The sequence below is a fragment of the Phenylobacterium sp. genome, from assembly GCF_965229015.1.
Taxonomy (GTDB): Bacteria; Pseudomonadota; Alphaproteobacteria; order Caulobacterales; family Caulobacteraceae; genus Phenylobacterium.
Genome location: NZ_CBDDIM010000001.1, coordinates 3,102,181 through 3,154,247, shown reverse-complemented (window position 1 = coordinate 3,154,247; position 52,067 = coordinate 3,102,181). Strand labels below are relative to the sequence as shown.

61 protein-coding genes (1 of these 61 running past the window's edge) are annotated in these 52,067 nt (G+C 69.7%); 30 read left to right on the top strand and 31 right to left on the bottom strand.

The window, feature by feature from the left end:
* On the top strand, nt 1-178 hold the 3' end of the coding sequence (locus tag ACO06I_RS15905) for a hypothetical protein (protein ID WP_421933536.1). It extends 257 nt beyond the left edge of the window; only the last 178 of its 435 coding nucleotides appear in the window; the start codon falls outside the window, past its left edge; it ends in the stop codon at nt 176-178.
* Here the strand turns inward: ACO06I_RS15905 and ACO06I_RS15900 are convergent.
* The 7 genes from ACO06I_RS15900 to rdgB all read right to left on the bottom strand — a co-directional run bounded on the left by ACO06I_RS15900 (nt 161) and on the right by rdgB (nt 6,766).
* Nucleotides 161-1,696 (bottom strand): YifB family Mg chelatase-like AAA ATPase, encoded by a 1,536-nt coding sequence (locus ACO06I_RS15900; RefSeq protein ID WP_421933535.1) that lies wholly within the window; start codon nt 1,694-1,696, stop codon nt 161-163. The genes ACO06I_RS15905 and ACO06I_RS15900 overlap by 18 nt on opposite strands.
* Before the next feature lie 135 nt (nt 1,697-1,831).
* A complete protein-coding gene (gene gshB / locus ACO06I_RS15895) occupies nt 1,832-2,779 on the bottom strand; it encodes a glutathione synthase (RefSeq protein WP_421933534.1) in 948 nt (315 codons plus the stop codon).
* Between the two features lie 132 nt (nt 2,780-2,911).
* Nucleotides 2,912-3,727, bottom strand: coding sequence for a transglutaminase family protein (locus ACO06I_RS15890; protein WP_421933533.1), 816 nt, complete (start codon nt 3,725-3,727; stop codon nt 2,912-2,914).
* 13 nt (nt 3,728-3,740) lie between these two features.
* Nucleotides 3,741-4,115 carry a YraN family protein gene (locus ACO06I_RS15885; protein ID WP_421933532.1) on the bottom strand — a complete coding sequence of 125 codons (375 nt, stop codon included), beginning with the start codon at nt 4,113-4,115 and terminating at the stop codon, nt 3,741-3,743.
* Nucleotides 4,112-4,984 carry a 16S rRNA (cytidine(1402)-2'-O)-methyltransferase gene (gene rsmI / locus ACO06I_RS15880; RefSeq protein ID WP_421933531.1) on the bottom strand — a complete coding sequence of 291 codons (873 nt, stop codon included), beginning with the start codon at nt 4,982-4,984 and terminating at the stop codon, nt 4,112-4,114. Before rsmI ends, ACO06I_RS15885 begins: the two co-directional genes overlap by 4 nt.
* A gap of 40 nt (nt 4,985-5,024) precedes the next feature.
* On the bottom strand, nt 5,025-6,170 hold the full coding sequence (gene hemW / locus ACO06I_RS15875) for a radical SAM family heme chaperone HemW (RefSeq protein WP_421933530.1): 1,146 nt from the start codon (nt 6,168-6,170) through the stop codon (nt 5,025-5,027).
* Nucleotides 6,167-6,766, bottom strand: coding sequence for an RdgB/HAM1 family non-canonical purine NTP pyrophosphatase (rdgB, locus tag ACO06I_RS15870; protein WP_421933529.1), 600 nt, complete (start codon nt 6,764-6,766; stop codon nt 6,167-6,169). Before rdgB ends, hemW begins: the two co-directional genes overlap by 4 nt.
* A gap of 428 nt (nt 6,767-7,194) precedes the next feature.
* Here rdgB and ACO06I_RS15865 point away from each other — a divergent pair, with 428 nt between their 5' ends.
* A complete protein-coding gene (locus tag ACO06I_RS15865; protein ID WP_421933528.1) occupies nt 7,195-7,725 on the top strand; it encodes a DUF2975 domain-containing protein in 531 nt (176 codons plus the stop codon).
* Nucleotides 7,726-7,727: 2 nt separating this feature from the next.
* Nucleotides 7,728-7,970 carry a helix-turn-helix domain-containing protein gene (locus ACO06I_RS15860; RefSeq protein WP_421933527.1) on the top strand — a complete coding sequence of 81 codons (243 nt, stop codon included), beginning with the start codon at nt 7,728-7,730 and terminating at the stop codon, nt 7,968-7,970.
* A gap of 335 nt (nt 7,971-8,305) precedes the next feature.
* Here ACO06I_RS15860 and rph read toward each other — a convergent pair whose 3' ends face one another.
* Nucleotides 8,306-9,025 carry a ribonuclease PH gene (gene rph / locus ACO06I_RS15855; protein WP_421933526.1) on the bottom strand — a complete coding sequence of 240 codons (720 nt, stop codon included), beginning with the start codon at nt 9,023-9,025 and terminating at the stop codon, nt 8,306-8,308.
* Between the two features lie 106 nt (nt 9,026-9,131).
* Between rph and hrcA the strand changes: the two genes are divergently transcribed.
* On the top strand, nt 9,132-10,208 hold the full coding sequence (gene hrcA, locus ACO06I_RS15850; RefSeq protein WP_421933525.1) for a heat-inducible transcriptional repressor HrcA: 1,077 nt from the start codon (nt 9,132-9,134) through the stop codon (nt 10,206-10,208).
* A gap of 2 nt (nt 10,209-10,210) precedes the next feature.
* Nucleotides 10,211-10,843: a nucleotide exchange factor GrpE gene (gene grpE, locus ACO06I_RS15845; protein WP_421933524.1), complete on the top strand. Its 633-nt coding sequence runs from the start codon at nt 10,211-10,213 to the stop codon at nt 10,841-10,843.
* 151 nt (nt 10,844-10,994) lie between these two features.
* Here the strand turns inward: grpE and tesB are convergent, their stop codons facing one another.
* On the bottom strand, nt 10,995-11,864 hold the full coding sequence (gene tesB / locus ACO06I_RS15840) for an acyl-CoA thioesterase II (protein ID WP_421933523.1): 870 nt from the start codon (nt 11,862-11,864) through the stop codon (nt 10,995-10,997).
* Between the two features lie 106 nt (nt 11,865-11,970).
* Here tesB and trmD point away from each other — a divergent pair, with 106 nt between their 5' ends.
* Nucleotides 11,971-12,681: a tRNA (guanosine(37)-N1)-methyltransferase TrmD gene (gene trmD, locus ACO06I_RS15835; RefSeq protein ID WP_421933522.1), complete on the top strand. Its 711-nt coding sequence runs from the start codon at nt 11,971-11,973 to the stop codon at nt 12,679-12,681.
* Between the two features lie 24 nt (nt 12,682-12,705).
* Entirely contained in the window at nt 12,706-13,119 is a 414-nt protein-coding gene (gene rplS / locus ACO06I_RS15830) for a 50S ribosomal protein L19 (RefSeq protein ID WP_421933521.1), read from the top strand.
* A 184-nt stretch (nt 13,120-13,303) separates the two neighbouring features.
* Here rplS and ACO06I_RS15825 read toward each other — a convergent pair whose 3' ends face one another.
* The 3 genes from ACO06I_RS15825 to ACO06I_RS15815 are packed head-to-tail and all read right to left on the bottom strand — an operon-like array spanning nt 13,304 to nt 15,062.
* The gene (locus ACO06I_RS15825) at nt 13,304-13,777 is read right to left on the bottom strand and encodes a GFA family protein (RefSeq protein WP_421933520.1); all 474 of its coding nucleotides are present in this window, start codon (nt 13,775-13,777) and stop codon (nt 13,304-13,306) included.
* Entirely contained in the window at nt 13,774-14,169 is a 396-nt protein-coding gene (locus ACO06I_RS15820; RefSeq protein WP_421933519.1) for a GFA family protein, read from the bottom strand. The genes ACO06I_RS15825 and ACO06I_RS15820 overlap by 4 nt, the downstream gene beginning before the upstream one ends.
* Nucleotides 14,166-15,062 (bottom strand): LysR family transcriptional regulator, encoded by an 897-nt coding sequence (locus ACO06I_RS15815; RefSeq protein ID WP_421933518.1) that lies wholly within the window; start codon nt 15,060-15,062, stop codon nt 14,166-14,168. Before ACO06I_RS15815 ends, ACO06I_RS15820 begins: the two co-directional genes overlap by 4 nt.
* 89 nt (nt 15,063-15,151) lie before the next feature.
* On the opposite strand from ACO06I_RS15815, the gene ACO06I_RS15810 reads away from it, so the two are divergent.
* The 6 genes from ACO06I_RS15810 (at nt 15,152) to leuB (ending at nt 20,485) form a co-directional block, all read left to right on the top strand.
* Nucleotides 15,152-16,129: an NAD(P)H-binding protein gene (locus ACO06I_RS15810; protein WP_421933517.1), complete on the top strand. Its 978-nt coding sequence runs from the start codon at nt 15,152-15,154 to the stop codon at nt 16,127-16,129.
* Between the two features lie 79 nt (nt 16,130-16,208).
* Nucleotides 16,209-17,636, top strand: a complete 1,428-nt coding sequence (gene leuC, locus ACO06I_RS15805; RefSeq protein ID WP_421933516.1) for a 3-isopropylmalate dehydratase large subunit — start codon at nt 16,209-16,211, stop codon at nt 17,634-17,636.
* Nucleotides 17,633-18,499 (top strand): VOC family protein, encoded by an 867-nt coding sequence (locus tag ACO06I_RS15800; protein ID WP_421933515.1) that lies wholly within the window; start codon nt 17,633-17,635, stop codon nt 18,497-18,499. The genes leuC and ACO06I_RS15800 overlap by 4 nt, the downstream gene beginning before the upstream one ends.
* Complete coding sequence (gene leuD, locus ACO06I_RS15795) at nt 18,500-19,111, top strand: 3-isopropylmalate dehydratase small subunit (RefSeq protein ID WP_421933514.1); 612 nt, start codon at nt 18,500-18,502, stop codon at nt 19,109-19,111.
* Complete coding sequence (locus ACO06I_RS15790; protein WP_421933513.1) at nt 19,108-19,410, top strand: putative quinol monooxygenase; 303 nt, start codon at nt 19,108-19,110, stop codon at nt 19,408-19,410. The genes leuD and ACO06I_RS15790 overlap by 4 nt, the downstream gene beginning before the upstream one ends.
* Nucleotides 19,411-19,432: 22 nt before the next feature.
* Nucleotides 19,433-20,485 (top strand): 3-isopropylmalate dehydrogenase, encoded by a 1,053-nt coding sequence (gene leuB, locus ACO06I_RS15785; RefSeq protein ID WP_421933512.1) that lies wholly within the window; start codon nt 19,433-19,435, stop codon nt 20,483-20,485.
* On the opposite strand, the gene ACO06I_RS15780 is transcribed toward leuB, so the two are convergent.
* Both ACO06I_RS15780 and ACO06I_RS15775 read right to left on the bottom strand, forming a co-directional pair.
* Nucleotides 20,482-21,081 (bottom strand): DUF6134 family protein, encoded by a 600-nt coding sequence (locus ACO06I_RS15780; protein ID WP_421933511.1) that lies wholly within the window; start codon nt 21,079-21,081, stop codon nt 20,482-20,484. The genes leuB and ACO06I_RS15780 overlap by 4 nt on opposite strands.
* A 36-nt stretch (nt 21,082-21,117) precedes the next feature.
* Nucleotides 21,118-22,044, bottom strand: a complete 927-nt coding sequence (locus ACO06I_RS15775) for a bifunctional helix-turn-helix transcriptional regulator/GNAT family N-acetyltransferase (protein ID WP_421933510.1) — start codon at nt 22,042-22,044, stop codon at nt 21,118-21,120.
* A gap of 123 nt (nt 22,045-22,167) precedes the next feature.
* Between ACO06I_RS15775 and ACO06I_RS15770 the strand changes: the two genes are divergently transcribed.
* On the top strand, nt 22,168-22,578 hold the full coding sequence (locus ACO06I_RS15770; RefSeq protein ID WP_421933509.1) for an EVE domain-containing protein: 411 nt from the start codon (nt 22,168-22,170) through the stop codon (nt 22,576-22,578).
* Between the two features lie 2 nt (nt 22,579-22,580).
* Nucleotides 22,581-23,675, top strand: coding sequence for a hypothetical protein (locus ACO06I_RS15765; RefSeq protein ID WP_421933508.1), 1,095 nt, complete (start codon nt 22,581-22,583; stop codon nt 23,673-23,675).
* On the opposite strand, the gene ACO06I_RS15760 is transcribed toward ACO06I_RS15765, so the two are convergent.
* On the bottom strand, nt 23,672-24,076 hold the full coding sequence (locus tag ACO06I_RS15760; RefSeq protein ID WP_421933507.1) for a PaaI family thioesterase: 405 nt from the start codon (nt 24,074-24,076) through the stop codon (nt 23,672-23,674). The two genes, ACO06I_RS15765 and ACO06I_RS15760, sit on opposite strands and share 4 nt — an antisense overlap.
* A 163-nt stretch (nt 24,077-24,239) precedes the next feature.
* Here ACO06I_RS15760 and ACO06I_RS15755 point away from each other — a divergent pair, with 163 nt between their 5' ends.
* A complete protein-coding gene (locus ACO06I_RS15755) occupies nt 24,240-25,271 on the top strand; it encodes an aspartate-semialdehyde dehydrogenase (protein WP_304698244.1) in 1,032 nt (343 codons plus the stop codon).
* Between the two features lie 158 nt (nt 25,272-25,429).
* Nucleotides 25,430-26,338: an EamA family transporter RarD gene (gene rarD / locus ACO06I_RS15750; RefSeq protein ID WP_421933506.1), complete on the top strand. Its 909-nt coding sequence runs from the start codon at nt 25,430-25,432 to the stop codon at nt 26,336-26,338.
* Between the two features lie 5 nt (nt 26,339-26,343).
* Here rarD and ACO06I_RS15745 read toward each other — a convergent pair whose 3' ends face one another.
* The 4 genes from ACO06I_RS15745 to ACO06I_RS15730 form a co-directional block, all read right to left on the bottom strand.
* Nucleotides 26,344-27,468 (bottom strand): serine hydrolase domain-containing protein, encoded by a 1,125-nt coding sequence (locus ACO06I_RS15745; RefSeq protein ID WP_421933641.1) that lies wholly within the window; start codon nt 27,466-27,468, stop codon nt 26,344-26,346.
* Nucleotides 27,465-28,310, bottom strand: a complete 846-nt coding sequence (locus ACO06I_RS15740; RefSeq protein ID WP_421933505.1) for a PfkB family carbohydrate kinase — start codon at nt 28,308-28,310, stop codon at nt 27,465-27,467. Before ACO06I_RS15740 ends, ACO06I_RS15745 begins: the two co-directional genes overlap by 4 nt.
* Before the next feature lie 125 nt (nt 28,311-28,435).
* A complete protein-coding gene (gene ahcY, locus ACO06I_RS15735) occupies nt 28,436-29,827 on the bottom strand; it encodes an adenosylhomocysteinase (protein WP_421933504.1) in 1,392 nt (463 codons plus the stop codon).
* A gap of 97 nt (nt 29,828-29,924) precedes the next feature.
* Nucleotides 29,925-31,373 carry a CHAD domain-containing protein gene (locus tag ACO06I_RS15730; RefSeq protein ID WP_421933503.1) on the bottom strand — a complete coding sequence of 483 codons (1,449 nt, stop codon included), beginning with the start codon at nt 31,371-31,373 and terminating at the stop codon, nt 29,925-29,927.
* A gap of 57 nt (nt 31,374-31,430) precedes the next feature.
* Here ACO06I_RS15730 and bioB point away from each other — a divergent pair, with 57 nt between their 5' ends.
* The 4 genes from bioB (at nt 31,431) to ACO06I_RS15710 (ending at nt 34,649) form a co-directional block, all read left to right on the top strand.
* Nucleotides 31,431-32,423: a biotin synthase BioB gene (bioB, locus tag ACO06I_RS15725; protein ID WP_421933502.1), complete on the top strand. Its 993-nt coding sequence runs from the start codon at nt 31,431-31,433 to the stop codon at nt 32,421-32,423.
* A gap of 40 nt (nt 32,424-32,463) precedes the next feature.
* The gene (locus ACO06I_RS15720) at nt 32,464-32,850 is read left to right on the top strand and encodes a hypothetical protein (RefSeq protein WP_421933501.1); all 387 of its coding nucleotides are present in this window, start codon (nt 32,464-32,466) and stop codon (nt 32,848-32,850) included.
* 78 nt (nt 32,851-32,928) lie between these two features.
* A complete protein-coding gene (locus tag ACO06I_RS15715) occupies nt 32,929-33,891 on the top strand; it encodes an ABC transporter ATP-binding protein (RefSeq protein WP_421933640.1) in 963 nt (320 codons plus the stop codon).
* Nucleotides 33,888-34,649, top strand: a complete 762-nt coding sequence (locus ACO06I_RS15710; RefSeq protein ID WP_421933500.1) for an ABC transporter permease — start codon at nt 33,888-33,890, stop codon at nt 34,647-34,649. The genes ACO06I_RS15715 and ACO06I_RS15710 overlap by 4 nt, the downstream gene beginning before the upstream one ends.
* A gap of 209 nt (nt 34,650-34,858) precedes the next feature.
* Here ACO06I_RS15710 and ACO06I_RS15705 read toward each other — a convergent pair whose 3' ends face one another.
* From ACO06I_RS15705 to ACO06I_RS15685, 5 genes are read right to left on the bottom strand one after another with little or no spacing between them, the layout of a single operon-like run.
* On the bottom strand, nt 34,859-35,131 hold the full coding sequence (locus ACO06I_RS15705) for an HPr family phosphocarrier protein (RefSeq protein ID WP_421933499.1): 273 nt from the start codon (nt 35,129-35,131) through the stop codon (nt 34,859-34,861).
* Complete coding sequence (locus tag ACO06I_RS15700) at nt 35,128-35,532, bottom strand: PTS sugar transporter subunit IIA (RefSeq protein WP_421933498.1); 405 nt, start codon at nt 35,530-35,532, stop codon at nt 35,128-35,130. Before ACO06I_RS15700 ends, ACO06I_RS15705 begins: the two co-directional genes overlap by 4 nt.
* 10 nt (nt 35,533-35,542) lie before the next feature.
* Nucleotides 35,543-36,028, bottom strand: coding sequence for an HPr kinase/phosphorylase (locus tag ACO06I_RS15695; RefSeq protein WP_421933497.1), 486 nt, complete (start codon nt 36,026-36,028; stop codon nt 35,543-35,545).
* A complete protein-coding gene (locus ACO06I_RS15690; RefSeq protein ID WP_421933496.1) occupies nt 36,025-37,626 on the bottom strand; it encodes a stimulus-sensing domain-containing protein in 1,602 nt (533 codons plus the stop codon). Before ACO06I_RS15690 ends, ACO06I_RS15695 begins: the two co-directional genes overlap by 4 nt.
* A complete protein-coding gene (locus ACO06I_RS15685) occupies nt 37,595-38,302 on the bottom strand; it encodes a response regulator transcription factor (RefSeq protein ID WP_421933495.1) in 708 nt (235 codons plus the stop codon). The genes ACO06I_RS15690 and ACO06I_RS15685 overlap by 32 nt, the downstream gene beginning before the upstream one ends.
* 182 nt (nt 38,303-38,484) lie before the next feature.
* On the opposite strand from ACO06I_RS15685, the gene ACO06I_RS15680 reads away from it, so the two are divergent.
* Nucleotides 38,485-40,200 carry a hypothetical protein gene (locus tag ACO06I_RS15680; protein WP_421933494.1) on the top strand — a complete coding sequence of 572 codons (1,716 nt, stop codon included), beginning with the start codon at nt 38,485-38,487 and terminating at the stop codon, nt 40,198-40,200.
* A 195-nt stretch (nt 40,201-40,395) separates the two neighbouring features.
* Here ACO06I_RS15680 and ACO06I_RS15675 read toward each other — a convergent pair whose 3' ends face one another.
* Entirely contained in the window at nt 40,396-41,088 is a 693-nt protein-coding gene (locus tag ACO06I_RS15675) for a winged helix-turn-helix transcriptional regulator (protein ID WP_421933493.1), read from the bottom strand.
* Between the two features lie 167 nt (nt 41,089-41,255).
* Between ACO06I_RS15675 and ACO06I_RS15670 the strand changes: the two genes are divergently transcribed.
* Complete coding sequence (locus ACO06I_RS15670) at nt 41,256-41,471, top strand: tautomerase family protein (RefSeq protein WP_421933492.1); 216 nt, start codon at nt 41,256-41,258, stop codon at nt 41,469-41,471.
* A gap of 67 nt (nt 41,472-41,538) precedes the next feature.
* Nucleotides 41,539-41,937, top strand: a complete 399-nt coding sequence (locus ACO06I_RS15665; RefSeq protein ID WP_421933491.1) for a GFA family protein — start codon at nt 41,539-41,541, stop codon at nt 41,935-41,937.
* Here ACO06I_RS15665 and pseC read toward each other — a convergent pair.
* On the bottom strand, nt 41,934-43,097 hold the full coding sequence (gene pseC / locus ACO06I_RS15660) for a UDP-4-amino-4,6-dideoxy-N-acetyl-beta-L-altrosamine transaminase (RefSeq protein ID WP_421933490.1): 1,164 nt from the start codon (nt 43,095-43,097) through the stop codon (nt 41,934-41,936). The two genes, ACO06I_RS15665 and pseC, sit on opposite strands and share 4 nt — an antisense overlap.
* Nucleotides 43,097-44,161 (bottom strand): UDP-N-acetylglucosamine 4,6-dehydratase (inverting), encoded by a 1,065-nt coding sequence (pseB, locus tag ACO06I_RS15655; RefSeq protein ID WP_421933489.1) that lies wholly within the window; start codon nt 44,159-44,161, stop codon nt 43,097-43,099. The genes pseC and pseB overlap by 1 nt, the downstream gene beginning before the upstream one ends.
* Nucleotides 44,162-44,259: 98 nt before the next feature.
* Here pseB and ACO06I_RS15650 point away from each other — a divergent pair, with 98 nt between their 5' ends.
* A complete protein-coding gene (locus ACO06I_RS15650; protein WP_421933488.1) occupies nt 44,260-44,670 on the top strand; it encodes a Tat pathway signal protein in 411 nt (136 codons plus the stop codon).
* Nucleotides 44,671-44,704: 34 nt separating this feature from the next.
* Here the strand turns inward: ACO06I_RS15650 and ACO06I_RS15645 are convergent, their stop codons facing one another.
* Nucleotides 44,705-45,013 carry a 4a-hydroxytetrahydrobiopterin dehydratase gene (locus ACO06I_RS15645; protein WP_421933487.1) on the bottom strand — a complete coding sequence of 103 codons (309 nt, stop codon included), beginning with the start codon at nt 45,011-45,013 and terminating at the stop codon, nt 44,705-44,707.
* Nucleotides 45,010-45,666, bottom strand: coding sequence for an HAD-IA family hydrolase (locus ACO06I_RS15640; RefSeq protein ID WP_421933486.1), 657 nt, complete (start codon nt 45,664-45,666; stop codon nt 45,010-45,012). Before ACO06I_RS15640 ends, ACO06I_RS15645 begins: the two co-directional genes overlap by 4 nt.
* Nucleotides 45,667-45,733: 67 nt before the next feature.
* Here ACO06I_RS15640 and ACO06I_RS15635 point away from each other — a divergent pair, with 67 nt between their 5' ends.
* From ACO06I_RS15635 to ACO06I_RS15615, 5 genes are all read left to right on the top strand, one after another.
* Entirely contained in the window at nt 45,734-46,090 is a 357-nt protein-coding gene (locus ACO06I_RS15635) for a VanZ family protein (protein ID WP_421933485.1), read from the top strand.
* On the top strand, nt 46,087-46,899 hold the full coding sequence (locus tag ACO06I_RS15630) for a heme-dependent oxidative N-demethylase subunit alpha family protein (RefSeq protein ID WP_421933484.1): 813 nt from the start codon (nt 46,087-46,089) through the stop codon (nt 46,897-46,899). Before ACO06I_RS15635 ends, ACO06I_RS15630 begins: the two co-directional genes overlap by 4 nt.
* Nucleotides 46,900-46,948: 49 nt before the next feature.
* Nucleotides 46,949-47,545 carry a hypothetical protein gene (locus ACO06I_RS15625; protein WP_421933483.1) on the top strand — a complete coding sequence of 199 codons (597 nt, stop codon included), beginning with the start codon at nt 46,949-46,951 and terminating at the stop codon, nt 47,543-47,545.
* 388 nt (nt 47,546-47,933) lie between these two features.
* A complete protein-coding gene (locus ACO06I_RS15620) occupies nt 47,934-48,146 on the top strand; it encodes a hypothetical protein (protein WP_421933482.1) in 213 nt (70 codons plus the stop codon).
* A gap of 55 nt (nt 48,147-48,201) precedes the next feature.
* A complete protein-coding gene (locus tag ACO06I_RS15615) occupies nt 48,202-48,978 on the top strand; it encodes a tyrosine-protein phosphatase (protein WP_421933481.1) in 777 nt (258 codons plus the stop codon).
* Here the strand turns inward: ACO06I_RS15615 and ACO06I_RS15610 are convergent.
* Nucleotides 48,975-50,486, bottom strand: coding sequence for an MFS transporter (locus tag ACO06I_RS15610; protein WP_421933480.1), 1,512 nt, complete (start codon nt 50,484-50,486; stop codon nt 48,975-48,977). The two genes, ACO06I_RS15615 and ACO06I_RS15610, sit on opposite strands and share 4 nt — an antisense overlap.
* A gap of 140 nt (nt 50,487-50,626) precedes the next feature.
* A complete protein-coding gene (locus ACO06I_RS15605; RefSeq protein ID WP_421933479.1) occupies nt 50,627-51,427 on the bottom strand; it encodes an alpha/beta fold hydrolase in 801 nt (266 codons plus the stop codon).
* Nucleotides 51,428-52,067 lie beyond the last annotated feature (640 nt).

Below are 52,067 nucleotides of genomic sequence, written 5' to 3'. Positions count from 1 at the left end.
CGCCTTCCAGCTGCTGGCGGTGGTCACCCACATCGCCATCGCCGTCGATCCCGGCGTCCGCACCCTGGCCTATTTCCGCGCCCTGGTGATCTGGAGCTATCTGGTGCTGGGGGCGCTGGCGATCGGCGCCTGGACCGCTCACCGCGAGCGGCGGACGGGTCTAGCCGACGGGACTTAGGCCGCCGGCGCCCACCCGGCGGTAGATCAGCGCCTCCGCCACATGCACCCGCTTGATCGCGCCGCCCCCCTCCAGGTCGGCGATGGTGCGGGCCAGGCGCAGGGTGCGGGTCCAGCCCCGCGCCGTCAGGCCATTGGCCTCGGCGGCCTTGGCCAGCAGGGCGCGGGCCGGCGGATCCAGGTCGGCGATGGTCTCCAGCCAGTCCCCCTCGGCCCGGGCGTTGATCGGCTCGGCCCGCTCGTGGCCGGAGCGGGCGGCCCGCTCGGCGGCCAGGTCCCGGGCCCGGGCCACCCGGGCGGCGGCCTCCGCGGTGCCCTCCGACGGCGCGGGGAGGGCCAGGTCGGCGGCGCTCACCGGCGGGACCTCGATCTGCAGGTCGACGCGGTCGAGGAAAGGCCCCGAGACCTTCATCTGATAGTCGGTCTGGCAGCGCGGGGCTCGGCCGCAGGCGCCGCGGCCCGGCCCGCCGTGGCCGCACTTGCACGGGTTCTGCGCCGCCACCAGCTGGAAGCGGGCCGGATAGCGCACATGGGCGTTGGCCCGGGCGACGATCACCTCGCCGGTCTCCAGGGGCTGGCGCAGGCTGTCCAGGGCCTGGGCCGAGAACTCCGGCAGCTCGTCGAGGAACAGCACCCCGTTATGGGCCAGGGACACCTCGCCGGGCTTGATGCGGACGCCGCCGCCGGTCAGCGCCGCCATGGTGGCCGAGTGGTGGGGGCTGCGGAACGGCCGGGCCCGGGTCAGCTCGCCCCTGGCGATCAGGCCCGCCACCGAATGGATCATCGAGGTTTCCAGCAGCTCGGCGGGGGTGAGCGGCGGCAGCAGGCCGGGCAGGCGCGCGGCCATCATCGACTTGCCCGAGCCCGGCGGCCCGGTGAAGGCCAGGTTGTGGCCGCCGGCCGCGGCGATCTCCAGGGCGCGCTTGGCGTTCTCCTGGCCCTTGACCTCCCGCAGGTCCGGAACCCGCTCGCCGTCGATCATGGCGCCTGGCCTCGGCGGCGCCAGCATCTGGGTCCCGCGGAAGTGGTTGACCAGGGAGATCAGGGAGGGGGCGGCCAGCACCGGGGTCTCCCCGGCCCAGGCGGCCTCGGCCCCGCAGGCCTCCGGGCAGATCAGGCCCAGGCCCATGGCCCCGGCGGCCACGGAGGCCGGCAGGGCGCCGGCCACCTGGACGATCCGCCCGTCGAGGGAGAGCTCGCCCATGGCCGCCCAGTCGGTCAGCCGGTCGGGCTGGATGACCCCCATGGCGGCCATGACCGCGAGGGCGATGGGCAGGTCGTAGTGGCTGCCCTCCTTGGGCAGGTCGGCCGGCGCCAGGTTGACGATGATCCGCCGGCCCGGCAGCGACAGGCCAAGTCCGGAAAAGGCCGCCCGCACCCGTTCGCGGCTCTCGCCGACGGCCTTGTCGCCGAGCCCCACCAGGATGAAGGCGAACTCGCCGCCGGTGAGCTGCACCTCGACATCGACGCGGCGGGCCTCGACCCCCTGGAAGGCCATGGTGACGACGCGCGCGGCCATGTCTCACGTCCTCAATTTGAGCATGATTTATCCACAACCCCAGCACGCGGCGCGGGTCGGATCAAGAACAAAAAAGGAACCTAATGAGAAGATGAGATGATTCCGTCACCTAGGACGGTCTTCTCACCTCACAAGCTAGACCTTGGCGCGAAGGGCTTCAACCCGTTCCCACATCACCACGGTGGCGTCGACGCCGGTGAAACGCTTCAGGGCGACGGCCCCGGTGGGGGAGGTGACGTTGATCTCGGTGAGGAAGTCGCCGATCACGTCGATGCCGACGAACATCAGGCCCCGGCGCTTCAGCTCCGGCCCGATGATCCCGCACAGCTCGCGGTCGCGGGCGGTCAGCTCCACGGCCTCGGCCCGGCCCCCGACGGCCAGGTTGGAACGGATCTGGCCGGCGCTGGGCACCCGGTTGATGGCGCCGACCGGCTCGCCGTCCACCAGCAGGATGCGTTTGTCGCCCTTGGTGACCGCCGGGATGTATTTCTGGGCGATCACCGGCTCGCGGCTGATCATCCGGTGCAGGTCCAGCATGGCGTCGAGATTGGGGTCGTCCGCCAGCAGCCGGGCCACGCCCGAGCCGCCGGCGCCGTTCAGGGGCTTGAGCACGATGTCCCCCTGGCGGGCGCGGAACTCGTAGATCGCCTCCAGGTCCGAGGTGATCAGGGTCGGCGGCTGCACGCCGGGGAAGGTGGTGACGAACAGCTTTTCCGGGGCGTTGCGCACCTCGGTGGGGTTGTTGACCACCAGGGTCTTGGGGTGGATGGCGTCCAGGAAGTGGGTCGAGGTGATGTAGGCCATGTCGAAGGGCGGGTCCTGGCGCAGCAGGACGACGTCGAACTCCGACAGGTCGCGGACCTCCCAGGGGCCGAACCGGGCGTGGTCGCCCTTCACCGCCTGGACGGTCACCGACCGGCCCCGCGCCGTCAGGGTCCCGGTCTCCAGGGCCATGCGCTCAGGCGTGTAGACCCACAGGCTGTGCCCCCGCTCCTGGGCCGAGAGCATCATCAGGAAGGTCGTATCGCCTTCGATATTGATCCCCTCGAGGGGGTCCATCTGCACGGCGACCTTCAAAGACATGGGCGGGCTTCCTGAACGGCTGAGGGGTCTCAGATAGTTCGGGGGGACACGATGCGCCAGCGCCGAGAGCGTGACAGCCTGAAGTGGGGAGCGGTTCAGGCGCCCGTCAGGCTCTGGAATTCCGGGCGGCGCTCAGTTCAGCTTCAGGCGGACCCGTTCGCGATGGGCCCGGGCGGCCAGCGCCGCGCCGCCGTCCAGGGAGGAGGCCTGGGCCAGGGCCTGCAGGGCGCCGGCCAGGGCTCCCTGGCCCTCGCGGGCGGCGGCGACGTCCAGCCAGGGGCGGTGATCCAGGGGGTCCAGCAGGGCCCGGCGCAGGGCGGCCCGCTCGGCCCGGGCGAAGTCGCCGGCGGCGGACGCGCGGGCGAAGATGTTGTTCTGCAGCCGGATCAGCACCGCCCGGTCGGGGGCCGGGGCCATCAGCCGGTCGAGCCGGTCGGCGACATTGGGGGTGAGGCCGGCGTGCAGGGCCCGGCGCGTCAGCTCCGAGGGCAGGACCACCCGCCCCTCCGCATAGGGGTCCAGGGCCAGCGGCCCCTCCTGGGTCTCGATGCGCAGCAGGAAGTGGCCGGGGAAGTCGACCCCCTGGACGCTCAGGCCGCATCGGCGCGAGACGTGCAGGTAATAGACCCCGAGCGCCACCGGCAGGCCCTTGCGCCGCTCGGCGACGGCCAGGATGTCGGCGTTGTCGGGGTGTTCGTAGGTGAAGAGGTCGCCCCCCAGGCCGAGGTCGCCGGCCATGGCCTCGGCCAGGGCCTCCTCCGGGCTTTCGCTCGCCAGGCGCTGGGTCAGGCGGTCGACCCCGACCTCGCCGAGGTCGCGGGCGGCCTGGGCGTCCCGGCTGGGATCCTCGTGCAGGGCGCAGGCGATGGCCGCTTCCAGCAGGGGAAAGTCCCCGTCAACGCACTGACCCGCCTGGGTCAGATAGGTCTCGGCGTCCTCACGAGTCATGCAGACAAAACCCTTACGCGCCTCTCCAGGCGTCGGGACTATGTCTCGGAAGTCTGCCGGGCGCGAGGGCGATCAGGTCCAGGCGCACCGCGGCCTTCTGCAGGGCCGGCCGCCGGGCCGCCAGGGTGGCTCCGGCGCGGCGCAGGCGGGCCCGCTGATCGGCGCTCACCGCCTCCAGGGCCGCCAGCATCGTGGTCCTCTGCTTGACCTCCACAACCGCCAGGACCCCGCCGCGCAGGGCCAGCAGGTCGATCTCGGCCTGGGGGGTCTTCAGGCGGAAGCCCAGGATGCGGTAGCCCTTCAGCATCAGCCAGACCGCCGCCCAGATCTCCGCACGGCGTCCGGAAAGCCGCGCCGCCGCGCCCCGGGCCTGGCGGATCGGGTTCACGGCTTGTCCGCCTTCAGCTCCATGGCCCGGCGATAGAGGTCGCGACGGGGCAGACCCAGGGCCTTGGCCACCTCGCCGGCGGCGTCGGCCGTGCCCAGGCGCTCCAGGGCCTGGCGCAGGGCGGTGTCGACGTCGGCGGCGGTGGCGGCTTCCTCCCGGCCCGGCCCCACGACGATGACGAACTCGCCCTTCGGCGCCGAGAACCGCTTGTCGGCGGCCAGCACGTCCAGGGGCGCGCGGGTGACCGTCTCGTAGAGCTTGGTCAGCTCCCGGGCCACGGCGGCCTCGCGGGGGCCGAAGACGGCGGCCATGTCGGCCAGGCTGGCGGCCACGCGGCTGCCGCCCTCGAAGAAGACCAGGGTGGCGCGCAGGCCGGCCAGCTCCTCGAGGAAGGTCCGGCGCGCCGCGCTCTTGGGGGGCGGGAAGCCGGCGAACAGGAAGCGGTCGGTGGGCAGGCCGGCCACGCTCAGCCCCGCCAGCAGGGCCGAGGCGCCGGGGATCGGATAGACCGGCAGGCCCTCGGCCATCGCCTCGCGGGCCAGGCGGTAGCCGGGGTCGGAGACCAGGGGCGTGCCGGCGTCGGAGACCAGGGCGACGCGCCCGCCCTCGCTGAGGACCTGCAGGGCCTTGGGCCCGGCCCGATCGGCGGAGTGCTCGTCATAGCGCTCCAGCTTCTTGGACAGGCCATAGGCGGCCAGCAGCTTGCCGGCCACGCGGGTGTCCTCGGCCAGGACCAGGTCGGCGGCGGAGAGCACGTCCAGGGCGCGCAGGGTGATGTCCCGCAGGTTCCCGATCGGGGTGGCCACCAGATAGAGGCCCGGCGCCAGGGGCGCGTCGGACAGGGCGGGGGGCGGCGGGCGGGGGGACATGGGCCAAGGCTTCGCCGGTCAGGGCCTCGATGGCAACCCTTCAGGCCAGGGCCAGCCGGCTGGTGACCCAGTTCAGCACCAGGCGGCCGGCCGGCGTGGCGCGCAGGCGGGCGGCGTCCGGGGCGATCAGCCCGGCCTCCGTCAGGCGCGCCACCTCCGGGGTCTCCGGCGTCAGGGCCAGGGCGGCCAGCTCGGCGAAGGGAACCCCCTCCTCGATCCTCAGGCCCGCCAGCAACCGCTCCTCGGCGGCCTGCTCGGGGGTGAGGGCCTCCCCCGTGGCCCAGCCCAGGCCGGTCTCGGCGACCCGGGCGATGTAGTCGGCGGGACGGGCGGCGGCGAGGGTGGCGGTGCGCGCGCCCGAGAGCGTCAGGCGGCCGTGGGCGCCGGGTCCGACCCCCACATAGTCCTGGCCCCGCCAGTAGACGAGGTTGTGCCGCGAGCGGGCGGCCGGCCCGCGGGCGTGGTTGGAGACCTCGTAGGCGGAAAAGCCCGCAGCGGTCAGGGTCTCCTGGGTCACGTCGAACAGCTCGGCGGCCAGGTCTTCCCCCGGCGGAACCAGGGTCCCGCGTCTCACGGCCCGGTCGAAGGCGGTGTCGGCCTCGATGGTGAGCTGGTAGGGCGAGAGATGCTCGGCCCCCAGGTCGATGGCCTGGGCGAGTTCGGCGCGCCAGGCCACCGGGGTCTGGGCGGGGCGGGCGTAGATCAGGTCCAGCGACAGGCGGGGAAAGACCCTGGCCCCCAGGGCCGCGGCGCGGCGGGCCTCGTCGGCCCCATGGTTGCGCCCCAGCATCGCCAGGCTGGCGTCGTCCAGGGCCTGGACCCCCAGCGACAGGCGCTGGACGCCGGCGGCGGCGAAGCCCGAAAACCGCCCGGCCTCTGCGTCGGTGGGATTGGCCTCCAGGCTGACCTCCAGATCCGCGGCCGGGGTCCAGAGGCTGGCGCAGAGGGCGATCATCTCGCCCGCCCAGTCGGGGTCCATCAGGGAGGGGGTGCCGCCGCCCAGGAAGATCGAGGTCAGCTCGCGGGGGCCGGTCAGCTCGCGGTGGCGGCGCAGGTCGGCGAGGATGGCGGTCTTCAGGGCGGCCTGTTCCTCACCCCGGCCGCGGTCGCGCAGGACGTTGAAGTCGCAATAGGGGCAGATCCGGGCGCAGTAGGGCCAGTGGATATAGACCCCCAGCGGCGTCAAAGGATGGCGGCCTTGAGCTTGGCGAAGGCCAGAGCCCGATGGCTCATGGCGTCCTTGGCGGCGGGGTCCATCTCCCCGAAGGTCTGGTGGTGGCCCAGGGGCGTGAAGATGGGGTCATAGCCGAAGCCCAGGGTCCCGCGCCCCGGGAAGGTGAGGGTTCCGTCGATCCGGCCCTCCACCACCACCGCGGGGCCGTCCGGCCAGGCGACGGCCAGCGCGCAGGTGAACCAGCAGGAGGGGTCCTCCGACCCCGAGGCCTCGACCCGCTCCTCCACCTTGCCCATCGCCTGGCTGAAGTCCTTCCCGGGTCCCGCCCAGCGGGCCGAGAAGATGCCCGGCGCCCCGTCCAGGGCGGCCACCGACAGGCCGGAATCGTCGGCGAGCGCGATCCGGCCGCTGGCCTGGGCCGCGGCGCGGGCCTTGAGCAGGGCGTTGCCGGCGAAGGTGGTCTCGGTCTCGTCGGGTTCGGCCAGGCCCAGCTCGCCGGCGCTCACCAGGGAAAACCGGTTCTCCAGGATGGCGGCCAGCTCCTTGAGCTTGCCCGGGTTGTGGGTCGCCACCACCAGCCGCGCGCCGGGTTCGAGCTTGAGCGCCATGGGAAGACCTCCGGTTTCGTCGGGACGGCGGACCATAGTCGCGCGACGCGACCCGTTCAATTGCAAGGGGTTGGCGCACATGTCGGCGGCCGCAGAAGGAACATTACCAATGTTTCATATCGTTTTTCGATAATTTCCTTGATCGAAAAGCGATGCGTCCGTATTGACTAACGACATGGACGGCGACCGGCCGCCCGCACACACACAACCGCCTCGGCGGCCAAGATGGAGATGAAGAGATGTTTTCGCCCGTGATGACTTGGATGGACCGCGCCCTGATGCAGGTCGTGGTGGTTCTCGCCGCCCTGCCGGTGCTGGCCTTGGTGACCGAGGCCCTGGTCCGCTAAGCTCCCATGCTGAAGTTTGACGCTTCCCGCCGCCAGCCGCCGCGTTGGCGGCGGAGCCATCCGAGCGGGGAGATAAGGTTGATGCGCGCCCTGGGGCCCGGCTCGGTTTCGAGCTTCCTGAAGATCATCCTCGATGTGGTCTATGTCGCCCTGTGGATCGGGATCGGCGTGGTGGGCCTGCTGATGCTGGCGGCCCTGCTGCTGAGCTTCAATCCCGACCTGATCGGCCGCCTGTCCCTCAGCGTCGAGGGCGCCAAGGTGATCAGCCGCGGCCCGGTCCTGGCCGGCGGCCTGCTGGCGGCGGCCCTCTACATGGCCGGCCTGCAGGTGATCGTCGCCCGCCTGCGTCAGATCTTCGCCACCCTGACCGCCGGCGATCCTTTCCACCCCGACAATGTGCTGCGCCTGCGGGTGATCGGCCTGGCGCTGGGCAGCCTGGAGCTGGTGCGCTACTGCGTCCGCTTCGCCGGCCAGTGGCTCGACCTGGCCCAGACCAAGGACAGCCAGGGCCTCAGCCTGACGGCCTGGTTCTCGGTCCTGGTGGTGTTTGTCCTGGCCGAGGTGTTCCGCGAAGGCGCGCGCCTGCGCCGCGAAGCGGAGCTGACGATCTAATCATGCCCATTCGTGTCCTGCTCGACCGCGTGCTGCTGGAACGCCGCATGTCGCTCACCGAACTCGCCGACCGGGTCGGCGTCACCATCGCCAACCTGTCGATCCTGAAGACCGGCAAGGCCCGCGCCGTGCGCTTCTCCACCCTGGCGGCCCTGTGCCGCGAGCTGGATTGCCAGCCCGGCGACCTGCTGCACTACGAACCCGGCCCCGCCGACGACCTGCCGGACGATGACGACGGCGGGTAACAGCGACGTGATGCCGCAGTGCGATGTGGTTTTTGCGCACGAAGGTGCAAAAAATGCGACTGAGCGGTGCTTAGATATTGTCAGGTAAGGGATTGGCTCTTATATGCACTGCAACATTTGCTGCATTGCACAAAGGAGCTCCCCATGGCTCGCGCCCTTGAAAACCTGATCGACCGCCTGATGGCGCCCTTCGCCGAAGAGCTGGCCCGCCTGCCCGCCTCGGCCTTCCGGCAGCTGCTGAACGGTCTCTAAGCAGGTAGCCCGCCGCCCTCGGGCGGCGGCCGCATTCGAACAGGCGGTCCCTCGCGGGGCCGCCTGTTTTGCGTTCCGGCGTCCTACTTGCGGGCCGCGGCCTCGAGCTGCAGTTCGCAGAGTTCGCCGATGCCCTTGCGGGCCAGGGCGAACAGGGCCTCGAATTCGCCCTGGCTGAAGCCGCGCTTCTCGCCGGTGGCCTGGATCTCGACGATGTCGCCCGATCCGGTCAGCACGAAGTTGGCGTCGGCCTCGGCGTTGGAGTCCTCTTCGTACTCCAGGTCCAGGACCGGGGTGCCGTTGTAGATGCCGCAGGAGATGGCCGCGACCTGGTCGGTGATCGGGTCGGTGGTCACCAGCCCTTCCTCCATCAGGTAGTTCACCGCCCGGCGCAGGGCGATCCAGGCGCCGGTGATGGCCGCCGTCCGGGTGCCGCCGTCGGCCTGCAGGACGTCGCAGTCTAGGGAGATCTGGCGCTCGCCCAGCAGGGTCGGGTTGATCACCGCGCGCATGGAGCGGCCGATCAGCCGCTGGATCTCCTGGGTGCGGCCCGACTGCTTGCCCTCGGCGGCCTCGCGGCGGCCGCGGGTGTGGGTGGCGCGCGGCAGCATGCCGTACTCGGCGGTGACCCAGCCCTGGCCGCGGCCGCGCATGAAGCCCGGCACCCGGTCCTCCACGCTGGCGGTGATCAGCACCTTGGTGTGGCCGAAGGTGATCAGGCAGGAGCCCTCGGCGTAGCGGTTGACCCCGGTTTCGATGGTCACGGCGCGAAGAAGCTCGGGGGTACGGTCGGAAGGGCGCATGGGAAGGGCTCGGATAAGAGCGCGACGTCTTGCGCCGCAGTGGGTCGGGCTTATCCTAGATCACAGAGGTTCCGTCCATGGTTCTGACCTGCCCACGCCACCAACCTTGACCAGCTCGCTGTTGACCGGCGGGCCGTCGCTCGCCGAACTGGACGAGCGCGCCCGCGACATCTTCCGCCGCGTCGTGGAAAGCTATCTGGAGACCGGCGACCCGGTCGGCTCGCGCACCCTGTCCAAGGGCGGGGTCCACCTGTCGCCGGCCTCGATCCGCAACACCATGCAGGACCTGACCCAGCTGGGCCTACTGGGCGCGCCCCATGTCAGCGCCGGTCGGCTGCCGACCCATGCCGGCCTGCGGCTGTTCGTCGACGGCCTGATGGAGGTCGGCGACGTCGGCGAGGAGGAGCGGCGCACCATCGAGGCCCGGCTCACCGGCCGCGGCCAGACCTTCGACGACGCCCTGAACGAGGCCAGCGCCATTCTCTCCGGCCTGGCCGGCGGGGCCGGGGTCGTCGTCACGCCGGTGCGCGACGCCGGGGTCAAACACGTGGAGTTCGTCTCTCTGTCGGCCGACCAGGCGCTCGCCGTCATGGTCTTCGACGACGGGGCGGTGGAGAACCGGCTGATGTCCCTGGCCGCCGGGGTCACCCCCAGCGCCCTGCAGGAAGCCTCCAACTTCCTCAACACCCGCCTGCGGGGCAAGACCCTGGTGGAGGCCGGCCGCGAGATGCGCACCGAACTGGAGGCCGCGCGCCGCCAGCTCAACGAGACCGCCGCCCGCCTGGTGGAGGACGGCCTGGCCGCCTGGGGCGGGGGTGAGGTGGCCGAGCGGGCCCTGATCGTGCGGGGCCGCGGCAACCTCCTGGCCGACCCGGAGACCCTGGAGGACCTCGAGCGCGTTAGAATGCTGTTCGATGATCTGGAGCAAAAGGAACAGCTCATCGGTCTGCTAGACGGGGTGAACGCGGCCCAGGGCGTGCGCATCTTCATCGGGGCCGAAACGCGACTGTTTTCGCTTTCGGGTTCCGCCGTGATCGCCGCGCCCTATATGACGGGCCGACAGAAGGTGCTGGGCGCGATCGGCGTGATCGGTCCGGCCCGGCTCAACTATGCCCGGGTCATCCCGCTGGTGGACTATACCGCCCGCGTGCTGTCCCAGGTCCGAGAACGCGTGAAGGATTGAACATGTCCGACGATCAAACGCCGGCTGAAGAGCTCAACGAATTCGCCGATGCGGCGGTGGACCAGATCGAGGCCCTGAAGGCCGAGGTCCAGGGCCTGAAGGAACAGGTGCTGCGCTACGCCGCCGAGGCGGAGAACACCCGCCGCCGCGCCGAGCGCGAGGCCAATGACGCGCGCGCCTACGCCATCCAGAAGTTCGGCAAGGACCTGCTGGGCGCCGCCGACAACCTGGCTCGCGCGCTCACCGCCGCCCCGGCCGACAGCGCCGACACGGTGGTGAAGAACTTCGTGGTGGGCGTGGAGATGACCGCCAAGTCCCTGCAGAGCGCCTTCGAGAGCAATGGCCTCAAGAAGATCGAGCCCGACAAGGGGACCAAGTTCGACCCCCACCAGCACCAGGCGATGATGGAGCAGCCCTCCACGGAGGTGGCCGGCGGCGGCGTCCTCCAGGTGCTGCAGCCGGGCTATGAGCTGCTGGGCCGGCTGATCCGCCCGGCCATGGTGGTGGTGGCCGCCAAGGGCTCCACCGGACCGTCCCCGGCCGGCGAACCCACGGGCGTGGCCAATCCCTACGCGGCCCAGGACGCCGCCCACGGCGACGACGACGCCGGCGGGGCGGTGGACACCAAGGCCTAGGCGCGCGCTCTTCCTCTCCCCGTTCAGGGGGAGAGGGCAGGGTGAGGGGGCGCGCAGCAGGGCTGCGCGTCACGACGCCGGAGCAACAACGGACCTTCAGCGAGAGCCCTCACCCTACCCTCTCCCGCGAGCGGGAGAGGAAGGCGGGATCTTAGGCCTTCGCGTCCGGTTTGCGCATGCGGATCAGGCCTTCCTGGGTGACCGAGGCGACCAGGTCGCCCTTGCGGTCGAAGATCGAGCCGCGCACGAAGCCGCGGCCGCCCGACGCCGAGGGGCTGTCCTGGTGATAGAGGTGCCATTCGTTGAAGTTGGACGGCTTGTGGAACCACATGGCGTGGTCGAGGCTGGCCGACTGCAGGCCCGGCGTCTGCCATTCCACCCGGTGCGGCCGCATGGCGGTGGACAGCATGTTCATGTCCGACGCATAGGCCATGATCACCTGGTGCATGTGCGGATCGGTCCCGATCGGGGCGCGGCAGCGGAACCAGACGCTGTTCTCGGCGGGCTTGGGGCCCTTGTTGAAGAACGGGTTGCCGTCGACGGCGCGCATCTCGATGGGCCGCGGACGCGACATCATCTTGCGCATCTCCGGCGGGGCCTTCTCCAGCATCTTCTTCTGCTGCTCGGCCTCGCTGGGCAGGTCGTCGGGGCCGGGCACGTCGGGCATCGGCGCCTGGTGCTCGAAGCCCTCCTCCACCACCTGGAAGGAGGCGGCCAGGTTGAAGATCTGCTTGCCGTTCTGGATGGCCACCACCCGCCGCGTGGTGAAGGTGCCGCCGTCGCGGGAGCGGTCGACGTCGAAGACGATGGGAATCTGCGGATCGCCCGGACGGATGAAGTAGCAGTGCAGGGAGTGGCAGACCCGGTCCTCGACCGTCTCATAGGCCGCCAGCAGGGACTGGCCGATCACCTGGCCCCCGAAGATCCGGCCCGGACCCATGGACGGGCTGACGCCCCGGAACAGGTTCAGCTCCAGACGTTCCAGCGACAGGGTCTCGATCAGGCTCTCGGGCGTGTCCATATGGGTCTCGAAATATGCTGCAAGTGCGAAAGGCGACGGATTAGGCCCATAGGGCGGCTCGGGCAAGGCGGTAGAAATCCCCGCCCGCATGGTCCAAAAGCCGCAGATGTCCTTCGACGCCACCGTCCTGACCATGTTTCCCGAGGCCTTTCCGGGCCCGCTCGGCGTCTCGCTGATCGGCACGGCCTGGCGCGAGCAGGGGCTCTGGACCCTGGAAACGGTGGACATTCGCCAGTTTTCCAAGGATAAGCGCGGCTTCCTCGACGACACCCCCGCGGGTGGCGGTCCGGGACAGGTGATGCGAGCGGACGTCATCGCCTCTGCGCTGGACAGCGTGGAGCGGCGAGGGCGGCCGCTTTTATATATGAGCGCCCGGGGCAAGCCCCTGACCCAGGCGCGCGTGAAAGAGTGGGCGGCGGGCCCGGGACTGATCGTCCTGGCCGGCCGGTTCGAGGGGGTGGACCAGAGGGTGCTCGACGCCCGAGGGTTCGAGGAGGTCGCCGTCGGCGACGCGGTGCTCGCCGGTGGCGAGGCCGCGGCCCTGGTGACGATCGAGGCGTGCGTACGGCTGGTCCCGGGTGTGTTGGGGCAGGCCGAGAGCTTGAGTGAAGAAAGCTTCGAGGACGGGCTCCTTGAAGGTCCGCAATATACGCGACCGCGGACGTTCGAAGGCCTGGATATCCCCGAGGTGCTGCTGAGCGGCCATCACGCCCTGGTGCGGAAGTGGCGGGGCGAGCAGCGAGAAGAGACGACGCGGAAGCAGCGGCCGGACTTGTGGGCGCGGCGAACCGCCAATCAACAGCCAAAGGGCGATTAAGCCCGAAGACCCAAGGACTGAACGATGAACATCATCCAGCAGCTCGAAGACGAAGAGCGCAACCGCCTCCTCGCCACCCGCACCATCCCGGACTTCCAGGCCGGCGACACCCTGCGCGTGAACGTGAAGATCAAGGAAGGCGAGCGCGAGCGCGTTCAGGCCTATGAAGGCGTCTGCATCGCCCGTCAGGGCGGCGGCATCAACGAGAGCTTCACCGTCCGCAAGATCTCCTTCGGCGAGGGCGTGGAGCGGGTGTTCCCGACCCACTCGCCGATGATCGAATCCATCGAGGTGAAGCGTCGCGGCGTCGTCCGTCGCGCCAAGCTCTATTACCTGCGCGACCGTCGCGGGAAGTCGGCCCGGATCGCCGAACGCTCCTACACCGGCGGCGCGCCCAAGCCGGACACCGTGGCCCCGGCGGAAACCGCCGAGGACTAAGGTCTTCCGAGCCTATGAGTTTCAAGCGGCGGCCCTGGCGACGGGGCCGCCGTTTTCGTTTGCGGCGGTGAGGCCCTGGCCCCCTCCGTCTCGCCGCTGTTCGCGCCGATCCACCTCCCCCAGACCGCAGGCCGTATCGGGGGAGGTGGCGCGCGCGTCAGCGCGTGACGGAGGGGGCTGGGGCTTATCCGCCCTCCACCCACGCCTTCCAGGCCTTCATCACCGGCATGAAGTCGGTGGGCTGTTTCTCGTATTGCAGGACATCATCCGCGAACCGCACCCAGGGCTGGGCGCTGGACACCCAGAAGGCCGAGACCGGGTGAAGCCAGCCGGTGTCGTCCAGCGTTCCGGGCCGAATGGTCACCGAATGAGGCCCGCCCGGCGGCTCGGTGAAGATCCGGGTCCCGCAGTCTGGGCAGAACCGCTGCGGGATCACCGTGCCGGACGCGGCCTTGCGCAGCCAGGTCGCCGGCTCGCCGCGGGTGACCTCGAAGTCCTTGCGGAACACCGGCATGGCCATGGAGAAGGCGCTGGCGGTCAGCTTCTGGCAGTCGGTGCAGTGGCAGGTGTAGACCGCGATCGGCGGGGCGTTCAGCCGGTAGCGCAGCGCGCCGCAGGCGCAGCCGCCCTCGATGGGAAAGGCCGGCAGGCGGCTCATGCGGGGGGCCTTTCCAGATATTGGGGCAGGCCGTCGTCGAGCTTCAGCCAGGCGAGTTTGGTGGAGGTGAAGATGTGCATGTCGGGCGCGATGGCGTCCGGGTCATCCAGGGTCGCCAGGGCGATGGCGATGCGGGCCGGGGGATCGTTGGGCTGGCTGAACACCAGGGTCCCGCAGCGGGCGCAGGAGCGGCGCATCACCCGGGCTGAGGTGGGATAGTCGAGGGTCTCGCCGGTGAGGGTGAGGTCTTCTGCGGCGAACATGGCCCGGGCGAAGAACGGCGCCCCGCCCGCCTTCTGGCACAGCGTGCAGTGGCAGCAGCGCACGTTCAGCGGCTGGCCGCGCGCCTCATAGCGAACCTGGCCGCAGAGGCAGCCGCCCGTCAGGCTCACCGGACCTTGCCCAGATAGTCGCCGAACCCCGCCACCAGGTGATCGAACATCAGGCGCATGCGGCGGCTGCCCTTCAGGTTCTCGTGCATGGCGATCCAGCACTCCAGCTCGAAGGAGAAGGCGTTGGCCAGGACCGGCACCAGGCCGTCGCGCCGGGCGATCTGATGCTGCACCCCGCCGATCCCCATGCCGGCGCGGATGGCGGAGACCTGGGCGGCGTCATTGTCGGTGCGGAAGGCGAAGACGTCGCGGGTGATCGGCCGGGGGAAGTCGATGCCGGCCAGGGCCTCCAGGGCCGGGCGCTCGCGGTCGAAGCCGCAGAGGGTGTGGTTCTCCAGGTCGTCCAGGCTCTGGGGCATGCCGCGCCGGTCAATATAGCCCTGGGTGGCGTAGAACCCGACCCCCAGCATGCCGATCTTGCGGGCCACCAGGGCGCCCTGGGTGGGCCGGGCCATGCGCACGGCGATGTCGGCGTCGCGGCGCGACAGGTCCTCGATCTTGTTGGACAGCACCAGCTCGATGGAGATGTCGGGATGCCGCTCCATGAACCCAGCCAGGATCTGGGGCAGCACCTCGACGCCAACGATCAGGCTGGCGGCGATGCGGATCGAACCCTTCTCGCTGTCGGCCGAGCCCGAGGCGTCGCGCGCGGCGGCGGCGGCGGCGGCGTGCATCTCCTCCAGGTGGGTCTTGAGGCTGACGGCCAGGTCCGTGGGGGTCAGGCCGCGCGGGCTGCGCAGGAACAGCGGGGCGCCCAGCTGCTGCTCCAGGGCCTCGATGTGCCGGCCGATGGTGGGCTGGGTCAGGCCCCGGGCGCGGGACGCCGCCGACAGGCTGCCAGCCTGCAGCACGGCGTGGAGGCTCTGATAGAGGTCCCAGGTCGGATCGCTCATGCGCCTATGAATAGCTGAGTCACGGATATCCGCAATTTCGTTTGAGCTCCCGGTCGCCGATCCTTGGTCTCTGAACAGGAGATGGCGACATGGCGACCTCAGACAAGACCGCCCTGGTGATCGGGGCCACGGGATCGGTGGGCGGCGAGGTGGCCGCGGCCCTGCTGGCGCGGGGCTGGCGCGTGCGCGGCCTGCACCGCGATCCGGCCCGGGCGGCCCGCGAGGCGGTGGGCCTGGAGCGCATCGAATGGGTGAAGGGCGACGCCCTGTCGGCCGCCGAGGTGACCGCCGCGGCGCAGGGCGCGAGCGTGATCGTCCACGCCGCCAACCCGCCGGGCTACAGGAATTGGGCGGGCCTGCTCCTGCCGATGATGGAGGCCAGCATCGCCGCGGCCAAGGCTGCCGGCGCGCGGATCCTGCTGCCGGGCAATGTCTACAACTACGGGCCCGACGCCTTCCCGACGATCACGGAGGACTCCCCGCAGAACCCAAGGACCCGCAAGGGGGCGATCCGGGTGGCGATGGAGCAGCGGCTGCACGCCGCCGGGGTGCGGAGCCTGATCGTGCGGGCCGGCGACTTCTTCGGTCCGGTGAGCGGCTCCTCCTGGCTGACCGAGGGGATCGTGGCCAAGGACAAGCCCCTGAGGTCGGTGAGCTATCCCGGTCCGCGTGAGATCCGCCACACCTGGGCCTATCTGCCCGACCTCGCCGCCGCCATGGCGCGGCTGGCCGAGATCGAGCCCACCCTGCCCGACGTGGCGGTCTACAATTTCGGCGGCCACCAGGTCACCGGCGACGACCTGGTCGCGGCCCTGGAGCGGGTGGCGGGGCGCCGGCTGGCGGTGAAGCGGATTCCCTGGCTGGCCATGCGGGCGGTCGCCCCCTTCGTGGAGACCCTGCGGGAGATGCTGGAGATGCGCTACCTCTGGGATAACGCCGTCCTGCTGGACAATGGCCGGCTGGTGAAAACCCTCGGCGCGGAGCCGCACACGCCCCTCGAAACGGCGCTCAAGGTGGCGCTTCAGGGTCAAGGTTGCCTGCCGACGGACCAAAAGGCCGCGGCCTGAGGCAAATCCTTGCGCGCGGGGTGGTGAAATCGTCGCGGGGCGCTGGACTTAGGCCCCCCTCCGACCCTACATGCCGCCCATGTCCGGCAAGACCCTTTATGACAAGATCTGGGACGCCCACGTCGTTGCGGAGCAAGACGGCGAGGCCATCCTCTATATCGACCTGCACCTGATCCACGAGGTGACGACACCCCAGGCCTTCGCGGGGCTCAGGGCCGCCGGCCGCCCGGTGCGTCGTCCCGACCGCACCCTGGCGGTGGCCGACCACAACGTCCCCACCGAGGGCCAGGCGCTGGGCGTCGGCGCGGTGGCCGACGAGGAGGCGCGCCTGCAGCTCCAGACCCTGGAGCGCAACGTCAAGGACAACCGCATCGAGTTCTTCCCGATGGGGGACATCCGCAACGGCATCGTCCACGTGGTGGGTCCCGAACAGGGCCGCACCCAGCCGGGCATGACCATCGTCTGCGGCGACAGCCACACCTCGACCCACGGCGCCTTCGGGGCGCTCGCCCAAGGCATCGGGACCTCGGAGGTGGAGCATGTGCTGGCCACCCAGACCCTGCGCCAGAAGAAGTCCAAGAACCTGCGGGTGACGGTCAACGGGACCCCAGGTCCCGGGGTCGGCGCCAAGGACTTCGCCCTGGCGATCGTCGGCGCCATCGGCACGGCGGGCGGCACCGGCTCGGTGATCGAATATGCCGGGGAGGCGATCCGTGGCCTGTCCATGGAAGGCCGCATGACGCTCTGCAACCTGGCCATCGAGGCCGGGGCGCGGGCCGGCCTGGTGGCCCCCGACCAGAAGACCTTCGACTACATGATGGGTCGTCCGGCCGCGCCGAAGGGCGCCTCCTGGGAGATGGCGCTCGCCCACTGGAAGACCTTCCAGTCCGACCCCGACGCGTTGTTCGACCGCGAGGTGGTGCTGGACGCCGCCGACATCGCCCCCACCGTCACCTGGGGCACCAGCCCTGAGGACGTGATCCCGGTCACCGGCAAGGTGCCGGCCCCCGAGAGCTTCGCCACCCCCGACAAGCGCGCCTCGGCCGAGCGGGCGCTGGACTATATGGGCCTGGCCGCCGGCCAGCCGATCACCGAGGCCAAGGTGGACGTGGTCTTCATCGGGTCGTGCACCAACAGCCGCATCGAGGACCTGAGGTCCGCCGCCCAGGTGGTGCAGCACGCCTTCCTGAACGGCCGCCTTGTGGCCCCCCACGTGCGGGCCATGGTGGTGCCGGGCTCGGGCCTGGTGAAGGAACAGGCCGAGGAGGAGGGGCTGGACGCCATCTTCAAGGCCGGGGGCTTCGACTGGCGCGAGCCGGGCTGCTCGATGTGCCTGGGGATGAACCCCGACCGCCTGGCGCCAGGGGAACGCTGCGCCTCGACCTCCAACCGCAACTTCGAGGGCCGCCAGGGCCGCGGCGGCCGCACCCACCTGATGAGCCCGGCCATGGCCGCCGCCGCCGCCATCGCCGGCCACATCGTCGACGTGCGCGAGTTCCTGCCGTGATCACGGGCCTGGATCACATCGCGCTGGCGGTGAACGATCTGGACGCGGCGGTGGCCGGCTACCGCGCCCTGCTGGGCCGCGAGCCCAACTGGATCGGCGGCGACGGCGGGGCCCGCCACGCCTGGTTCCAGCTGCCCAACATGGCGCTGGACGTCATCACCCCGCACGGCGAGGGCGCCTTCGGCGACACGATCCGCCGGCACCTGGCCGAGCACGGCGAGGGGATCTGGGCCATCGCCTTCACGGTGGAGAACGCCGCTGCGGCCCAGAAGCTGGCCGAGCGCCGGGGCCTGCGGGGCACGGTTCCCGGACCCACCCGCTCGACCCACGACGACGGCCGCAAGCGCTACTGGACCACCAGCGCCCTGAACGCCGCCGACACCGGCGGCCTTAACATCCTGCTCGTCGACCCACCCCGCAGCGGCGAGCCCTGGCCCTTGTCGCCCGCCATCGACGGCGAGGCCGCGGCGGTGAGCGAGCTGGACCACGTGGTGATCAACACCGCCAATCCCGACCGGGCCCTGGCCATCTATGGCGCCAAGCTCGGCCTCGACCTGCGCCTGGACCGGTCCAACGACCAGTGGGGCGTGCGCCAGCTGTTCTTCCGCTGCGGCTCGGCGGTGGTGGAGATGGGCGCCAGCCTCAAGACCCCGGTGAGCGACGCGCCGGACCGTTTCGGCGGCCTGGCCTGGCGGGTGACCGACGCCGACGCCGCCCAGGCCCGCATCGCCAACGCCGGCTTCGACGTCTCCGAGGTGCGCAAGGGCCGCAAGCCCGGCACCAAGGTCTTCACCCTGCGCGCCGGCGTCCCCGCCGCCCCGGCCCTCCTCATCCAGCAGAACGCCGAAACCGAGACCGCCTAGATGAAAGCCTTCACCAAGCTCGATGCGCGCATGGCGCCGCTGGCCATGGCCAATATCGACACCGACCAGATCATCCCCAAGCAGTTCCTCAAGACCGTGGAGCGCGAGGGCCTGGGCAAGGGGCTGTTCTACGACTTCCGCTTCGACGAGCAGGGCCGCGAGAAGCCCGACTTCGTCCTGAACCGTCCGGAGTACAAGGGCGCGGGCGTCCTGGTGGCGGGCGACAATTTCGGCTGCGGGTCGAGCCGCGAGCACGCCCCCTGGGCCCTGCTGGACTTCGGGATCAGCTGCGTGATCTCGTCCTCCTTCGCCGACATCTTCTACAATAACTGCTTCCAGAACGGCCTGCTGCCGGTGGTCCTGAAACCCGAAGAGGTCCAGGCCCTGATGGAGGAGGCCAAGGGCGGCAACCACCTGGTGACTGTCGACCTGGAGGCCCAGACCGTGGTCTCCCCCTCCGGGGCCGCCTTCAGCTTCCAGATCGACCCGCAGCGCAAGGCCAAGATGCTGCAGGGCCTGGACGCCATCGGCGAGACCCTGGTGGCGGCCAAGGACATCGACGTCTACGAGACCAAGCGCGCCCTGTCGGAGCCCTGGCTGGAGGGCGCATGACCCTGATCATCGCCGGCACGGTCCGCGTGCCGCCGGAGAACCTGGAGCGCTTCAAGCCCCACATGCTGGCCATGCTGAGCGCCAGCCGGGCGGAGGAGGGCTGCCTGGAATACGCCTACGCCCAGGACGTGGCCGATCCCGGCCTGATCCGGGTGTACGAAGCCTGGCGCGACCAGGCCTGCCTCGACGCCCATTTCCAGACGCCGCACATGACGACGTGGCGCGCCGCCTGGCCCCAGTTCGGGGTTGGCGACCGCAGGCTCATCGCCTACGAGACCGCCTCCGAGCGCGCGCTTTAAAGTTCTCTCCAAGGCTCCTGACATGACCGATCTCCTCCTCCTGCCGGGCGACGGCATCGGACCCGAAGTGACCGCCCAGGTGCGCCGCGTCGCCGAGGTGCTGGCGCCTGAGCTCACCCTCGATGAGCGGCTGTTCGGAGGGGCGAGCTATGACGCCCATGGGACCCCGCTCACCGACGAGGCCCTGGCGACGGCGAAAGCCTCCCGCGCGGTGCTGATGGGGGCGGTCGGCGGCCCGCAATGGGCCGGGGTTCCCCGCGACAAGCGGCCCGAGGCCGGCCTGCTGGCCCTGCGCGCCGGCATGGAGGTGTTCGCCAACCTGCGCCCGGCCCTGTGCTTCCAGCCCCTGGCCGACGCCTCCAGCCTCAAGCGCGAGGTGGTGGAGGGCCTGGACTTCATGATCGTCCGCGAGCTCACCGGCGGCATCTATTTCGGCAGCCCACGCTTCATCGAGGACCTGCCGGGCGGCGGCAAGCGCGCCGTCGACACCCAGGTCTACACCACCGCCGAGATCGAGCGGGTGGCCCGGGTCGCCTTCGAACTGGCGCGCGGCCGCCGCAACAAGGTGACCTCGGCCGAGAAGTCCAACGTGATGGATTCCGGCCTGCTCTGGCGCCAGGTGGTCACCGACCTGCACGCCCGCGACTATGCCGATGTCGAGCTGGAGCACATCCTGGCCGACAACGCGGCCATGCAGATCGTCAAGAACCCCAAGCAGTTCGACGTCATGGTCACCGACAACCTGTTCGGCGACATCCTGTCGGACATCTCGGCCCAGCTCACCGGGTCCCTGGGCATGCTGCCGTCGGCGGCGCTGGGCGTGGCGGGCAAGCCCGGCCTCTATGAGCCCATCCACGGCTCGGCGCCGGATATCGCCGGCCAGGGCGTGGCCAATCCGTTGGCCGCCATCCTCTCCTTCGAGATGGCCCTGCGCTGGTCCCTGGACCGCACCGACCTGGCCGACAGACTGTTCGCCGCGGTCAACAAGGCCCTGGAGGACGGCGCCCGGACCCGGGATCTCGGCGGGGCGCTGACCACGGTGCAGATGGGCGACGCGGTCCTGGCGGCGCTCTAGACCCGCCGGTACTCCAGGATCGAGCCGTCCTGGAGCTTGCCCTTCAGGGCGCTCCACACCCCGGCCTCGTCATAGAAGTCGTCGATCTCCGCCTCGCCGCGCACGGCCCACTGGCGGGGCCCGACCTTGCGGGCGGTCACCTTCAGCAGCTTGCCCTCCTGGGGATTGAACAGGGGGCCTGAGAAGACCTCCGGGTTCCAGTGGGTGAAGGGCCGCGCGCCCGCCGGCCCGTTGATCCGGCCCTTGGCGGTCTCGATGACGACGCCGCCCTCGGTGCGGCGGGCGGAGACCCGTTCGGCCTTGCCGTTGGAGTCGGTGGTGGTCTCCAGGCCGGCGAAGCGGCCGCCGCTCCAGCGCTCCACGGCGTGGTGGCGATAGCGGAACACCGGCACGGGACCGAGCTTCACGGTCATGCGCACCTCGGTGGTGACGGTGGGGGAGGCCGGGTCGCCCGAAAAGCTCATCAGGTGCTCGCCGATCCTCGCCCCGTTGCGCAGGACGGTGAAGGTCAGGCGGCGGCTGGCGGGCGCGGCGGCGCGGGCGAGGCCGGGCAGGGCGGCCAGGCCGCCGGCGAGCAGGAGGCGTCGATCGATCATGTCGAACCTACGGGCCGAACCGGGCCGCAGATGCGCTCAGAGGGTCAGCCGCCAGGTCTCCGACACCTGCTCGGGGCCGAGATCGGCGTGGGTCCAGGTCTCGATCAGTTCGAAGCCGGCGGCGGCGTAGATGCCGCGGGCGGCGGTCAGGACCGCATGGGTCCAGAGCACCACCTCGCGGTAGCCGGCCGCCCGGGCGAAGGCGACGCACTCGGCCACCAGCCGCTTGCCCAGGCCCAGGCCGCGGGCCGCGGGGGTGAGCATCAGCAGGCGCAGCTTGGCCTGGCCGGGGGCCTCGCCCTTGACCAGGAAGATCGAGCCCAGCCGCTCGCCGCCGCGTTCGGCGATCCAGCATCGTTCCAGGGCGGGATCGAAGTTGTCGAGGAAGTCGGCGCAGACCCGGGCGGTGAGCGACTCGATGCGGCTGTCCCAGCCATATTCCCGCGTATAGACCTCGCCGTGCTGGGCGATGATCCAGCCCATGTCGCCCGGCCGATGCGGGCGCAGGATCACGTCCGGCGTGGCGGGCGCCTCCAACAGACCCTGGATTTCGGTCACCGCCCGGGTCAGGCGCTCGCGTTGGGGTCCGTCGAGCCCCGCGATCATCCTGGCCACCACCTCATCCGACGCGGCGTTCAGACCCGCGAAGGTCTCGGCGCCCTTGGGCGCCAGGGTGATGGTGATGCTGCGCCCGTCCTCCGGGGAGGGGGCGCGCGCGGTCAGCTCCTCCCGCTCGAACCGCTTGAGGATCCGCGAGAGATAGCCTGCGTCCAGGCCGGTGATCCCACGGATGGCCTTGGGCGTCAGGCCGTCCGGCGCCTGGGCGATCTCGTAGAGCACCCGGCCCTCGGCGACGCTCAGGGGCGTGCCCAGATAGGCCTCCTCCAGCACCCCGATCCGGCGGGTGTAGAAGCGGTTGAAGCCGCGGATGGCGGCGACGGGATCGGGTGGGCTCGGGGTCATGGCGGGCTCCTTCCAGGCCTGAAGGAAACGGCATGTATTTGACGGAGTCAACTATATCCTGGGCGCTTGCCAAGCGTCGCCGGCGCCGGCGATATCGTGGCCAGGATTTGAGGGAATGCGCCGATGGCCCACTGGCTGATGAAGTCCGAGCCCGAGAAGTTCAGCTATGAGGACCTGGTCCGCGACGGGAAGACCGTCTGGGACGGGGTGCGCAACAACCAGGCCGCCCTCTATCTGAAGGCCATGAAGCTGGGCGACGAGGCGCTGTTCTACCATTCCCAGAAGGGGCTGGAGGTGGTGGGGATCTGCAGGGTCTCCCGCGAGGCCTTCCTCGACCCCAGCGACCCGGCGGGCCGCTTCGTGGCCGTGGAGGTGGTCCCGGTCCGGGCGCTGAAGAAGCCCGTCACCCTGGCTCAGATGAAGGCCGATCCGGCGCTGGCCGAGATGAAGATGTTCAAGCAGTTCCGCCTGTCGGTCTGCCCGGTGGAGCCGGCCGAATGGAAGGCGATCCTGGCCATGGCCGGCGAGGCCTGAGGATGTCGCGGCTCTGGGCCGGACTGGGTTTGGCCCTCTGCCTGGCGGGCGCGGCGCGGGCCCAGCCGGTCGAGCCCGCCCCCGAGCCCCCGGCCGTCCCGGCCGCCCCGCCCCCCGCCTGGGCCCAGGCCTCCTCGATGATGACGCGGCTGCTGGAGACCGCCGCGCCGTCGAGCCTGGCGGTCTACACCACCCTGGCCGGCGACCGGGACAGGCAGGGCCTGTCGGTGGGGGCCCTGCAGTGGAACTTCGGCCAGGGGACCATCGCCGACCTGATCGACAAGGTGCCCGAGGCCGACGCCCTGGCCGCCGCCGACATGCCCTTCCACGGCGCGGACTTCGTGAAATACGCCCGGCTGTCCCGCGATCCCCTGACCCGGCCCGAGGCCCTGGCCTGGGCCCGTTCGGTGCAGACCGACGGGGTCATCGACCCGGCCCTGGCCATCGAGCTTCAGGGGTTCCTCGGCGACCCGGCTGTGGTGGCCGCCCAGGACGCCGGCGAGCAGGTATTCCGCGCCTCGGCCTGGAACCTGGCGACCCGGTGGGCCGCCACTCTGCAGAGCCGGCCACAGCCGCGCTTCGCGGAATACGCCTTCTTCTACGACATGCGGGTCCAGGCCGGGGCCCGCTACCTCGAGGAGATCGAGGCGGTGATGGCCAAGCTGGCCACCTTCAAGGCCGGGGAGACGCGGGATCTCGACTTCACCTCCCGCGCCCGCACGGCGGCGGCCTTCGTGGCCATGAAGAACGACACCCCCTGCGCCATTCCCACCGCCAAGCGCCCCAACCTGGCGCCGGGCCACGTCTGGGACGGCCAGGCCAATTGCGCGGTCTGGCGCACGATGATCGCCGAGGGCGAGACGCAAGGTCCCGACCGGGAGCTGCTGGTCCTGGCCTTCCTGCGGGCCTATGTCGGCTCCGACGAGTTCGCGGTGAACCTCTTCAACCGCAAGGGCCTGTTCGCCACCGGCCGCGGCCTGGCCAACGGCCGGTCCTGCGATTTCCGCCCTCTGTTCGCGGCCCTGGACGCGGGGCAGGCCGTGAGCGCCGACCAGGTGTCTGGGGCCTGCCGGGCGCCGAAGCCCGGCAAGGGCTAGGACGCCGCCTTTTCCGCCAGGGGCACGGTCATCTGGGTCTGGATGACGATGGCCACCAGCTTGCCGTCCTCGCCGGTGATGCGGGTCTGCCAGACGCTGGAGGAGCGGCCGATGTGCAGGGGGGTGGATTCGCCGATCACCGTCGTCCCCTCCTTGGCCGAGCCCAGGAAGTTGGTCTTGCTTTCGATGGTGGTGGTCCGCGATCCGGGGACCAGGTTGAGGTGACCGCCGACGGCCCCGAGCGCGTCGGCGAAGGCCATGAAGGCGCCGCCGTGCAGGATGTTCCCCGCCGTGCAGAGGTCGGGCCGGACCAGCAGGCGACCCACGACCTTGTCCTTCGCGCGCTCGACGATCTCCACCCCCATCAGGTTGGCGAAGGGCATGCCGGAGTTGGGGGTCATGGGGTTTCCTCGTGAGTCGTTTTCTTGCCCGCCACGATAGGCGGCTGCGGCCCGCCGTCCATGACCTGGTGGGTCAGACAGCCGCAACGCGGTGCGCCCAGCTTGCGATTTCGGGCTCAGGAGCGTAACGGAACGCTCCGCTTGAAGATGAGGAGAGACCCCGATGGGCTACCGCGTAGCCGTCGTCGGCGCCACGGGTAATGTGGGCCGCGAAATGTTGAACATCCTTGAGGAAGTTCAATTCCCCATCGACAAGATCCACGCCATCGCCAGCCGCAAGTCCATCGGGCTCGAGGTCGCCTTCGGCGAGAAGATCATCAAGTGCCAGGACATCGAGCAGTTCGACTTCTCGACCGTCGACATCGTGCTGATGAGCGTGTCCGGCTCCTTCTCCAAGGAGTGGTCGCCGAAGATCGGCGCCGCCGGCCCCATCGTCATCGACAATTCCTCGGCCTTCCGGATGGACCCCGACGTGCCCCTGGTGGTGCCGGAGGTGAACCCCGACGACGTGCTCTGGGCGCACAAGAAGAACATCATCGCCAACCCCAACTGCTCGACGGCCCAGCTGGTGGTGGCGCTCAAGCCCCTGCATGACCGGGCGAAGATCAAGCGGGTGGTGGTCTCGACCTACCAGTCGGTCTCCGGGGCCGGCAAGGAAGGCATGGACGAGCTGTTCGACCAGACCAAGAACGTCTTCGTCCTAGGGGCGACCCCGCCCAAGAAGTTCCCCAAGCAGATCGCCTTCAACGTCATCCCCTTCATCGGGTCGTTCCAGGACGACGGCTACACCGACGAAGAGCAGAAGATGTGGAACGAGACCCACAAGATGATCGACCCGGCCATCAAGCTGACGGTCACCTGCGTGCGCGTGCCCGTGATGGTCGGCCACTCCGAGGCCGTGAACATCGAGTTCCACGAGCACCTGGACGAGGACGAGGCCCGCGACCTGCTGCGCGAGAGCCCCGGCCTGATCGTCATCGATAGCCGCAACGACCAGGGCTACATGACCCCCAAGGAGGCCCAGGGCGAGTTCCCGGTCTTCGTCAGCCGCATCCGCAACGACCCCACCGTCGAGCACGGCCTGAACCTCTGGGTCGTGGCCGACAACCTGCGCAAGGGCGCGGCGCTGAACGCCGTCCAGATCGCCCAGCTCCTGCACGAGCGCGGCCTGATCAAGACCAAGCTGATCGCCTAGTCGCTGAGAACACCTCCCCTCCCCCAAGCGGGAGAGGAGGTGGGGCCGCAATACGCCGTCCGGACTCCGCGAGGGTTTGCGCGAAAGGCTCTTGCCGTCGCCGCCATGGCGCCTAGGTAAGCAACCCGCCGTTGCGCTGACGCTTCGAAAGCCCGCCCGTGACCGACTCCGCCCAGATCAACCGCACGGCGCTCGGCGCGGGCATCCTCTGCTACTTCATCTGGGGCTTCGTGCCGCTGGCCTTCCAGGCCATCGGCCACCTCGGCGTCGGCCCCTGGGAGACGCTCGCCCATCGCACCATCTGGGGCGCGCCCACCGCCCTGATCTTCGTGCTGCTGGCCAAGCAGTGGCGCCAGGCGGTGGCGGTGTTCCGTCAGCCCAAGGTGCTGGCCTGGCTCACCCTGTCGGCGGGGCTGATCGCCGCCAACTGGATCGTCTTCATCTGGGCGGTCAATTCCGGCCGGGTGCTGGAATCCAGCCTCGGCTACTACATCACCCCCCTGATCAACATGGCCGCCGGGACCCTGATCTTCCGCGAGCGCATGGACCGCATCGGGGTCGCCGCCATCGCCTTCGCGGTGGTGGGCGTGGTGATCCAGGCCGTGGCGCTCGGCCACCTGCCCCTGGTCTCGCTGGCGCTCGCCCTCTCCTTCGGCGGCTATGGGGTGGTGCGCAAGCAGGTGGCGGCCGACGCCCAGACCGGCCTGTTCATCGAGTGCCTGCTGCTGGCGATCCCCAGCTTCGTCTTCGTGATGTGGCTGCAGCACCAGGGCGGCGGCCACTTCCTGGCGTCGCCGGCCACCATCGCCTGGCTGATCGCCTCGGGACCGATCACGGCGGTGCCGCTGGTGCTGTTCTCCTGGGCCGCCCGCCGGATCCCGCTCTCCTTCATGGGCTTCCTGCAGTTCATCGGCCCCACCATCGGCTTCGTCATCGGCGTCAGCCAGGGGGAGGCCTTCACCCCCCTGCGGGCCATTTCCTTCGCCTTCATCTGGGGCGGGGCGGCGGTCTTCACCTACGGCGCCTGGCGCCGCAGCCGCGCCCTCCCGAGTCCGGTGGTGGCCTAGGGGATCTAAAGCGACCCGTAGGCCGCCTCGATCAGGGCCCTGGGGCGGCGGTCGCCGATCAGATCGGTGGACTGGCGGTTCATGACATAGGCCCCCGCCAGACTGGTCTCCGGGTCGGCGAAGACGCAGGAGCCGCCCCAGCCGGAGTGGCCGAAGGTCTGCTCCCCCGGTCCCCAGACCTTCACCGGGGCGTTGCGCATGAAGCCCGCCCCCCAGCTCATCTCGAAGGGCAGCACCAGGTCCTGGCCGCGGATGCGTTCCCGTGACGCCTCGGCGATCAGGGCCGGCGACAGGATCACCTCCCCGTCCAGCCAGCCGTCATCGGCGAGCGCCCCGAACAGGCGGGCCAGCGCCAGGGCCGTGGCGTGGCCGTTGGCCGACGGAATTTCCGTGCGCCGCCACTCCGCCTGGCCGCCGCCGCCGGCCGAGGACCAGGGGGTGAGGAAGGCCGCCCGCGTGGCTTCGTTGATCTCGCCGAACCTGGCCGGGCCGTTGGGGCGCTGCATGTCGGCCGCGCGGCCGTGCTCGGAATCCGGCAGGCCGATCCACAGGTCCAGGTCGAAGGGGACCGCCAGGTCCTGGCGCAAGGCCGTCCCCATGGTGCGGCCATCCACCCGGCGGAAGATCTCGCCGGCCAGGTAGCCGAAGGTGACCGGGTGGTAGCCACTGGCGGTTCCCGGCGCCCACAGGGGGGCCATGGCCGCCAGCTTGGCGCAGATGGCCTCCCAGTCGAACCAGAGCGACGGCTCCATGGGGTCGGGGAAGCCGGAGAGGCCGGCCTGGTGGCTCATCACCTGCTCGACGGTGATGGCGCCCTTGCCGGCCTGGGCGAACTCGGGCCAGACGCTGGCGACGGTCTGGCCGTAGTCCAGCTTTCCGGCGTCCACCAGCCGGGCGATCAGCAGGGCGGCGATGGCCTTGGTGCTGGAGAAGATGGCGGTGAGGGTCGTGTCGTCGAAGGCCCGGGTCCGCTGGCGGTCGGCATAGCCCGCCCAGAGGTCCACCAGCACCTCGCCCTTGCGGACCAGGGAGAACCGCGCGCCCAACTCCAGCCCCTGCTCGAAATTGGCCTCGAAAGCCTCCCGGACCGCGAAGAAGGCCGGGGCGCAGGTTCCGAAGATCTCGGTCAGGCCAGACGCTCCATGCGCACGGTGGGGGAGGCGGCCTTCAGCCGCTGGGACATGGCCACGATGGGCAGCTCGGCGACGTTCCAGATCTGGGCGGCGCTGATGGTCTCGGCCACGCCGCCGACGGCGCGGGCCAGGGCATAGGAGGTGGTGAGCCCATCGATCAGGGCCGCGCCGAACAGGGCCGAGAGCAAATCACCGGTGCCCTTGGGGGCGCTATCGGCCCGCGGGTGGGCGGCCAGCCAGGCCTCCTTCTTGTCGGCGTAGATCACCCCGATCTCGCCGCCGCGCTGCACCGAGGAGACCATCACCGGCCGGCCCAGCAGGCGGGCGGCGTGCAGGGCCTGGGTGGGGTCGCGGGTCTCGGCGCCGGTCATGCGCTGCAGCTCCCAGGCGTTGGGGGCGACGATGTCGGCGCGGGGGACCAGGTCGCTGATCACCGCCTCGGCCACGTCGGCGGCGACATAGAGTCCCTTGCCGGCGTCGCCGATGGTGGGGTCGATGATGATGATGGGCTTGCGGGCGCCGGCCTCCCGCGGGGCGGCGCGCACGGCGTCGATGGCCCGGGCCGCGGCGCGCACCTGGGCGGCGGAGGCGAAGTAGCCGGTGAGCACCAGGTCGGTCTGGGCGAACAGCCCGTTGGCCTCGATGCCGTCCAGCATGCCCTCGATGGCCTCGACGGGCACGGACGCGCCGCCGGGCGCGCCCCAGCCGGGGTGGCGGCCATAGAGGACGGTGGGAACCACCATGGTGTCGATGCGGAACGGCGCCAGGGCCTGGGCCTGGGCGGCGCCCCCGACCCGGCTGGCGGCGACATGACTGGAGATGACGAGCGCGAGCGGCATGGCCGGTTTGTTAGCCGAGCCCTCTGGGCTGCGCTAGCGCTAGAACGAAAACGTCATCCCCCGGCGCTTGGGGGGCTCGGCGGACTGGAGATACGCCGGCGCCGGGGGATGACGAAGAGGAAGACCTAGTAGCGGTAATGGTCGGGCTTGAACGGCCCGGCCGTGGGCACGCCGATATAGTCGGCCTGCTCCTTGGAAAGCGTGGTCAGCTTGGCGCCGAGCTTGCCCAGGTGGAGCATGGCCACCTTCTCATCGAGGTGCTTGGGCAAGGTATAGACCTTGGTTTCGTACTTCGCGCCATTGGTCCACAGCTCAAGTTGGGCGAGCGTCTGGTTGGTGAAGGAGGCGCTCATCACGAAGCTGGGGTGGCCGGTGGCGTTGCCGAGGTTCACCAGGCGGCCTTCCGACAGCAGGATGATCTTCTTGCCGTCGGGGAATTCGACGTGGTGGACCTGATCCTTGATCTTGTCCCACTTGAAGTTCTTCAGGCCGGCGACCTGAATTTCGCTATCGAAGTGGCCGATATTGGCGACGATGGCGTTGTTCTTCATCCGACGCATGTGGTCGACGGTGAGAACGTCCTTGTTGCCGGTGGCGGTGACGAAGATGTCGCCCTTGTCGGCGACGTCTTCCATGGTCTGGACCTCGTAGCCCTCCATGGCCGCCTGCAGGGCGCAGATCGGGTCGATCTCGGTGACGATGACCCGGGCGCCGCCGTTGCGCAGGGAGGCCGCCGAGCCCTTGCCCACGTCGCCGTAGCCCAGGACCACCGCGACCTTGCCCGAGAGCATCACGTCGGTGCCGCGGCGGATGGCGTCCACCAGGCTTTCACGGCAGCCATAGAGGTTGTCGAACTTGGACTTGGTGACGCTGTCGTTGACGTTGATGGCGGGGAAGGGCAGCTCGCCGCGTTCCGACATCTGGTAGAGGCGGTGGACCCCCGTGGTGGTCTCTTCCGACACGCCCTTGCAGGCGTCGCGGATGGCCGAATAGAAGCCCGGCTTCTCCTTGATGTAGCGCTTCATCACCGCGAAGAGGGCTTCCTCTTCCTCGTTCTGCGGGTTGGCCAGGACGGAGATGTCCTTCTCGGCCTTGGGGCCCAGCACGCAGAGCAGGGTGGCGTCGCCGCCGTCGTCGAGGATCAGGTTCGGGTAGCCGCCGTCATGCCACTCGAAGATGCGGTGGGCGTATTCCCAGTACTCCACCAGGTTCTCGCCCTTGATGGCGAAGACCGGGGTGCCGGCCGCGGCGATGGCGGCGGCGGCGTGGTCCTGGGTGGAGAAGATGTTGCAGGAGGCCCAGCGGACCTCCGCGCCCAGGGCTTCCAGGGTCTGGATCAGGACCGCGGTCTGGATGGTCATGTGCAGGGAGCCGGCGATGCGGGCGCCCTTCAGGGGCTGGGCCTTGCCGAACTCGGCGCGCACGGCCATCAGGCCCGGCATCTCGGTTTCGGCGATAGCGATTTCCTTGCGACCGAAGTCGGCGAGGGTGATGTCTTTCACGACATAGTCGGTCATCGGGGTGTCCTGTCGGCGCAATATGCTTTGCGGGCTCTATAGCCGCGCGAGAGCGACCCTGCAACCAACGTATAAAGATATCTTTATATGAGCAGGCTTAACGCCAGAAGACGGGCGCCTGGGCCAGCTTGGCCATTTCCTTGGCGGCGGTCTTCAGGGCCTTGGGGCGGGCGGCCTCGCGCGCCGCCATCAGGTCGCGGGCGGCGGGGGCGTCGTCGGGCGCCAGGCGGGCCACCAGGGTGGCGGCCACGGCGCTGTCGTTGAGGGCGCCCAGGCTGTCCTGCAGGGCCTTCAGCCGCTTGATAAACCGCCGGCCGGGCTCGGGGCCGAACAGGGGCGCGAAGGCCTCGGCGGCGTAGCGCAGCTTCTTGGCGGCGATCCGCACCCGGTGGCGGCCGGGATCGTCCAGCTTCTGCAGGTCCTTTCCCAGGCGAAGCACCTTCTTCCAGCGGCGCTCCAGGGCCTTGGCGGCGAAGTCGCGGGCCGAGCGGCGGGCATGGCGGCTGGCCTCGTCGCGCCAGGCGCCGGTCTCCACCCAGGCCGAGGTCTCCAGCACCAGGTCGCGGAAGCGCTTGGAGGCCACGGCGGCGGCGGCCTTGGCGTGGGCCTGGGCGCGGGCGGCGGCCACCCGCGGCGACAGGGGCGCGTCCTCCCCCACCAGGGCGGCGTTGTCGTGGCTGAAGACGTCCAGGTCGCGCGCCTCGTCGCAGGCCCGCGACAGCCATTTCAGCTCGGCCTTCAGGTGCCGGACCCGGGTGTCCTCCACCACCGACTTGAAGGTGCTCATGGCGCTGCGCATCCGGCGGACCGCCACCCGCAGCTGGTGCAGGGCGTCTTCGCCGTCCACCTCCCGCAGCACCACGCCGTTGGCGGCGATCTGCACCAGGGCGTTGCGGGCGATGGTCTGGAAGGCCTCCCCAGCGGTTCCGCCGCGCCTCAGGGGCGCCTTGTCGTGCCGCCGCGGCTCGTGAAGGGTCCCGGCGCGCAGCCCCTGGCCCTGGGTCGCCTTGCCGTCGAAGGACAGATAGAGCGGCGCGGTCAGCGAAAGCTGGCGGGCCAGCGCGAACAGGGCCGCCGGATCGCCGGACTTCAGCTCCAGCTCCAGCTCGCAGAGGGTGCGGCGGCGGTCGTCGGTGGCGATCTCCCCCTGGTCCAGGGCCAGCTCGATCTGAGCCCCTTCATAGCTGAAGGTCCGCTGCTGGCGAGTGACGCGGACGGTGAAGACCGGCGCGAGCGCCTTGCGCTGGGCGGGTTTCAGGGCCGCCTTCACCGCCGGCATGGTGAGGTCCAGCATGTCGCCGGCGACCCTGGCCTCGTGCTCCTCGCGGGCGAATCCGTCGCCGCGCTTCAGGGTCTGGACTCGTTTTCCGTTGCTCTCGCGCAGGCGCAGCGAGATGTGGCCGGCCTTAAGATGGCCCTGCGGGGTGTCGAAATAGACGGCTGTCAGGTGCTTGGTCTCGGCCTCCCCGATGGGGGCGGCGGCCAGCAGGGCGGGCACATCCTGCGGCTCGCACAGGAACTTCAACTCGATCTCGTCGGCGCCCATGCGCTACATGCTCCCGTGCCCGACTCAAAATGGGCGCCCAGACCCGAGGAGTGCACCATGAACGCCCCCTTCAATCCCGTCCTTGATGAAACGCAACCGCGGCACGATTGGTCGCTGGGCGAGGTGGAGGCGCTCTTCGAGCTGCCGTTCATGGACCTGGTGTTCCGCGCCGCGCAAGTCCACCGGGCGTGGTTCGACCCCACCGAGGTCCAGCTCTCCCAGCTGCTGAGCGTGAAGACCGGCGGCTGTCCCGAGAACTGCGGCTATTGCAGCCAGTCCCAGCACTTCAAGACCTCCACCACCGCCAGCAAGCTGCTGGAGGCCGACACCGTGATCGCCGCGGCGACCGAGGCCAAGGCCGGCGGGGCCCAGCGCTTCTGCATGGGGGCGGCCTGGCGCGACCTGAAGGACCGCGACGTGCCCAAGGTGGCGGCCATGATCGCCGGGGTGAAGGCGCTGGGCCTGGAGACCTGCGCGACCCTGGGCATGCTGACCCGCGACCAGGCCCAGTCCCTGAAGGACGCCGGCCTCGACTACTACAACCACAACCTCGACACCGGCCCGGACTATTACGACAAGGTGGTCACCACCCGCACCTACCAGGACCGCCTCGACACCCTGGAGGCCGTTCGCTCGGTGGGCATGTCCACCTGCTGCGGCGGGATCGTCGGCATGGGGGAGACCCGCCGCGACCGCGCCGGCCTGCTGCACGCGCTCGCCACCCTGCCGGCCCATCCCGACAGCCTGCCCATCAACGACCTGATGCCCATCCCCGGCACCCCGCTCGGGGACTCCACCCCGGTGGACGGCATCGAGTTCGTCCGCATGATCGCCGTGGCCCGCATCCTCTGCCCCAAGACCGTGGTGCGGCTCTCGGCCGGCCGCGAGCACATGAGCCGCGAGCTCCAGGCCCTGTGCTTCCTGGCCGGCGCCAACTCCATGTTCATCGGCGGCAGGCTGCTCACCACCGCCAACCCGGACAAGGACACCGACGCGGCCCTGATGGCCGACCTGGGCCTGAAGCCGATGACCATGGGCGTCAGCGCCTAGGACTTTTCGCAAGGGCGTGGGCGGTGGTAATTTCGCCGCCATGCCCACGCCGCACCAACAGGCCGAAGCCGAACTGACCGCCTACGGCCTGAGCCTGCCGGAGACCGATCTCGCGCCCGGTCCGACGGTCTCGCGCTGGCTGCGGGTGCGGGGCAAGACCTTCGCCGTATTCGGCGACCGGGCCGAGCCCGTCGACGCCCTGACGCTCACCGTGAAGTTGCCGATCTCCTACGAGATGGCGCAGCTCCTGCCCTTCGTGCGCGAGCGGGCGGGGTGGTATCGCCAGAACAAGTGGGCCATCGCCCACTTCGGCGCCGACGACGACATCCTGGCCGAGCTGGACACCCTGAAGGGCTGGATACGCCAGAGCTATGTCGCCATGGCGCCCAAGCGTCTTGGGCGGCTGCTGACAGAATCCGGCGTCTGACCGATGAATCCTTGGCCGATGTCGGGCCGGGCGATCCTAATTCGTCCTGCGGACTAGCTTGACCCATCGCCCGCCCCTATCTGGCGGGGACCCTCGAACGACCCCGGAGCCTCCGTGCAGCCGATCATATCCGTGAAGGGTCTTTCCAAGACCTATGCCGGGGGCTTCCAGGCCCTGAAGACCATCGACCTGGACATCCGCCGCGGCGAGATCTTCGCCCTGCTGGGGCCCAACGGGGCCGGCAAGACGACGCTGATCAGCATCATCTGCGGCATCGTCAATCCGGGCTCGGGCCAGGTCCTGGCCGACGGCCACGACATCGTCACCGACTATCGCGCCGCCCGCGCCAAGATCGGCCTGGTGCCCCAGGAGCTTTCCACCGACGCCTTCGAGAGCGTCTGGGACACGGTGAAGTTCAGCCGCGGCCTGTTCGGCAAGGCGCCCAACCCGGCCTATATCGAGAAGATCCTTCGCCAGCTCTCCCTGTGGGACAAGAAGGACTCCAAGATCATGGCCCTGTCGGGGGGCATGAAGCGCCGGGTGATGATCGCCAAGGCGCTGAGCCACGAGCCGCAGATCCTGTTCCTCGACGAACCCTCCGCCGGCGTCGATGTCGAGCTGCGCCGCGACATGTGGGAGATGGTCCGGGGCCTGCGCGACAGCGGCGTCACCATCATCCTGACCACCCACTATATCGAGGAGGCCGAGGAGATGGCCGACCGGATCGGGGTGATCAGCAACGGCCAGCTGATCCTGGTGGAGGACAAGGACGTCCTCATGCAGAAGCTGGGCAAGAAGCAGCTCACCCTGCACCTCCAGGCGCCGCTCACGGCCCTGCCCAAGGAACTGGCCGGCGAGCCCCTCGAGCTGTCGGCGGACGGCTCCGAGCTGGTCTACACCTTCGACACCCAGAGCGAAGAGACCGGCATCGCCGACCTGCTGCGCCGCCTGGCCGGCCACGGCATCGACTTCAAGGACCTCCAGACCAGCCAGAGCTCGCTGGAGGAAATCTTCGTCAGCCTGGTGAGGGCCCCGCGATGAACCTCTATGCGATCCGCGCCATCTATCAGTTCGAACTGGCCCGCACCTGGCGCACGGTGCTGCAGTCCATCGCCTCGCCGGTGATCTCCACCTCGCTCTATTTCATCGTCTTCGGCTCGGCCATCGGCTCGCGGATGACCCAGATCGACGGGGTCAGCTACGGCGCCTTCATCGTGCCGGGCCTGATCATGCTGTCGATCCTGACCGAGAGCATCTCCAACGCCTCCTTCGGCATCTACATGCCCAAGTGGTCCGGCACGATCTACGAGGTGCTGTCGGCGCCGATCTCGCCGATCGAGATCGTCATCGGCTATGTGGGGGCCGCGGCCACCAAGTCGGTGATCCTGGGGCTGATCATCCTGGCGACGGCCAGGCTGTTCGTGCCCTTCTCCATCGCCCACCCCTTCGTGATGATCGCCTTCCTGGCGCTCACGGCGGTCACCTTCTGCCTGTTCGGCTTCGTGATCGGGGTCTGGGCCGACGGCTGGGAGAAGATGCAGATCGTGCCGATGATGATCGTCACGCCGCTCACCTTCCTGGGGGGCAGCTTCTATTCCATCAGCATGCTGCCGCCGATCTGGCAGAAGATCACCCTGTTCAACCCGGTGGTCTATCTGGTCTCCGGATTCCGCTGGGCCTTCTACGACAAGTCCGACGTCGGCGTCGGCGTCAGCCTGGCGGCCACCTTCGGCTTCATGCTGCTCTGCCTGGCGGCCATCACCTGGATCTTCCGCACGGGCTACAAGCTGAAGACCTAGTCGCGGACGCGACAAACCTCTGGTGTCATCCCGGCCGCAGCGAAGCGGAGGGCCGGGACCCAGATGCGCGGAGCTCTCAGGATAGATCGGTGGGTATGGGTCCCGGTCTTCCGCTGCGCGGAAACCGGGATGACACCCTTTGCTTGTTCGTGAGGTTCGTGGTCGATCTTCTTTCGACCTGGACCGCGACCGCGGACCGGCCGACGACCCTACTCGTCCTCGTCGAAGCGGTCGGCGACCAGCTTGGCCAGGGCGTCCAGGGCGGGTTCGGCCTCGGCGCCGTCGGCCTGGATCTCGATGCAGGCGCCGGGGCCGGCGGCCAGCATCATCAGGCCCATGATCGAGCGGGCGTCCACCACCTGGCCGTCCTTGCAGACCGTGACCTCGGCGTCGAAGGTCGAGGCCATCTTGACGAACTTGGCCGAGGCCCGGGCGTGCAGGCCTCGTTTGTTGACGATCTCGACCGAGCGGCTCGCCGTCATTTCTCGCCGGCCAGCACGTAGGAGGCCACGGAGATGTACTTGCGCCCGGCCTCCTGGGCGTGGGCCACGCAGTCCTGCAGCGGCAGCTTGGTGCGCACGCTGGCCAGCTTGATCAGCATCGGCAGGTTCAACCCGGCGATCACCTCGGCCTTGGTCTGCTCCATCACCGAGATGGCCAGGTTCGAGGGCGTGCCGCCGAACATGTCGGTGAGCAGGATGACGCCGTCGCCGGTATCCACGCGTCCGCAGGCCGCCAGTATGTCCTGGCGGCGCTTTTCCATGTCGTCGTCCGGCCCGATGCAGATGGAGGCCACCCCGGTCTGCGGGCCCACCACATGCTCCATGGCGAAGACGAACTCCTCGGCCAGACGCCCGTGCGTGACGATCACGAGGCCGATCATGCCAACTCTCTCAACGGGAATCCCCACCCGGCGGCGGCGAAACGCCGGCCGCGAGGCCGCCTAGATACGCTCCTTCTTGGCCGCCTCCAAGATGCTGCAATGCGCGACTCAGTTTCACAGGGGCCGAAGATTCAAGCGGCGCGAGCATTATCAGGGGCACGCTCAACCCGAGGTGCGTGACAAAGGCCCGTTCCGGAATCCGCTCCGGGGTTCCGCAGCGCACCGCCAGGTCGACGCCGCTCCAGGCCAGGGCCGGTTCGGCCACCACGTCCAGGCCGCGCGCCTCGATCCGCCCCGCCAGGGTCTCCGGCGCCCGACCGTAGAGCCGGCCGCCGGAGGTCCAGAGCGTCACCCGGTCGTCGGCCACCAGGCGGAAGCCCCGGTCCAGGCAACGCAGGGCCAGGTCGCTCTTGCCGGCTCCCGAGGCGCCCTCGATCAGGACGCCGCGCCAGCGGCCGCCGCGGAAGGCCGCGATCAGACCGGCATGGAGGATCACCGGCGGGCCTCGGGCAGCACCACGGTGAAGCGGGCGCCGGCGGTCTGGCCGTCGGGCCCGGGGCGGTTCTCGGCCCGGATGGTTCCGCCCTGGGCGGCGACGATCTGGCGGGCGATGGACAGGCCCAGGCCCGAATTGCCGCCGAAGGCCGCGCCCTTGGGCCGCGAGGTGTAGAACCGCTCGAACACGGTTTCGAGATTGTCGGGCGGAATGCCGGGGCCGTCGTCCTCCACCGCCACGGTGGCCTCGCCCCGGGCGTGCTCCAGCCGCACCCGGACCTCGCCGTCGCGGGGGCTGAAGGAGCGCGCATTGTCGATCAGGTTGCGGAACACCTGGCCCAGCGGCCCCTCGCGGCCGGAGACCATGATCGGCTCCAGGGTGTCCTGGGCGCTGAACGCCACGCGAGCCTCCCCGGGCTTGGCGGTGTCCTGGTAGAGCTGCACCACCTCGCCGATCAGGTGGCCCAGGTCGAAGGCCTTGGGGTCCTCCCGCGACAGCTCGGCGTCCAGCCTGGAGGCGTTCGAAATATCGGTCACCAGCCGGTCCAGGCGGGTGACGTCCTGCTGCAGGATGGCCAGCAGCCGCTCGCGGGCGGCCGGGTCCTTCACCAGCTCCAGGGTCTCCACCGCCGAGCGCAGGGAGGTGAGCGGGTTCTTGATCTCGTGGGCCACGTCGGCGGCGAACCGCTCGATGGCGTCCATCCGCTCGCTGAGCACGTGGGTCATGTCCTGCAGGGAGCGGGTCAGATCCCCCAGCTCGTCGTCGCGCCGGGCGATGTCGGGCAGGGAGATGGAGCGGGCCCGGCTGAGCCGCACCCGGTCGGCGGCCCGCGCCAGGCGGCGCACCGGCTGGGCGATCAGGTTGTTGAGCAGCAGGGAGGAGGCCAGCGTCACCCCGATGGCGATCAGGATGAAGGGGATCAGGGCCAGGCGCTCGCGGGCGATGATCTCGTCGACGTCGCTGGCCTCCAGGGTCAGGACGCCGAGGACGGCCTGGACGTGCTGGATGGGGATGGAGACCGAGACCACCCGCTCGCCGTCGTCGCCGGCCCGCATGCCGGCCCAGTGCTTGCCGTCCAGGGCCTCGGCGACCTCGTGGGCCAGCGCCTTCTGAACCCCCGGCTGCGGTCCGGGGGGCTTGCGCTCGGAGCGGAACTGCAGGGAGAATCCGGGGTCGTCCTCCCGGGGCCGGGCCGGCGGCAGCACCTTCCACTCCACCCGGTCGGCCACCCAGTAGCTGTCGGCGATCAGCCGGCCCTTGGAGTCGAACAGCCGCGCCCGCTGGGTGCGGGGGTTGGAGAGCAGCTGCAGGATCTGGCTGGCGTAGGCCCCGTCCATCGACGGCAGGGGTTCGCCCACCGTGGCGGCCTGGTCGATGATGGTGGCCATCAGCTCGCCCTGGGTGGTCAGGCTGTCGATCCGGGCGTTCACCAGGCCCCGGCGCAGCTCGTTGAGCACCAGGGCCCCGATGATCAGGATCGTCAGGCCCAGCAGGTTGAGCACGATGATGAGCCGCCCCAGGCGTGAGCCTGGCAGCCACCCGAACCATGAGGACAGACGTCCCGGGTCAGGTCTCGCGGTATCGGTATCCGACGCCATAAAGGGTCTCGATGCCGTCGAACTCGGGGTCGACCTCGCGGAACTTCTTCCGCATGCGCTTGATGTGGCTGTCGATGGTGCGGTCGTCGACATAGACCTGATCGTCGTAGGCGGCGTCCATCAGGTTGTCGCGGCTCTTCACGAAGCCGGGACGCTGGGCGAGCGACTGCAGCAGCAGGAACTCGGTCACCGTCAGCTTCACCGGCTTGCCCTCCCACAGGCAGTCGTGGCGGGCGGGGTCCAGGGTCAGCTTGCCGCGCTTCAGGGCGCGCGCGCTGGTGTCGCCCGGCGTGGCCAGCGCCTCCTCGGCGTCGGCGCCGGCCCGGCGCAGCACCGCCTTCACCCGTTCGATCAGCAGGCGCTGGCTGAAGGGTTTGTGCATGTAGTCGTCGGCGCCCAGGTTGAAGCCGAGGATCTCGTCGATCTCCTCGTCCTTGGACGTCAGGATGATCACCGGCAGGTCGGAGGTCCGGCGCAGGCGGCGCAGCACCTCCATGCCGTCCATGCGGGGCATCTTCACATCGAGGATGGCGAGGTCGGGCGGGTCGTTCTCCAGGGCCGCGAGGCCCGCAGCGCCGTCGTAGTAGGCCTTGACCGTGTGGCCGTGGCTTTCGAGGGCGAGGCTCACCGACGTGACGATGTTCTCGTCGTCGTCCACCAGGGTGATCTTAGCCATGATCGGGGATCAATTCCTTTCAGGAAGCAGCAGCCAAGCTAGTCGCCCCATAGCGTGGCCTCAATGGGGCGGGGAAACCTCCCCATCCCTATAACGCGTCACCGCGCCCACCGCGCCGAATCGTCGCAGTAAACTGGCTTTAAGTTTGTTGCGCGAACATGGGTCTTCCTTTGGGGGATTTCATGAGCGGCGCGCAGGTTCACTACGAGGTCTTCAGCAAGAAGACGCCTGGCGGCGCCTGGGTGCTCGACCTGGCCACCGAGAACCGCGCCGGGGCGCTGGCGACCGCCAACGAGATGATGGCCGCCAAGAAGGCCGCCGCCGTGCGCGTCACCAAGGAGACCCTCGATCCGGAGACCCGCGAGTTCCAGTCGATCGGTATCCTGAACCTCGGCAACAGCGAGGCCCCGAAGAAATCCAAGGTCAAGGAAGACAACGACCCGCTCTGCGTCACCCCGCAGGACCTCTACACCATCCACGCCCGCGACCGGATCGGCCGGCTGCTGGAGGGCTTCCTGGAGCGCAAGGGCGCCACCCCCTTCGAGCTGCTGCACCGCGCCGACCTGGTGGAGGAGCTGGAGGCGTCGGGCACCGACCTGCAGCACGCCATCCAGAAGCTCGCCATCCCCGAGGCCCAGGCCCGCGGCCTGTCGGTCCATGAGCTGATCCGCGTCTTCCAGGGCCTGGTGGAGCGGGCCATCGAGCGCCTGCTCAAGGACAGCCGCAAGGGCGAGCTGCCCAATGTCGACAAGGAAGGCTTCGCCCGCGCCGCCGAACGCGTGTCCCAGCATCCGGAGCGCGCCTACCTGCTGGGCGCCGGTGTGGCGGTCTCCATCGCCCCGGCCCGCAGCTGGACCGAGAAGGTCACCCGCCTGCTGGACCTGGCCGACTCCGCCCCGGTCACCGGCCCGCCCCGGGGCCTGGCCCTGGCGGTCATCGAGCAGCCCCTGTCGGAGATCCTCGGCGCCAAGTCGGGCCTGGACGACATCATCGGCAAGGACCTCGACCTCGGGGCCCGGCTGGCGGCGATGATCCGCCTGGCCGCCTGCGAGCCGGTCGAGGGCCTGATGCGCATCGAGCCCTCGGTGGCCAAGATGATGCCGCCCCTGTCGGAGACCGCCCAGCGCCTGGCCAAGTGGCTGGCCACCGAGGACTTCGGCGCCGTGCGCCTGGCCATCGCCAAGCGGGTGGTCCGCGAGCTCACCGGTCCCCGGCGCCTTCGGCCCAGCGACGCCGCCGGCGAGATCGCCGTCATGCGGGCCTTGGCCATGGCGCTCACCGCCGCGGCCGGCACCATGCTCTCCCTCGACGACGTGCAGGAGGCCTTCACCACCCGCTCGCGGATGCTGGTCACCGGCGACTTCGTGGAGTCCTACCTCGGGACCAACAGGTCCTGCCGCGAGGAGGTCGAGGCCCTGATGTGGCTGGTGGAGAACGTCATCGGCGCCGCCAACAAGCGCCAGGCCGGCCGTTACCTGGCCGCCAATGTCAGCGGCATGCGTTTCGAGAAGGAATTCCGCCTCAGCTCCGATTCGCCCGGCGTGAAGCTCGAGGTCCTCGCCAAGCTGCAGAAACAGGCCGCCCGCAGCGGCCTGGCCGCGGAGGACTACGGCCCCATCCAGGGCAAGATCGGCGAGGTCGGCGGCCTGGTGGAGGCCGACTCCAAGGTGGTCTCCATCGTCGCCAAGTCGGCCCAGGGCCCGGTCCACCGGCTGATGGTGCTGTTGCGGATGGCGATCGGCGAGACCGCCCCCACCGGCCCCACCGCCGATCGCGCCCGCGCCGAGGCCCTGAAGCTGGTCCGCCGCGACGACACCCGCGCCGAACTCGCCCGCGCGCCCGAGCGCATGGGTCAGGTCCGCCAGCTGCTGGCGGCCATGACGGCGGCCGCGGCCTAGGTCCGCAGCGCCTCGGCCAGGGCGCCCACGACCCGATCCACGTCCTCGTCGGCCATGCCGGGGTGGAGAGACAGGGAGAGGCAGGTCTCGTACGCCGGGTCTTGCCGGCCGCCGGAAAGTCGATCAGGGCCACCATCAGGTGCAGGACCGGGCCGCTCCAGTCGGGCCGGGCGGCCTGATCCAGACGCGATCAGGTCAGGCGGGCGCTGCGGCGGGCTGGCGCGGCGAATCGGCGAAGAGGCTCGGCTTCAGCCAGCGGCCGACATTGCGCACCAGGGCGGGGTCGCCCTCGAGCCGCAGGTCCTCCGATTCGATCGCGGAGCGATAGCTGCGCTCCCCCATGAACAGGTCGTGCATCGTCCGCAGGGCGCACTCGAAGAAGACATTCACGTCCCGCCCCGGATCGACGACGCACAGCTCCACGCGGTCGCCCGCGACCAGCAGCCAGAAATCCTTCTGATCGCAGAGATCCGCGAACCGGAACCGGACCACGGTCTGCGGTCCGGGCAGCTGGTCGGGCTGGATGCTGCGCTCGAGGTAGAGCAGCAGCAGGTCGACATCGAGCTCCTCGTCCAGGACGTTGTGCCGGGCCCAGACCAGCCCCCACTCCCCCACCGCGACCAGGACCGGCAGCAGGGCCTCGCACGCCGCCGTGGGAAAATACTGGTGCTGACGCTCCCCCGAGCCGCGCCGGCGGACCACCAGCCCATGGGCCTCCAGCGTCCGAAGCCTGTTGGAGAGCAGGGCCGGTGAGACGTCTCCAAGACCCCGCTGCAACTCGCTGAAGCGCCGCGCGCCCATCAGCAGTTCGCGAAGGATTAGGATCGTCCACTTCTCACCGAGGATCTCGGTGGCCTTGGCGATCGGGCAGAATTGACCGTAGCGCATGGGCTGCCTCCTGGAGCTGGGCGCCCAGCCTACCGGTCCCGGTCGGCGGAATGAACTACAGGAACTGTAGTGGATTGCTTCAGCCCATGAACTGGCCGCGGCGCGTCCAATTCTCCACTGGCGACCCGAGCCGGCGTTTTCGGCTCGCATGCAAACAGGAGAACGACATGCCGCTAGTTACGATTGAAGTCATCAAGGACGTTTTTGCGCCGGAACAGAAGGCGGAGATGATCGCCAAGGTGACCGACACGATGGTCGGTATCGAGGGCGAGGCTCTGCGTGGGGTCACCTGGGTCAGGATCGTCGAGATCGAACAGGGCGATTGGGGCATTGGCGGACAGACCCTCCGCGCCGCGGACGTCAAGGCGATGGCCGCGGGCTAGGCCTGCACCGCTGACACGGGACATCGACAGGCTTGCGTTAGGTTTCGGCCATAAGGGGAGCTCGTCGATGATCCGTGGAAGCTGTTGCTGTGGCGCCGTCCGATTCAAACTGTCGGCGCCGCCGCGCCTGATGGGCGTCTGCCATTGCGGCCGGTGTCGCAAGGCGGGCTCCAGCGCCTTCGTGTTCGTGCGGCGCGAAACCTTCCGGTGGGTGGCGGGGGAAGAGCTGGTGGCGGTCTATGCGCCCGAGGCGCCGTTCAAGCACGCGCGTCGGTTCTGTCGCCGCTGCGGCTCCAGTCTCGGCGAGGCGGGGGCGGACGCGGACGCCTTCCCCATCGCCGCCCATTCCCTCGACGACGATCCGGGCGTCCGCATTCGGTTTCATGAATTCGTCGCCGAGAAGCCGGCCTGGTGCGAGATCGCCGACGACGCCGTCCGCTTCGAGGGCCACCCGTTCCGCCCCTAGACCCCCAGCGCCTCGGCAAGGGCGGCGACCACCCGGTCGACGTCCGCGTCGGCCATGCCGGGATAGAGCGGCAGGGAGAGGCAGGTCTCGTACCAGGCCTGGGCGCCGGGCAGGTCCAGCGGGCCGTAGCGGTCGCGGTAATAGGGCTGGGTGTGGACCGGGATGTAGTGGACCTGGGTTCCCACCCCGCGCGCCTTGAGGTCGTCCACCACCCGGCGCCGCGTCTTGCCGGCCGCGGGGAAGTCGATGAGCACGGTCATCAGGTGCAGGACCGGCTCGCTCCAGTCGGGGCGCGTGGCCGGGCGCACGATCGGCGCCAGCGAGGCCAGGGACTCCTGATAGCGGGCGGCGAGCGCCCTTCGCCGGGCGGCGAAGCGGTCCAGCTTGGCCAGCTGCGAGAGACCGAGCGCGCAGAGGATGTCGGGCAGGCGGTAGTTGAAGCCCGGCTCGGGCATCTCGTAGATCCAGGGATCGGCCCCCTCCGGCTTCACCATCCCATGGCTGCGCAGGGTCTTCAGGCGTTGGGCCAGGCGCTCGTCATTTGTGGTGACCATGCCGCCCTCGCCGGTGGCGATGGTCTTGACCGGGTGGAAGGAGAAGGTGGCCATGGCCGAGTGGCGCACGTCGCCGACCTTCTCGGCCTGGTTCCCGAAACTCATGGTGGAGCCGAGCGCGTGGGGGGCGTCCTCCACCAGCACGGCGCCGGCGTCCCGGGCGAGGGCCGCCAGGGCCGGAAGTTCGGCCACGTCGCCCCGCAGGTGGACCGGCAGGACGGCCCGCAGCCGGCGGTCGCCGACCCGGGTCAGGGCCTCGGACAGCGTGTCGGGGGTCATCAGGCCGGTGGTGGGGTCGACGTCGGCGAACACCACCTCGGCGCCCACATAACGGGCGCAGTTGGCGGTGGCCAGGAAGGTGATGGAGGGCGCGATGCAGACCTCGCCGGGCTGCACGTCGAGGGCCAGCATGGCCAGGTGCAGGGCCGCCGTGCCGTTGGCGCAGGCCACCGCGTGCCGGGCGCCCACCGTCTCGGCGAAGGCGGTCTCGAAGGCGTCCACCAGGGGGCCGGTGGTGAGGAAGTCGCCGCGCAGGGCCTGGGCGACGGCTTCGATATCGTCGTCCTCGATGGTCTGGCGGCCATAGGGGAGCAGGGACGCCGCCATCAGTCGGTCAGCCGCCGGCGCAGGGGCGGCGCCACCGGCGCGGGATCGTTGATCAGCTCCATCAGCCCCTCGCCGCTCAGCCACTCGTCATTGGTGTCGCTGGCGTAGCAGAAGCCGTCCGGCGCCAGGGGATGGGTCCTGGCGTAGCTCTGCCGGGTGTATTCCACGAAGGCCGGCTCGATGGCGTAGCGGTCCCCGAGGTCGACGGTGGTCCGCGCGTCGTCCACCGAGATCATCATCTCGTGCAGCTTCTCGCCGGGACGGATGCCGATCACCTTGATGGCCACGCCCGGCGCCATGGCCTGGGCCAGGTCGGTCATCTTCATCGAGGGGATCTTGGGCACGAAGACCTCGCCGCCGCGCATCAGCGACAGGGAGGAGAGCACGAAATCGACCCCCTGGTTCAGGGTGATCCAGAACCGGGTCATGCGCGGATCGGTGATCGGCAGCTCGGTGGCGCCGCGCGCCAGCAGCCGCTGGAAGACCGGGGCCACGGAGCCGCGCGAGCCCACCACATTGCCGTAGCGGACCACGGAGAACTTGCAGCCGATGTCGCCCGACAGGTTGTTGGCCGCCACGAAGGTCTTGTCCGAGGCCAGCTTGGTGGCCCCGTAGAGGTTGGCGGGGTTGCAGGCCTTGTCGGTGGAGAGCGCGATCACCTGCTTCACCCGGTTGGTGAGGCAGGCCCAGACCACGTTCTCCGCGCCCATGATGTTGGTGTGGATGCATTCGGAGGGGTTGTATTCCGCCGCCGGCACCTGTTTCAGGGCCGCGGCGTGGATGACGATATCCACTCCGCGCAGGGCCAGCGTCAGCCGCTCCCGGTCGCGGACGTCCCCCAGGAAGAAGCGCATGCAGGTGAGCTGTTCGGCCGGGAACTTCTCGGCCAGGTCGGTCTGCATCTCGCTCTGCTTCAGCTCATCGCGGGAATAGACGATCAACTTGCGGGGCTTGGCCCGCAGCAGCACGGTCTCGATGAAGCGTTTGCCGAAGGATCCCGTCCCGCCGGTGATCAGGATCACCTTGCCGTCGAGGTCGAGAGAGGTTGGCGCAAAGCGGCCCAAGGGCGGGCTCCCATGTACGAAAGGTGCGAATCTTCGCCGCACTGTCGGACGCCGCCCGTAAAGAGACCGCTAACCATAATGCGGCACACCGTCACGGCATGGATCGTCGTCGCCTGCTCCGTCTCGCCGCCCTCGCCGCCACCCTGCCGGCGGCCGCCCACGCGTCCGGGGGCGGGGAAAAGAGCGAGAAGAAGAAGGGCGGCGGCCTGTCCTACCTGCAGCTGCCCACCCTGACGGCGACCATCATGCGTCCGAACGGCCGCCGTGGGGTCCTGACGGTGGAGACCGGCATCGACATTCCCGACGTCGCCCTGCGGGCCCGCGCCGAACTGCTGGCGCCCCGGTTCCGGGCGGCCTTCGTCCAGGCCCTGCAGATCTACGCCTCGGGGATGAACGCGTCGGGTCCCCCCAACGCCGACTTCATCGCCCGCGAGCTTCAGCGCGAGACCGATCGCGTCCTGGGCAAGCCCGGCGGCCGGCTGCTGCTGGGGACCATCCTGGTCAACTGACCCTTCTCTCCCAGAAAAGGGGAGGGCGTGGCTCCTAGTTCTTCAGCCCGGCGTGGTGGGCGGCCTCGTCCATGAAGGTGGCGAGCGTCACGTCCAGCTCGGTGACCCCGTCGGCGTCATGGGTGGCCAGCGTCACCTCGACCCGATTGTAGACATTGAACCACTCCGGATGGTGGTCGAGCTTCTCGGCCATCAGGGCGGACCGCGCCATGAAGCCGAAGGCGGTGTTGAAGTCCGGGAACAGATAGGTCCGGGTGATGGCGTCGCGGGGGCCGCCCAGCGCGCTCCAGCCCGGAAGCTTGGCGAGCGCCGCGGCCGCGCCGATCTTGCCCGGCCGGCTCATGACACCGCCTCGTCGAAGACCAGGCCGGTGGCGGCCGAGAGTTCGGCCAGGGTCTGGTCGACATCCACCACCTTGATGGCCCGCATGCCGAGCGCGGCGGCCGGCTTGCAGTTGATCCCCAGGTCGTCGAGATAGACGCAGGCGCCCGCCTCCACCCCCAGGGCCTCGCACATCATCAGGTAGATGGCCGGATCGGGCTTGCGGACCCCGGCCTTGGAGCTCTCGATGATGTGGTCGAACAGCGGCATGATCTGACCCATGGCCCCGGCCGCCCGCTGCGGCGCGTCGGCGCCGGGGGAGTGCATGCTGACCATGTTGTTGGTGATGCACCCGACCTTGAACTGTTCCTTGCAGGCCTTCAGCGCCGCCACCATGCGGGGCCGGACCACCCCCGACAGCAGGGGCAGGACGTGGCTGCCGGGGATCGGGTGGCCCAGCGCCGTGGACTCCTCCAGGAACAGCCTGTCGAAGCCCTGGGTGTCGATCTCATTGCGCTCGAACAGCGCCCAGGCGTTGGTGTCGGGATTGGTGGAATTGACCCGGCGGATCAGGTCCTTGGGCACCCCGTTCTCCGCCTCATAGCGGGCGAAGGCCTCGAAGGGCGAGGAGGTGAACACCCCGCCGAAATCCCAGATCACCGCCTCGACCGCCATGGTTCGCTCCGTCTTGAAATGCGGCGCGACGCTAGAGAGGCCGACGGAGACGTGCAAGTTAGAGCACATGTTTATCGACCGCCTGCCGCGCCCGATCCGCCTGGCCCTCTACGCCCTGGCCTCCGCCATCCTGACAGCCATGTGCCTGGTTCCGCAGAAGGAGCTGCCCTCGGTGGGCATGGGCGACAAGATCGAGCACAGCATCGCCTGGTTCATCCTGACGGCGACGGGCCTGCTGCTGTCGCACCGCCGGCCTCGAGCCATCGCCGCCTATGCCGTCGGGCTTGGCGCTCTTATCGAGCTCCTGCAGGCCACCATGGGGTTCGGACGCCAGGGCGACTGGCGCGACCTGGTGGCCGACAGCCTCGGCGTGGCGGTGGCGCTGCTGGCCTACGCCCTGGTCCAGAGGCTGCGACGCCGATGAGCCACCGTCCCTGGGAGGAGTCCGCCGACTTTTCCATCGGGCTCTCGCCCATCGACGAGGCCCGCTGGCTGGAGGGCGGCGAGGCCGACCCCGCCGCCCGCAAGGATCCCCTCTACGCCGCCCACCGCGAGCTGGTCTGGGGCGAGACCCCGGCCTCGCGGCCCGGTCAGGCCGAGGCCGCCGCCCTGCTGGGGATCACCGATCCCGGCGGCCTGCCGCCCCTCTACGCCGCCGCCCGCACCGTGGCCGACGACCTGGTGCTGATGGAGAAGACCGACGGCGCCTGGCGGGTGGCGGCCATCAGCCTGTCGGCGCCGACCTTCTTCACCGCCCGCGAGGTGCTGGGCCGCAGCCTGGCGGAGATCCACGGCCCGGTGAACGGCTTCTCCGACCGCTTCCTGGCGCGCCTGGTCCGCATCTTCGACGGCCTGCGCCCAGGCCTGATCCTGCAGCGGCGCAACTGGTCGGTGGTCAATTCCGGCGAAACCTTCACCCCCTTCTCAGGTCCCATCCGCGCCCGCATCGGCGAGATCTCGCCGAGCGAGGTGGGCCAGGCCCTGTTCACCCGGGTGGAGCGCCAGACGGTGCGCCGGCTGCCGGCGACGGGCGGGGTGCTGTTTTCCATCCGGGTCTGGCTGACCCCGTTCGCCGAGCTGGCGCAGACCCCGGAACGCCTCGCCGCCTTCGCCGAGGCCTGGCGCGCGGCCGCCCCCGATTTCGCGGCCTATAAGGGTTTTCACCTGTACGCAGACCTGGTGGAGGCCTTTCTTCGCGCCGAGGGTGAAAGTCACAGCGTTAACGGCGCCTGATCCCCAACGTTCTCGCGACCCTTGTTTTCAGGACGCCGGAACAACCCCAATGCGCCTGCGCACCCTCCTTCCCGCCCTGGCCTTCCTGGCCCTGGCCGCCTGCGATTCCAAAGGCCTGTTGCAGACCGCCCAGGCGCCGGCCAAGCCCCAGGCCTGCTGCTGCCAGGCCGCCGCCACCGCCTGCCCGCCCGCCGCGGCCCCGACGCCCGCCGTCGTCCAGGCGCCGGCCATGACGCCGGAGCGCGCGGTCTATGTTCCCCCGGCGCCCCCCAAGGCGGTGCGTCGCCATGCCGTCCGCCGCGTCGCCCACGCCGTCCATCGCGAGGGCGGCTACGCCGAGGTGCGCGAATACGCCTATGCCGGCGGCCGTCCCCCGGCCCCGGCCTATGACGGCTATGTCGAGGTCCCCGAGCGCCACATCCGGGGCTACAGCGAGAGCGTCGAGACGCAGGAGACCTATCGGGAGCGCTACTCCGAGCAGTCGGAGAGCTCCAGCAGCCGTTACGCCGAGCGCGGCGGCTATGAGTCCCGCGCCGGCTACGACGCCCGGGGCGGCCGCGACTGCGACTGCGGTCCGCGCGAGGCCGCCGGCCGTGACCGCTACGGCTTCCTCACCTGGCCCGGCAAGGTCCCCGCCCGGCCCTGAGGCCTGGCGCGAGGCTTGCCGTCAAAGATCCTCGGTGTCCCGAGCCGGGACGAGTGGAGACCAAGATGCGATCGCCGAACGGCCCTCTCTTCAAACGCTACGAAATCCTGGCGGTGATCCTGTTCCTGACCGCCGCGGCCGCGCTGGCGAGCTTCAACCTGGTCTATTAGGGCCGCGGGCGGCGCGTCCGCCGCGCCGGCCAGGCGACCGCCAACATGGCGCCGGGCGATGTTGCGTCGCGCAAGTTGTTCGCGGCTTGGGCGCCTCGGAGCCTTTCTGCACAAGGCGCCACGGTTGTCATTGCATTGCAGCAAATGAAGGCCATAACCCTCACTCTTGCAGGGTCGGGTCGAGACCCGGCGATGTGAGCCAGAGTGAGGCGAGTTCCATGATCATGACTTCGATGCGCGTTTTCCCCAGCCTGTTCATCGGCCGCCGGGATTTGGTGGAAGCCGTCCAGATCGACCTGGAACACACCGCCAATGTCCGCGCCGCCTTCACCTGCGGGGCCTGCGACGAGGTCATCCTCATCGCCGAGGACGAGAGCGCGGCCCGCGAAGTGGTCGTGAAGTGCCGCTGCGGCGAGTACAACCAGCTCTAGGCCCGCAAGACCGTCACACTTGCCGTCCAGGATCGTGAGCCTCATGGAAGAGTTCATGACCGCCCCCCGCATCCTGCCCCTCGAGGGCGTCGAGAATTTCCGCGACTATGGCGGCTATGGCTCCCGCCATGGGCGCGTGGCCTCGGGACGGCTGTTCCGCGCCGCCCACCAGGCGCGGGCGACCCCTGCCGACCTTGAGGCCATCGCCGGCCTCAACCTGGCCACGGTGGTGGACCTGCGCCGCCCTCGGGAGCGGGACAACGATCCCAACCTGCGTCCCGACGGCTTTTCCGCCGCCCTGATCCAGTGCGACCTGGGCGACCAGGCCGAGGCGCCCCACGTCGCCTTCCTGCGGGAGACCGACCTGACGCCGGAGAGCGCCCGGGCCTTCTTCCTCGACTATTACGACAAGGCGCCCTTCGAGCCGCGGCACCTGGAGCTGTTCGGCCGCTATTTCGCGGCCCTCGCGGCGGAGGGCGGCCCGGTGCTGATCCACTGCACGGCGGGCAAGGACCGCACCGGCCTGCTGGCGGCCCTGACCCACCACATCCTGGGGGTCCATGAGGACGACGCGCGGGCGGACTATCTGCTGACCAATGTGGCCGCCCGGGTCGAGGCGCGGCTGCCGACCGTCACCGAGGCCCTGGAGAAGTCGCTGGGCAAGCGGCCCTCGGAGACCGCGGTGCGGGCCTTCCTGGGGGTCGACGCCAGCTATCTGGACGCCGCCCTGGCCTCCATCCGCGCCCACAGCGGCTCGGTGGACGCCTATCTGGACCAGGTCGGCGCGGACGCGGCGGCTCGGGAAGCCATCCGCGCCCGCCTGATCCGCTAGGTGGCTTCCGCCAGCAGGCCGTCCGGCTCCGCCCCCGGCTGACCGGCCGGCGCGGCCTGGGCCGCCTTTTCGCGCCGCCGTTCCCGCAGGATGGTCTGGGTGGCGTCATAGCTCTTCCGGTTGATCTTGTAGCGGCCGTAGAAGAACACCGCGATCAGGCCGGGAATGGCCGCGAAGGGGGCGTCCACCAGGGCCAGGTCCATCAGGGTCTGGCGGTCCACCTGGCCGGGCTGGGCCTTTTCCGGGAAGGCCACGATATCCAGGGCGACGCCGGCGAAGAAGTGGCCGATGGCGCTGTCGATCTTGGAGAACAGGGCGCGGGTCGAATAGAGCACCCCTTCCTGCCGGTAGCCGTAGCGGACCTCGTTCTCGTCGGCGATGTCGGCCAGGGCCGACATGACGCTGATGCTCATGATGCTGGCCACGCAGGAGCCCAGCCCCGTGAAGACGATGATCAGCGGCAGCAGCATCGGCTGGCCGGGTTCTGGGAACATCCCCAGGATCCGCAGCACCGGGGCGATGGCCGGGATCGTCGAGAGCAGGACGCAGGTGACGATGATGGCGATCTTCTTGTCGAACCGCCCGTGCAGCCGCGCCGCGGTGGCGAAGCCCAGGAAGTAGCCGCTGAGCGTGCCGATCACGAACCAGCGTATCTGCTCGGAGGTGAACTCCCAGAAGAAGGTGTTCATGTAGAGCCCCAGCCCCTGGCGGACCCCCAGCATCAGGGACAGGAAGAAGTAGGCGATCAGCAGGTAGACGTAGTTCCGGTTGGAGAACGCGCTGCCCATGTCCTTCATGAACTCGAAGGGGGTGAAGGCCGGCAGGTGGTCGGGGGTCTTGGGCAGCAGCGGGATGCGGTCGCGGGTGAACCAGGCCGAGGCGAACAGCAGCACCAGCCCCGAGCCGGCGATCGCCATGGCGAAGGGGGCGTAGGCGTGGGGGTTGAGCAGGCCGCGGGGATATTCGGCGGTCTTGTGGAAGAAGAAGGTGAGCGCCACGAAGCTGGCGCCGGCCGCCCCGATCATGCCCAGCAGGTTGTTCCAGCTCATCACCCGGCTGCGCTCGGTATAGTCGCTGGAGAGCTCGCCCCCCAGGGCCAGGTGCGGCACGTGATAGACGGCCATGAACACCCGCAGGGTGACGATGAAGCCCGCGAACCAGACGAACAGCCAGACCGGGGCGAAGGCGGCGGGGGGGTTGAACAGGGCCAGGATGCAGAGCGCCACCGGGATCGGCGCGATGTACATGTAGGGGTGGCGGCGGCCGAGCTTGCCGCGCGTGCGGTCCGACAGCGAGCCGACGATGGGGTCGGCGAAGCCGTCCAGCACCAGGCTGACGGTGATGGCCAGGCCCGCGAGCGTCGCGGGCAGGCCCAGGACCTGGTTGTAATAGAACATCGCATAGCCGCCGACGGCGGCGAGGGTGATGCTCTCGGCCCCGGCGCCGAGGCCGAAGAAGAACTTTGTGCGGAGGGGTACGCGCGCGCCTATGTGCGCCGAACTGGCCATTATGGTTTCCTGCAAAAATGAACGCCGGTCGTCGCGCCGGATGAATGCCCGCATGAGAGGGGGCGCGCGGGCGAGGTGTCAATCGACCCCGGCGATCACGCTTCCGCGTGCGGCCGCGCGCCAAGGGCGCGGATCACAGGTCAAAGCTTGAGGAGAGGGTCCCGCGGCCCGGGGGCTGCGTCGAGGAGAATGCGGGTCATCTGGTCCGGTTGGTCGACCATGACGTCGTGGCGACAATTGACCTGGACGGTCTTCCACCCCGGGGCCGTCTTGGCCCGCTCGAACGCGGCCGCAAAGAAGGGCGTCTCGCCGACGGTCGCCTGGACAAAGGTCCGCTTGGGAATGCGCTCGACGGCGCCGGTCACCTTCAGCTTCTCGCGAAAGGTCTCCACCGGTTGCGGCGTCAGCCTGGCGTTCGCCCAGGCGGCGTTCGCCGGGTCCATGAAGTTGCTGGCGACGCGCGTCGGGTTCACGCCGGGCTGGGAGGCGCGGCCTGTGATGTCGTCCAGGGACTGGCCGTCGCGCGGCCAGAAGGCGTCCAGGTAGACGATCGAGCCGATCCGCTCGGCGTAGCGCTCGGCCACGCCCGTGATGACCATGCCGCCGTAGGAATGGCCGCAGAGGACGATGTTGGACAGGTCCTTGAACCGGATCTCGCCCGCGATGTCGTCAATATGGGTGGTGAGATTGACGTTTGGACTGAGCAGGTGGGAACGCTCGCACAGGCCCGTCAGGGTCGGCGCGATGACGACGTGGCCAAGGGCCGTCAAGCGGGCGCTCACCTGATCCCAGCACCAGCCCCCGTGCCAGGCGCCATGGACCAGCAAGAAGGTTGTCGGTTTGCCTCGGCCGCGCGGCCTCGCCGCGGCGGCGACTGGGGTGGCGGCGAGCAGCGCGCCGGTCAGGACGGCGCGACGGTCCGATTTCGGAGTTTTCGGCATGATGTCCCCTCACCCAGGGACCAGCTTGCTCTCACGTCGAGGGATGTCAACTTCACCAGGTGAGCGATCGGGCCGGCCGACACGCCGCCCGGCCGTCCGAGTTGCGCCAACATCAGAAGTTTGCGCCTGGCCCACAAGCGGACCTCCCCCACTTCGCCGCCGACGTCAGCTTCCCGGCCCAGCAGCAAGGGCTGGATGCGACCCAACTCGGACATTGCCGGTCCGCCGGAAGTCACTTGGTCTCAATCAGCCAGTCGGACAATTTCTGTACGAGCTGTGGTCAGAGAATTGAACGTGGCTTGCGCTCCATTTCCGAATTGAGCTTGTCAGTGGCGGACGATGCCGAGGCCGCCGACATAGCATTGGGCGCTCAGGAACTTCTCGACGTCACGTATCCCGTCCCGATGGCGAACCGCTTCGCGCTCTCCCGGCTGGGCGCAAGGTGGTTGGCGCCGCGCTCCCACTGGTGACTCAGATGTCTCTAACTAGGCCGCCGCCAATACGGAAGGCGGGCAACGTTTTTCCGACCTGGCAGTGCCTAAGGGCCTCCGTCCAACCCAACTTCTAATCGCCTCGGCGAGTGAATTTCCGCGCGCCGTGCGGACCAGAGCGTATCGGCAGAGGCTTCGCGCAAGACGAC

What these genes read in the sequence shown, in the direction of transcription:
- ACO06I_RS15775 (WP_421933510.1), bottom strand. Translation starts at nt 22,044, where the DNA reads ATGACCCCGAGCCCACCCGATCCCGTCGCCGCCATCCGCGGCTTCAAC.
- leuD (WP_421933514.1), top strand. Translation starts at nt 18,500, where the DNA reads ATGAAAGCCTTCACCAAGCTCGATGCGCGCATGGCGCCGCTGGCCATG.
- ACO06I_RS15605 (WP_421933479.1), bottom strand. Translation starts at nt 51,427, where the DNA reads ATGCCGAAAACTCCGAAATCGGACCGTCGCGCCGTCCTGACCGGCGCG.
- rplS (WP_421933521.1), top strand. Translation starts at nt 12,706, where the DNA reads ATGAACATCATCCAGCAGCTCGAAGACGAAGAGCGCAACCGCCTCCTC.
- pseC (WP_421933490.1), bottom strand. Translation starts at nt 43,097, where the DNA reads ATGGCGGCGTCCCTGCTCCCCTATGGCCGCCAGACCATCGAGGACGAC.
- ACO06I_RS15780 (WP_421933511.1), bottom strand. Translation starts at nt 21,081, where the DNA reads ATGATCGATCGACGCCTCCTGCTCGCCGGCGGCCTGGCCGCCCTGCCC.
- ACO06I_RS15635 (WP_421933485.1), top strand. Translation starts at nt 45,734, where the DNA reads ATGTTTATCGACCGCCTGCCGCGCCCGATCCGCCTGGCCCTCTACGCC.
- ACO06I_RS15615 (WP_421933481.1), top strand. Translation starts at nt 48,202, where the DNA reads ATGACCGCCCCCCGCATCCTGCCCCTCGAGGGCGTCGAGAATTTCCGC.
- ACO06I_RS15765 (WP_421933508.1), top strand. Translation starts at nt 22,581, where the DNA reads ATGTCGCGGCTCTGGGCCGGACTGGGTTTGGCCCTCTGCCTGGCGGGC.
- ACO06I_RS15670 (WP_421933492.1), top strand. Translation starts at nt 41,256, where the DNA reads ATGCCGCTAGTTACGATTGAAGTCATCAAGGACGTTTTTGCGCCGGAA.
- ACO06I_RS15860 (WP_421933527.1), top strand. Translation starts at nt 7,728, where the DNA reads ATGCCCATTCGTGTCCTGCTCGACCGCGTGCTGCTGGAACGCCGCATG.
- trmD (WP_421933522.1), top strand. Translation starts at nt 11,971, where the DNA reads ATGTCCTTCGACGCCACCGTCCTGACCATGTTTCCCGAGGCCTTTCCG.
- grpE (WP_421933524.1), top strand. Translation starts at nt 10,211, where the DNA reads ATGTCCGACGATCAAACGCCGGCTGAAGAGCTCAACGAATTCGCCGAT.
- ACO06I_RS15640 (WP_421933486.1), bottom strand. Translation starts at nt 45,666, where the DNA reads ATGGCGGTCGAGGCGGTGATCTGGGATTTCGGCGGGGTGTTCACCTCC.
- ACO06I_RS15690 (WP_421933496.1), bottom strand. Translation starts at nt 37,626, where the DNA reads ATGGCGTCGGATACCGATACCGCGAGACCTGACCCGGGACGTCTGTCC.
- ACO06I_RS15700 (WP_421933498.1), bottom strand. Translation starts at nt 35,532, where the DNA reads ATGATCGGCCTCGTGATCGTCACGCACGGGCGTCTGGCCGAGGAGTTC.
- ACO06I_RS15645 (WP_421933487.1), bottom strand. Translation starts at nt 45,013, where the DNA reads ATGAGCCGGCCGGGCAAGATCGGCGCGGCCGCGGCGCTCGCCAAGCTT.
- rdgB (WP_421933529.1), bottom strand. Translation starts at nt 6,766, where the DNA reads ATGGCGCTCAAGCTCGAACCCGGCGCGCGGCTGGTGGTGGCGACCCAC.
- bioB (WP_421933502.1), top strand. Translation starts at nt 31,431, where the DNA reads ATGAACGCCCCCTTCAATCCCGTCCTTGATGAAACGCAACCGCGGCAC.
- ACO06I_RS15730 (WP_421933503.1), bottom strand. Translation starts at nt 31,373, where the DNA reads ATGGGCGCCGACGAGATCGAGTTGAAGTTCCTGTGCGAGCCGCAGGAT.
- ACO06I_RS15825 (WP_421933520.1), bottom strand. Translation starts at nt 13,777, where the DNA reads ATGAGCCGCCTGCCGGCCTTTCCCATCGAGGGCGGCTGCGCCTGCGGC.
- ACO06I_RS15685 (WP_421933495.1), bottom strand. Translation starts at nt 38,302, where the DNA reads ATGGCTAAGATCACCCTGGTGGACGACGACGAGAACATCGTCACGTCG.
- ACO06I_RS15890 (WP_421933533.1), bottom strand. Translation starts at nt 3,727, where the DNA reads ATGACTCGTGAGGACGCCGAGACCTATCTGACCCAGGCGGGTCAGTGC.
- ACO06I_RS15720 (WP_421933501.1), top strand. Translation starts at nt 32,464, where the DNA reads ATGCCCACGCCGCACCAACAGGCCGAAGCCGAACTGACCGCCTACGGC.
- ACO06I_RS15610 (WP_421933480.1), bottom strand. Translation starts at nt 50,486, where the DNA reads ATGGCCAGTTCGGCGCACATAGGCGCGCGCGTACCCCTCCGCACAAAG.
- ACO06I_RS15760 (WP_421933507.1), bottom strand. Translation starts at nt 24,076, where the DNA reads ATGACCCCCAACTCCGGCATGCCCTTCGCCAACCTGATGGGGGTGGAG.
- ACO06I_RS15680 (WP_421933494.1), top strand. Translation starts at nt 38,485, where the DNA reads ATGAGCGGCGCGCAGGTTCACTACGAGGTCTTCAGCAAGAAGACGCCT.
- ACO06I_RS15620 (WP_421933482.1), top strand. Translation starts at nt 47,934, where the DNA reads ATGATCATGACTTCGATGCGCGTTTTCCCCAGCCTGTTCATCGGCCGC.
- ACO06I_RS15755 (WP_304698244.1), top strand. Translation starts at nt 24,240, where the DNA reads ATGGGCTACCGCGTAGCCGTCGTCGGCGCCACGGGTAATGTGGGCCGC.
- ACO06I_RS15625 (WP_421933483.1), top strand. Translation starts at nt 46,949, where the DNA reads ATGCGCCTGCGCACCCTCCTTCCCGCCCTGGCCTTCCTGGCCCTGGCC.
- rph (WP_421933526.1), bottom strand. Translation starts at nt 9,025, where the DNA reads ATGCGCCCTTCCGACCGTACCCCCGAGCTTCTTCGCGCCGTGACCATC.
- rsmI (WP_421933531.1), bottom strand. Translation starts at nt 4,984, where the DNA reads ATGTCCCCCCGCCCGCCGCCCCCCGCCCTGTCCGACGCGCCCCTGGCG.
- ahcY (WP_421933504.1), bottom strand. Translation starts at nt 29,827, where the DNA reads ATGACCGACTATGTCGTGAAAGACATCACCCTCGCCGACTTCGGTCGC.
- ACO06I_RS15900 (WP_421933535.1), bottom strand. Translation starts at nt 1,696, where the DNA reads ATGGCCGCGCGCGTCGTCACCATGGCCTTCCAGGGGGTCGAGGCCCGC.
- ACO06I_RS15710 (WP_421933500.1), top strand. Translation starts at nt 33,888, where the DNA reads ATGAACCTCTATGCGATCCGCGCCATCTATCAGTTCGAACTGGCCCGC.
- gshB (WP_421933534.1), bottom strand. Translation starts at nt 2,779, where the DNA reads ATGTCTTTGAAGGTCGCCGTGCAGATGGACCCCCTCGAGGGGATCAAT.
- tesB (WP_421933523.1), bottom strand. Translation starts at nt 11,864, where the DNA reads ATGGACACGCCCGAGAGCCTGATCGAGACCCTGTCGCTGGAACGTCTG.
- leuC (WP_421933516.1), top strand. Translation starts at nt 16,209, where the DNA reads ATGTCCGGCAAGACCCTTTATGACAAGATCTGGGACGCCCACGTCGTT.
- ACO06I_RS15810 (WP_421933517.1), top strand. Translation starts at nt 15,152, where the DNA reads ATGGCGACCTCAGACAAGACCGCCCTGGTGATCGGGGCCACGGGATCG.
- ACO06I_RS15705 (WP_421933499.1), bottom strand. Translation starts at nt 35,131, where the DNA reads ATGACGGCGAGCCGCTCGGTCGAGATCGTCAACAAACGAGGCCTGCAC.
- ACO06I_RS15675 (WP_421933493.1), bottom strand. Translation starts at nt 41,088, where the DNA reads ATGCGCTACGGTCAATTCTGCCCGATCGCCAAGGCCACCGAGATCCTC.
- ACO06I_RS15865 (WP_421933528.1), top strand. Translation starts at nt 7,195, where the DNA reads ATGCGCGCCCTGGGGCCCGGCTCGGTTTCGAGCTTCCTGAAGATCATC.
- ACO06I_RS15740 (WP_421933505.1), bottom strand. Translation starts at nt 28,310, where the DNA reads ATGCCGCTCGCGCTCGTCATCTCCAGTCATGTCGCCGCCAGCCGGGTC.
- ACO06I_RS15815 (WP_421933518.1), bottom strand. Translation starts at nt 15,062, where the DNA reads ATGAGCGATCCGACCTGGGACCTCTATCAGAGCCTCCACGCCGTGCTG.
- ACO06I_RS15790 (WP_421933513.1), top strand. Translation starts at nt 19,108, where the DNA reads ATGACCCTGATCATCGCCGGCACGGTCCGCGTGCCGCCGGAGAACCTG.
- leuB (WP_421933512.1), top strand. Translation starts at nt 19,433, where the DNA reads ATGACCGATCTCCTCCTCCTGCCGGGCGACGGCATCGGACCCGAAGTG.
- ACO06I_RS15665 (WP_421933491.1), top strand. Translation starts at nt 41,539, where the DNA reads ATGATCCGTGGAAGCTGTTGCTGTGGCGCCGTCCGATTCAAACTGTCG.
- ACO06I_RS15650 (WP_421933488.1), top strand. Translation starts at nt 44,260, where the DNA reads ATGGATCGTCGTCGCCTGCTCCGTCTCGCCGCCCTCGCCGCCACCCTG.
- ACO06I_RS15770 (WP_421933509.1), top strand. Translation starts at nt 22,168, where the DNA reads ATGGCCCACTGGCTGATGAAGTCCGAGCCCGAGAAGTTCAGCTATGAG.
- ACO06I_RS15630 (WP_421933484.1), top strand. Translation starts at nt 46,087, where the DNA reads ATGAGCCACCGTCCCTGGGAGGAGTCCGCCGACTTTTCCATCGGGCTC.